The organism is Curvibacter gracilis ATCC BAA-807, from assembly GCF_000518645.1.
Taxonomy (GTDB): Bacteria; Pseudomonadota; Gammaproteobacteria; order Burkholderiales; family Burkholderiaceae_C; genus Curvibacter; species Curvibacter gracilis.
The window spans coordinates 1-44,207 of sequence record NZ_JADZ01000041.1; the positions used below are offsets into that span (position 1 = coordinate 1).

The following is a 44,207-nucleotide window of genomic DNA, read 5'->3' on the forward strand; positions in this document are numbered from 1 at the left end:
ACAAGGTGTAGTTGAGGTGGGTGGGGGTGGGGTAGGTGTGGCCGTCCACGCGGGTGCACATCTCGGCGAAGTAGCTGAAGTTGTCGGCCGCGCGGGGCACGAGCTGCTTGCCGGTCTGGGAGATGACCTGGCCGCAGTCGTCGGTCTCGGTCTGGGCGATCTCGGGCACGTGGCGGGCGATGAGCTCGCCGAGCTTGCGCATCAGCTTGGCGCGCTCGGTGGCGGGCAGGCCGGCCCATTTCGGGAAGGCTTCTTTGGCGGCGGCCACGGCGGCGTGGACCTCGGCCTCGCCGCCCGATGCCACCTCGGCCAGCACCTCCTGGGTGGCGGGGTTGAGGGTCTCGAAGTAGTCGTTGCTGGCGACGGACTGGCCGTTGATGAGGTGCTGGATCTGTGGCATGGGTGTCTCTCCTGGGATGGGGTTCAGGGTGTGCAGGGTGTTCAGGGGGTGGAGCCCGCTGGCGTGTTGAAGGCGGCATCACCGACCAGGGTGTTGACCAGGCGGCCGATGCCGTCGATCTCGGTCACCACCTCGTCGCCGGCCTTCACGTTGACCACGCCCTCGGGGGTGCCGGTCAGGATCACGTCGCCGGCCTGCAGGGTCATGAAGCTGCTCAGGTACTCGATCAGCTCGGGCACGTTGTGGATCAGGTCGCGGGTGTGGCCCTGCTGCGTGAGCTGGCCGTTGACGGTGGTGCGCAGCGCCAGCTGGTGCGGGTCGGGCACGGCGGCGGCATCGACCAGCCAGGGGCCCAGCACGGTGGCGCCGTCGCGGTTCTTCACGCGCAGGTTGGGGCGGTACCAGTTCTCCAGGTAGTCGCGGATGGCGTAGTCGTTGCACACGGTGTAGCCGGCCACGTGCTCCAGGGCCTTGTCGCGCGACACGCGGTGGGCGGTCTTGCCGATCACCACCGCCAGCTCGCATTCGTAGTGCATGAACTGCACCGCGTCGGGCCGGTGGGTCTGGCCCCGGTGGCCGATCACGGCATTGGGGCCTTTCAGGAACACCAGGGGCTCGTCCTTGGTGGTGACGGTGAGCTCGCCCGACAGCTCGCGCAGGTGGTCGGCGTAGTTCAGGCCCAGGGCGATGATCGTGCCCACCTCGAAGGGGGGCAGCCACACGACCTGGTCTTCCGCCAGGATGCGGCCATCGGCCAGGCGGATGTGCTGCTCGCCGTGGGGCGTGGCGGTGTGGATGGCGCCGGCATAGGCCACGCGGGCCGTCTGGGTGGGGAGGGTGGGGAGGAGGGTGGCTTGGCTCATGCGGCGCTTTCCTGTTCGCGGACCAGGGGGGTGTTGAGGTGACCGATGCCCTCGATCTCGATGCGCACCGCTTGCCCGGCGCGGGCCAGGGGCGCGCCTTGCGAGCCCCCCAGCGTGAGGATGTCGCCCTGCATCAGCGTCATGAAGGCGCTGACATCGGCGATCAGCTGCGCCACGCCCCGAAAGCGGTCGCCGGTGCTGCTGACCTGCACCAGTTGCCCGTCGATCAGCACCCGCACTTCGAGCGCGTCGGGATCGGGCACCTGGTCGGCCGGCACGATGCGGTCGCCCAGGGGGCAGAAGCCGTCGCGGGCCTTGAGGCGCACCGAGGGGCGGTAGAACTGGTTGTGGGGCAGGCTGATGTCGTTCACCACCAGGTAGCCGGCCACGTGGGCCAGCGCGGCCTCGGGCGTGACGCCGGTGCACCGGCGCCCGATCACGATGCCCAGTTGGGCGCTGACCTCGACCTGGCCGGGTTCGGCCGGCACAGCCACCGGCTGGCCACTGCGGGCCAGGGTGTTGCGCGGCTTCACAAACAGCACCGGCGCCTTGGGCGCGGCCTTGTAGGGCGGTTTGTCCAGGGCATCGGCCAGCACATACAGCGCGGGCCGATGGTTCATCAGGACGCCATACACCGTGCCGGTGAGGCGGTACGGCGCAACATCCAGGGAGGGGAGTGGAGGTGTGGTGTGCATGTCATTCACTAATATGTGAGCGAGTATATTGCTAACATCTTAGTAAAGTAAACAGGGCAAGCACCCATGCCTTGAGGCGGGTCAGTTTTCGGGGATGATCAGGGCATGGACACCAACGCCACCCCGGTCATTCACCACCGCAACCTGCCCCTGCTGCTGCTGCAATCCCGCGAGGCCGTGCTGGCCCGCTTCAGGCCGCTGCTGAACCAGCAGGGCGTGACCGAGCAGCAATGGCGGGTGATTCGGGCCCTGGACCAGGTCGGCCCCATGGAGCCGCGTCAGATCGGCAGCATGTGCTGCATCTCCAGCCCCAGCATGGCCGGCATCCTGGCGCGCATGGACGACATGGGCTTGATCTCACGCCAGCGCATGGAGCAGGACCAGCGCCGTGTGCTGGTGGCCGTGACCCCCAAGGGCCAGCAGACGGTGGCCGCCCTGGCCCCGCTGATCGAGGGCTGTTACCAGGACATCGAGGCCGTGATCGGGGCCGATTTCACGCACCTGCTGTACGACATGCTGGATGCGCTGACCAGCCGCCTCAACGAGGGGCGCGAGGGTGGGGTGAGCGAGGGGGATTGAGTGCTTGGTGCAGGGGTGCCTCAGCACTGCCGGGCGACACCAGTCATTTCTGTTTCTTGAGTCCGCCTATCGCAGTCGGAGTTTGGAGTGCCATGTCAGTCGATTTTCACGTCTTGACGCCCGATGATCTGTCTGAATGGCGTCGCTGGTTTGCCGACGAGGAACTATCTCGCCGAGTCGCCTTTCCGGACGGATCGTGGTGGTGCCACGTGTCCAGCGATCCTGGCGCCTGCAGTTGGTTTGCTTGGTCGCGGGGTCAGGCGTTGGCTCAGGTGCAGGTGGATCGAGATGCCGATGGCTGTGGCTGGATCAGCCTGGCGGTGCGGCCTGATCGACGCGGGCAAGGCCTCGGAAGCCAGGTCCTGGCGGCATTTCTGGCGGGCCCTGGCCGCGACTACCCGAGGCTGTGCGGGTGCATTGAGCCCAACAATCTGGCCAGCTTGGCTTGCTTCAGGCGCTGCGGGTTTGAAGTGGGAGCGAAACCAGATGACGAGGGGTTCTTTCACGCTGTTTTCCCTCCTGGCATGCCAGGTGACGACCCGGCCAGTTGCGAATGATTTTGCAGCGGCCAAATCGCTGTGATTGGGCCCCTTTCGGTCTTGAGCGCTTGACCGCGGTTCGTTGAAGCGCCAGGGTGAGTCCCACGAGATGGGGCATGAAGGCCAATCCGACACAAGATCTGCAGCCGGTGCTTCGCATTCAATTGGCCAGCAGGGCGTCTCAATCCAGCCGCGGTGCGTTCTGCAGCAACTGCGCCACCGGCGCCTTCCACAGCGCGGCCTGTGCCAGCGTGCCGTGGCCGGCCGTGGTGGGCGAGCCGGGCACGATGTACAGCGCCCCGTGGGGCAGGCGCTTCAGTTCGCGCTCCAGCACGCCCAGCTCGGGCGGGTTGCGTTCATCGTCGGCCGAGTTGATGGCCAGCACCCGCGCCCGGATGCGTTCCAGGTCGGCCGAGGGATCGTAGTCGCCGGAGGCCTCCCACTGGTAGAGGTGGTCGTTGGCATCGCCCTTGAACGGGGCCTGCAGGCGCTGGTCCAGCAACTGGTCGGCCTTCTCGCGGGTGGGGGCCTGGCGGTACAGCGCCTGGCTGCCGCCATTGGTGGCCAGGTTGAAGTAGACCGAGGCAAAGCGCAGGCTGGGGGGCTGCTCGGTGTAGTCACCGTTCTTCCAGGCCGGGTCGTTGCGGATCGAATCGATCACCAGGCGGCGCAGCATCCAGTTGCGCCCCGCCATGGGCACCGGCAGCGCGGCCATGGGCACCGCGATGTCCATGAAGCCGGGGTACAGCTGCGCCCACAGCCAGGTGTGCATGCCCCCCATCGAATACCCCAGCACCATGCGCAGGTGGCGGATGCCCAGGTGCTCGGTCACCAGCCTGTGCTGGGCCCGCACCATGTCTTCGTAGTTGTAATGCGGAAAGCGCGCCCGCAGCCCCTGCGAAGGCCGCGACGACTCGCCCGTGCCGATGCCGTCGGGCAGGATGATGAAGTAGCGGTTGGCATCCAGCGGCTGCCCCGGCCCGAACAACTCGCCGCCAAAGCCCGGCGTGAGCAGGCCCTTGCCCGAGCCCAGCGTGCCATGCAGCACCAGCACGGCCGGTTTGTCGGGCGAGCCCAGGGTGGTGTAGTGCAGGGTCAGCTCCGGCAGCGTGCTGCCGTCATGGAAGCGGAAATCCGGCACGCGCCAGTCGCCCTCACGGGGCGCGGGCAGATCGGCCGCCTGGGCCGGGGATGAAAGGGTGGCAGCGGAGAGGACCATGGCGGCAAGCAGGTGGGCGAAACGAGAGACCCCAGCCCAGCAGCGCAGGGCCGAAGTGAACACAGGGGCGCGGGCGGTGGTGGTGAGGTGCATGCATTTCAATCTACCGCAAAGCCTGGGTGGTGCGATGCGGGCTCAGGGTTTGTCTGGGGGCTCTTGCGCCAGTGCATGCCTATAAAGCTACATATAGTGGCCTAATTGATATCATTCTTTATTTAAAAAGACCACTTTGATGGTAAAAATAAAGAATGGCCACCGAAACCATGATCCAGATCCATCGCCATGGCGAATGGATTGACGCCGCCAAGCTGGTGCAACTGGGCCCTGGGCGCTGCCGGCTGGAGTACGAGCAGGATTACATTTTTTCGAGCGCCCCCTGGCCGCTGTCGCTGAACCTGCCGGTGCAGTTCACTGACATGAGCTTCACGCAGCCCACGGGTGGCGCGCTGGATGCACCGCAATTTGACTTGCCCCCTTTTCTCTACGACCTGGTGCCGCAAGGGCGCGGCCGGCGCCTGCTCTCCCGCGAACTGAACTTGCCCGACGTCGATGGGATGGCGTTGCCGCTGTTGATGGCTGGCGCCTTCAACCCGATTGGTTGCCTGCGCCTGACTTCGGCCCTGAACTTCTACGAACGCTACGTCAATCGCCACACCGATGGGCGCGACTGGGGCGCCGGTGTCGAACTGGACGAGATCGTGAGTCACTCCGAGGCATTTCTGGAGCAACTCTCGTTGCATGCGCTGCTGGCCAGCGGCACCACCGGGGCCCAGGGCGCTGCGCCCAAATTTCTGTTGAGCCGGGACATCGGAGGCCTGTGGTACCCCGACATGGCGCTCGACGATGCCCAGGCTGTGGAGCACTGGCTGGTCAAGCTACCGCGCGGGCGCCAGGATGAAGATCGCCTGGTGCTGCGCAACGAGGCGGCCTACCTGCGCGCGGCAAAAGCCTGCGGCCTGCGCGTTCATGCCGAGCCCGAGTTGCACAACGAAATGCTGTTTGTGCGGCGCTTCGATCGGCAGGTGGACGAGCAAGGCCGATTGCACCGGCTGCACCAGGAAAGCCTGGCATCGCTGGCACGTTTGCAGGGCTTTGCACCGGCCACCTCGCACCATGAACTGCTGAGCGCTCTGCGCCGCCACGCCCACCAGCCGCTCAAGGAAACCATCGAGTATCTCCGGCGTGAGGTGCTCAACCAGGCGTTGCGCAACACCGACAACCATGCGCGCAACACCGCCGTGCAGCGTCTCGTCGACGGCTGCGTGCAGCTCACCCCCCTCTTTGACTTTGCGCCCATGTACAAGGATCCGGAGATGATCCCGCGCGCCGTGCACTGGCTGGATCCGCAAGGCCGCCGCCTGGAGGATTGGCCCACGATTCTTCATTCCATCAACTGGGGGGCCGGGGAGTATGAAAACGTTGCGCGTGCAATGCATGATTTTGCTGGCACGGTCGCAGGCCTGCCCGAGACCCTGCGCGATGTCGGGGCCGAGGAGGTCGTCATCGAGGAATGCCGTGGCGCCATCGACCGGGTGGCGAAGAGCCTCTCGCGCATCCAGCCCGGCTGAAAGACCATGGACAAGCGCATCAAACACAAGAACCCCGAGCGCGACGCCGCACTGCGCCGAGAGCTGTTTGAGGGGGTGATGAGGAATCAGCTCTCGCTGGGCGACGCCGTCAAGCTCATGCAGAAGGTCAGCCGCCTCACGCAAGCCGAGTTTGCTGCCCACCGTGGCGTGAGCATCCGCGTGCTCAAGGAGATCATCGCAGGCAGCGCCAACCCCACGGTGGAAACGCTGAACAAGATCGCCAGCATCTTCGGGCTGGAGGTGGGCTTTGTCGCCAAGCGACCTGCGGGGGAGGAGGGGGAGGCGAAGCCGCCGGGGGGGGCGCGCTCTTGAGGCTGCGAGTTATTTACCGACTGTGCCAACTTCAACGCCAAGTGATCCTCGGCCGGTGTGATGCGCAGCGGCATCGGCCAGCGCTTGGACGGGCGCGCGTTTGAGATCGAGCAGCTCTTCCTCGACCGGGAGTGTCAAGGCACCGGTGGCGACGGGCTTCCAATCCTTTGGGCTCTTTGTCGTTTGTTCGATAAGTGATGATGTTCGTGCAACACGAACGCTTCGATGTTGACGAACAAAAGCCCTGTGATTTTTTGCAGCAGCGCTGGCCCAATGAGGGTTTTGTCCTGCTCATGCGGGCGTCTCTCTCTATGTCCAAAAGTCCCCCCAATGTTGCCGGCGCCATTGCCCTGCCTCCGCGCTCAATCCGCGCCTCCCAGACTGCCCGAGGCAGCCACCTTCTCGACCAGAAAATCCAGCAGCAGGGCCATGGCCCGGGGTGGGTAGGGTGTGGGCAGGTGCAGCATGAACATGGCGGTGCTCAGAAAGCCCAGGCTGCCCGGGCTCAGGGGCAGGGCTTGCAGGGCGCCCTGGGCAATGGCTTCGCGCACCATGTAGTCGGGCATCAGGCCCACGCCCAGGCCTCGCAGCAGCGCTTCGCGCAAAAAATAGAAGTTGGGTGACACCAGGCGCGGGCCCTGGCTGGCGCCGTCGGGGCCGTGTTCGGGCAACAGGCCGGCCATGCGCAGCTTCTGGGCCGTGAGGGCCGAGCTGATCAGGGGCTGTTGCAGCAGGGCTTCCAGGGTGTGGGGGCGGCCGGCTGCTGCGGCCACGGCGGGGGTGGCGCAGGCCAGGTAGTGCACCGGGCCCAGGGGGCGCGCCACCAGATGCGGGGGCGGTTCTGACATGACCCGCACCGCGCAGTCGATCCGGCCGGCCAGCAGGTCTTCCACCGTGTTGTCGAAGATCACCTCCAGGCTGATGCCTGGGTGGTTTTGCATGAATTCTGTGAGCCAGGTCGTCATGGCCAGTTGACCGAAGCCGCTGGGCACGCTCAGGCGCACCTTGCCCTGGGGGAGCTGGCCCAGGCTGTCCACGGAATCCTGGGCCGCCAGCAGTTCCTGGCGGATGCTCAGGCCATGGCGATAGAGCTTCCAGCCCAGTTCGGTGGGCTCCACCTGGCGCGTGGTGCGGCGCAGCAGTTGCTGGCCCAGCGCCTGCTCGAACTGGCCCAGGCGGTGGCTGACCGCGGCCCGGCCCATGTCGCGCCGTGCCGCGGCCTTGCTCAGGTTGCCGGTCTCGATGATGTCCACCAGCAGGCTCAAGGCATTGAGGTCTATTGTTTTCATAAATCAGACAGTGTGTTTGATTTTATTCACGATTGTCAAAATATAAGAACAAATCAACAATCGTTCCGGTCAGGCCACCCAGGCCTGTGATCGGCGGGCCTGGGGCCCGCCACGGAACGAGACCATGAACCAGAGCGCTTCTTCTTCTTTTCTACCGTTGGCCGGCATCCGGGTGCTGGATCTGTCACGGGTGTTGGCCGGCCCCCTGTGCGCGATGGCGCTGGCCGATCTGGGGGCCGACGTCATCAAGGTGGAGCACCCCGAGCGCGGCGATGACACCCGCGACTGGGGCCTGCCCGTGGGCCAGCGCAACACCACCTACTTCAACAGCGCCAACCGCAACAAGCGTTCGATCACGGTCGACCTGGTCTGCCCCGAGGGGCTGGCGATCGTGCAGGCCCTGGCGCGCGACAGCGATGTGGTGGTGCAGAACTTCAAGTTCGGCGGCGCCGAGAAGCTGGGGGTGGGCTGGGCCCAGCTGTCGGCCCTGAACCCGCGCCTGGTGATGTGCTCGATCTCGGGCTACTTCGCCGCGGGGCCCGAGCAGGCGCGCCCGGGCTACGACCTGGTGGTGCAGGGCGAGGCCGGTGTGATGGCCACCAATGGCGAGGCGGGCCAGGGCCCCTTGAAGTTCGGTGTGGCGGCGGTCGACATGTTCACCGGCCTGTACGCCGGGCAGGCCGTGCTGGCCGCCCTGCTGGAGCGCGCCCGCACCGGCCGCGGGCGCCATGTGCAGATGGCCTTGTACGACTGCGGCCTGATGATCACCAGCTACTACGGCATGGAAGCCCTGCTGCGGGGTGACGACCCGGCCAAGTTCGGCAACGCCCACCCGGCCATCGTGCCCTACGGGGTGTTCGAGGCCGCCGACGGGCCGGTGGTCATCACCGTGGGCAACAACGGTCAGTTCCAGCGCTTCTGCCGTCAGGTGTTGCAGCGCCCCGAGTGGGCGGACGACGCGCGATTTGCCAGCAACACGGGCCGCTCGGCCCACCGCGAGACCCTGCTGCCCCTGGTGCGCCAGGCCCTGGCCGGCCTGCCCCGGGCGGAGCTGCTGGCGCGACTGCGCGCCGCCGAGATCCCCTGCGGCGAGGTGTTGGGCCTGTTCGATGCGCTGAACTCGCAGCGCACCGCCCAGGCCGGCTTGCTGCACCACTTCGAGGACTCCGAGGCCGGTGCGCAGTCGGTGCTGGCCCCGCCCTATGCGCTGGATGGCGAACGCCTGCCCGTGCGCTTGCCACCCCCCCACCTGGGCCAGCACACCGACGAGGTGCTGGGCGACCGCCTGGGCCTGGATGCCGGCGCCCGTGAGCGCCTGCGTGCGGCCGGCGCGATCTGAGGCCACCTCATGAAGCCGGCAAACGCCACCCCCCTGACTCAGCCCGCCTCAGCCGGGCGAGCGCAGGTAGCCCAGCACCAGGCCGGCCAGCTCGTCGATCATGGCCGGGTCGTCGAGTTGCACCGGGCCCGGTGCGTTCAGCGTGGCGTGCACCAGGGTGCCCATCATCACCTGGTAGGCAAAGCGGATGCGCAAGGCCCGGGCGGCTTCGTCCAGCCCTGGCAGATGCGGCGCCAGCAGCTCGACCAGGCGCTGCCGGTACAGATCGCCCAGGCGCCGGAACGGCTCCCAGGCCCCTTCGTCACTGTGCTTGAGTGCGGCCCGGTACACGCCCACATTGGCCCGGTAGCGCTGCACCGACATGGCCACCATGGCGCGGCACAGGCTGTCCAGCGTGGCCCCGTCGGCGGGGTGTTGCTGCATGAAGGCCTCCAGGGCCGCTTCCGAGCGCAGGCAGGTCAGGCGCTGCAAGGCGGCAAAAAAGCCCATCTTGTCCTCGAAGCGGCCGTAGAACGCCCCCACCGTGGCACCGGCGCCGCTGCAGATCTCCTCGATCGACAGGGCATCCAGCGCGCGCTCGCGCATCAGCGCCGCGCCCGACTCCAGCAGTGCAAAAGCAGTGCGGGCACTGCGCTGCTGTACCCCGGGCTTGATTTCGGGTAGGCGGCCGGCCTGCAGCCAGGCCATGAAGGCCTGCTCGCGCTCGGCATCGGATTCTTGAAACGGGGATTCGTCGGGGCGCATGGAAGCAGCGCAAGCGCAGGCCTGCAAAAATATAATTGGAATTACAATTTTAGAAAATCGACCGCCGAGGCCCCACAAACAAGGCCCGCCGCGGTCAGATCATAGGAGACAAGACCATGACCGCTCACATCGACCGCCGCGCCTGCCTCAGGCTGGCGGGTGCTTCCGTCCTGGCTGCTGCCCTGCCCGGGGCTGCACACGCCGCCCCCTCGGCCTGGCCCGACAAGCCCATCCGCATCGTGGTGCCCTATGGCTCGGGCGGCATGGGCACGGTGTTCGCCAACACCGTGGGGGATGTGCTGAGCGCCCGCCTGAAGACCGCGGTGTACGCCGAATACAAGCCCGGCAACAACGCCGCCATCGGCACCGATTTCGTGGCCAAGGCGCCGGCCGACGGTTACACCTTGTTGATGGCCACCACCAGCTCGATGGCGGTCAACCCCGTGTTCTTCCGCAGCGTGCGCTACGACCCGCTGCGCGACTTTGCGCCGGTGGCCATGGTGTGGATGTCGCGCAACGTGCTGTTCACCGACCCGGCCAAGGCCAAGACGCTGGCCGAACTGCTGGCCCTGGGCAAGACGCGCTCGCTCAACTACGGCTCGTTGGGCGCGGGCTCGTTGGCGCATCTGTCGTCCGAGCAACTGATCCGCCAGGCCAAGGTCGAAGCGGTGCACGTGCCCTTCAAGGGGCAGGGCCAGATGATGACCGAGGTGGCCGGCGGCCGGCTGGACTTCGGCTTTGGCGACCCCACCGGCATCGCCCTGGCCGAGGGCGGCCGGGTGCAGGCCGTGGCCGTGACCGGCACCGACCGCCTGCACACCGCGCCCTCGGTGCCCACGCTGGCCGAGCTGGGCTACCCCGACGTGGGCACGGCCAGCTGGATCGGCCTGGTGGCGCCGGCGGGCACCCCGCGCGACATCGTGGAGCGCATCAGCGAGGCCCTGCGCGTGGGCTTTCAGGACGAGGCCATCAAGGCCAAGGTGCTGGGCCAGGGCGTGACCATGGCGCCTGAGCTGAGCCCCGACTACCTGGGGCGCGACATCCGTGCTCAGTTGGTGCGCTGGAAGAAGTTCCAGGCCGAAACCCGCATCACTGCCGACTGATTCAAAAGGAAATCCATCATGAAAGCTGCTGTTCTGCGTCAGTTTGGCCAAGCCCTGTCCATCGAGGACGTCGAGATCGGCCGCCCCGGCCCGCAGGAGGTGTTGGTGCGCACGGCGGCCGTCGGCCTGTGCCACAGCGATCTGCACTACATCGAAGGCATGCGCCCCTTCGATCTGCCCGGCGTGCTGGGGCATGAGGTCTCCGGCATCGTCGAGGCGGTGGGCGAGAACGTGCGTGACCTGCACCCGGGCGATCACGTGGTGGGGGCTCTGAGCGTGTTCTGCGGCACCTGCACGCAGTGCCTGGGGGGGCGCTTCGCCCTGTGCGCCGACACCGAGGTCAAACAGCCCCCGGGCAAGGCGCGCCGCCTTTCGCAGGCCGGTCAGCCCGTGAGCCAGGTGTTCAACCTGTCGGGCTTTGCCGAAAAAATGCTGGTGCACCGCAACGCCCTGGTCAAGATCCGGGACGACATGCCGCTGGATCTCGCTGCCCTGTTGGGCTGCGCCGTCATCACCGGCACCGGCGCTGTCTTCCGCACCGCCCAGGTGCGCCCTGGCGCCACCGTGGCCGTGGTGGGGTGCGGCGGGGTGGGGCTGGCGGCGGTCAACGGGGCGGCCATCGCGGGGGCCTCGCGCATCATCGCCGTCGACATGTCGCAGCCCAAGCTGGCACTGGCGCGCAAGCTTGGCGCCACCGACACCGTGGACGCCCGCGACGGTGATGTGGTGGCCCGCATCGCCGAGATGACGGGGGGTGGCGTTGAATACGCCTTCGAATGCATAGGCCTGCCCAGCACCTTCGAGCAGAGCTTTCGCATGCTCACGGCCGGTGGCATCGCCACCGTCGTGGGGCTGTTCCAGCCCGGGGCCCGCGCCAGCATCGAGGGCGCCCCCTTCTTCCAGGAGAAGCAGATCCGGGGCTCGGCCATGGGCTCGGCCCGCATCCGTGACGACATCCCGCGTCTGGTCGAGTTCTACCGCCAGGGCCGGCTGGACCTGCAATCCCTGGTCTCGCAGCGCATCCGGCTCGAAGACATCAACGAAGGCTTTGCCGCCATGAAGACGGGCGACACCGCGCGCAGCGTGGTCGTCTTTGACCTGGCCTGAACCGGCTCGCACCATGAACCCCTCTGCCAAAGCCGCCCACCCCGCCACCCGTGAGGCCCACGCCCGCGTGCTGGCCGAACTCGATTTTTCTGACCAGCAGGACTTCGACGATGCCCGACGCGGCTTCATCGCCACCGTGCCCGACGCCCACATCCCCGCCGACGGCGGCGGAGTGGCCTTCACCCAGCGTGACCACGCCTTTCTGGATGGCCCGCTGGCCGACACGGTGAACCCCAGCCTGTGGCGCCAGTCGCGTCTGAACCGCATCCACGGCCTGTTCCGGGTCTGCGACCGCATCTATCAGGTGCGCGGCTTCAGCCTGGCCAACGTCACTTTCGTGGAGAGCGACAGCGGCGTCATCGTGATCGACCCGCTGACCTTCACCGAACATGCGCGGGCCGCCTGGCAGCTGTACCAGGCCCAGCGCGGCCCGCGGCCGCTGCGCGCCCTCATCTACACCCACAGCCACCGTGACCATTACGGCGGCGTGCGCGGCATCACCAGCCCCGAGCAGGTGGCGCGCGAGGGCATCCCGGTGATCGGCCCGGTCGGCTTCACCGAGGAAGCCTTTGCCGAGACCATGCTGGCCGGCGTGCCCATGCGCCGGCGTTCGCTCTACCAGTTCGGCACCACGCTGGCAGCAGGCCCGCAGGCCCACGTGGACAGCGGCCTGGGCAAGGCGGCCGGGCGGGGGGGCGACGGCTTCATCGCCCCTGATGTGCTGGTGCGTGAACTGCGCGAGCGCCACGTGATCGACGGCATCGAGATCGAGTTCCAGCTCACCCCGGGCGCCGAGGCCCCGGCCGAGATGAACCTGTTCTTCCCCGGCCTGCGCGCCCTCAACCTGGCCGAGAACGCCTGCCACACCCTGCACAACCTGTGCCCGCTGCGCGGCGCCAAGACCCGCGACGCCCTGGCCTGGGCCGGCTACCTGGACGACGCGCTGCACGAGTACGTGCCCCGCGCCGACGTGGTGCTGGCCCAGCACCACTGGCCTGTGTGGGGCACCGGGCGCATCGCCGAATACGTGGCCGGCCAGCGCGACCTGTACCGTTATCTGCACGACCAGACGCTGCGTCTGATGAGCCAGGGCCTGACCCCGGCCGAGATCGGCGAGCAGCTCATCATGCCCAACCCCTTGTCGCGCCAGTGGTATGCGCGCGGCTACTACGGCGCCGTGGTGCACAACGTGGCCGCCATCTACGCCCACTACCTGGGCCCCTACGATGGCAACCCTGTGCACCTGCACCCCTTGCCACCCGAGCCGGCGGCCCAGCGCTATGTGCGCTACATGGGCGGGGCCGAGGCCGTGCTGGCGCGGGCCCGTGAAGACTTTGCGGCCGGTGACTTCCGTTGGGTGGCCGAGGTGTGCAACCGCGTGGTGTTTGCCCAGCCCGATCACCAGGGCGCCCGCGAGCTGTGTGCCGATGCCTTCGAGCAACTGGGCTACCAGGCCGAATCGGCCACCTGGCGCAACGCCTACCTGCTGGCCGCCCGTGAGCTGCGCAGCCGCGGCGCGCCGGCCCTGCCGGCAGGCATCGCCATCAGCCCCGATGTGGTGGCCCAGTTGCCGCTGGAGAAGTTCCTGCAGTTCCTGGCCATCCGCGTCAACGGCCCGCGCGCCCAGGGCCTGCGCTTGCGCATCGACTGGCTGCTGCCCGACGGCGAGAGCCAGCGCATCACCCTCTCCAACGGGGCCTTGAACCACCGCGCCGGCAGCCATGGGGCTGAAGCCGAAGTCACGGTGCGCACCGACCGGGCCCAGCTGGCGCGCCTGCTGCAAAGCCCCGAGGACATGCTGCGCTGCCTGGACCAGGGAGAGATCGAGGTGCAGGGCGCGCGTGACCGCCTGCGCGAGTTCGTGCTGTGCCTGGACGCGTTCACGCCCATGTTCAATGTGGTGGAACCCTGATCCCCACCCGGGCCGGACACCGATAGGATGTGCGGCATTCCCGGGGTGCCGGGGCTGACACTGCGAGGTGAGCGATGGATTCACTGAAATCTGTTTGGCTGGGTCTGATTCTTGCCGCGAGCGTGGGCACTTGCTGTGCCCAGCCGGTGCCGGAGCCTGCGCCACCCCGGGCCCCGGCCTGGGCCTACCCGGTGTTGCCTTCCACCGCGCCCCCCGCCGTGCCCGACGACGGCGTGAAGCACACCCTGGCCGGCAGCCGACAGGCCTTCACCCGGGCCGAGCTCTTCGACCTGTTCACTGCCCACGACTGGTTTCCCGAATCCCACCCGCCGATGCCCGCCGTGGTGGTCCGGGGCCGCCCGCCCGAGGTGCGGGCCTGCGGCATGTGCCATTACCCCAACGGCCAGGGGCGCCCCGAGAACGCGGCGCTGGCGGGCTTGCCGGCCGCCTACATCGTGCAGCAGATGCAGGACTACAAGGCGGGCCTGCGCCGCAGCGCGGCCGCCCATGCCGGCCCCCACCTGCGAATGGTGGCCGCGGCCACCCATGTGAGCGACGAAGAGGTGCAGGCCGCTGCCGCGTACTTTGCGGCCCAGCCCTACCGGCCCTGGATCACGGTGGTGGAGGCCGATCAGGTGCCCCTGACCCAGGTCGTCACCGGCTCGATGTGGGCGGCCATGCCCGGCACCGCCCGCGAGCCCATCGGCCAGCGCATCGTCGAGGTGCCCCAGGACCTGGGCCTGACCGAGCTGCGCGACCCCCGTTCGGGTTTCATGGCCTATGTGCCACCAGGCAGTGTGAGCCGCGGGCGCCAGATCGCCCTGCAGGGCGAGGGCGCTGTCCTGGCCTGTGTCAGCTGCCACGGCCCGGACCTGAAGGGGCTTGATCCGATCCCGCCCTTGGCCGGTCGTTCGGCCCAGTACCTGTACCGCCAGCTCAATGACATGCGCCTGGGCGTTCGGGCCGGCCCCGGCGCGGCCGCCATGCGCGGCTTCATCGGCCAGCTTTCGCCGCAGGACATGATGGCCGTGGTGGCCTACGCGGCCTCGCTGCCACCCTGAGCCGCCGCGCCCGTCAATCGATGCGCAGCTTGGCCGCCTTGGCCAGGCTTTGCCAGGTGTCCATGTCCTGGCGCACCGTGCTGGCGAACTGGGCGGCGGTCTTGAGCGGCGGGCGCGGCATGTTCTGGGCGGCAAAGCGCTGCACCACCTCGTCGCTGGCCAGCACGCGGTTGATCTCCTGGTTCAGGCGGCGCACCACCGGCTCGGGGGTGCTGGCCGGGGCGAAGATGCCAAACCATCCGTCGGTGTCAAAGCGGTAGCCCTGTTCGCTCAGGGTGCTCACCTCGGGCAGGGCCGGGCCGCGCGTGCTGCCGGTGCAGCCCAGGGCGGTGAGCCTGCCGGCGCGGATGTGCGGAATGGGCGAGGCGATGTCGGTGAAGGCCACGGGGATGTTGTTGGCCAGCAGGTCGGTCACCAATTGCGAGGTGCCCTTGAACGGCACGTGCGGCATGGTCAGGCCGTAGTGGGCCTTGATGCCCTCCATGGCCAGGTGGCCGGTCGAGCCGTTGCCCCAAGAGCCGTAGGCCAGCCGGTCGGGGTTGGCGCGCGCAAATCGCACCAGGTCGGCCAGCGACTTGAAGCCGGTCGAGGGGTGGGCCATCAGCAGGATGCCGGCCGAGCCGACCTGGGCCACCGGCAGCAGGTCTTTCTGCGTGTCATAGGGCATGCGCGGCTGCAGGATGGGGTTGATGGCGATCGATGAAGAGGGCGTGAGCAGCAGGGTGTAACCGTCGCCGCTGGCCTTGGCCACGGCGTCGTTGCCGATCAGGCCGTTGGCACCGGCGCGGTTGTCCACCACCACGGCCTGCTTCAGGCTCTCTTGCAGTGGCACGGCGATCAGGCGGGCAAAGATGTCGGCGCCCGAGCCCGGCGGGCCCGACACCACCAGCTTGATGGGCCGATCGGGCCAGTCGGCGGCGCGGGCACCGGCCTGGGTCTGCAAGGCCAGCAAGGCGCTGCCCGCCAGCCATTGGCGGCGGTTCAGGCTCAGGGGGAGGTGGATGTGGCTGGTGTGGTGGGTCATGGTCAAGTCTCCTTTTTTGGGGTGAGGCTGGCATACACCTGGGCCCCCAGGGCCGTGCCGTGCACGGCCAGGTGGGCACCCAGTTGAATGGCTTGCAGCAAGGCCGCCGGTGTGAGCCCGGCTTGCAGCCCTTGCTGCAGATGATGGCGCAAGGCGCCGGGGTGGTGCGCCGTGAAGCAGGCGGCCAGGGCCACGCGGATCAGGTGGCGGTCGTCGGGGGCCAGGCCCTCGGGGGGGCCGGGCAGGGCCACGAAATCCTGCACCGCCTGGGCGTAGGCCGGGTCCAGCCGGCGCAGGGTGAGCAGCGGGTCGTCATCCGGGGGCTGGCCGCACAGCTCGGCCAGCAGGGCGGCGCCCTGGGTCACGCCGTCCAGGCCCTGGGCGGCCACCAGATGCAGTGTCTCGAAGACCTCGGCCGGGCGCACGCCCACGGCCAGGGCCCGCGCCAGGTGGGTGCGCAGGCCGGGCTCGAACAGGTGGCTGCCCGAGGCATCGAGCGCGATGTAGAGCAGCTCGATCTGCCGCTCGCTCAGCGGCCCGTGGGCCGCCGGGTGGCCGGCGTAGCGGGCATAGGCCTGTACCAGGGCGGGGTGCTCCTGCAGCAGGGTTTCGGTCCAGGGGCGCCAATAGCCGCGCTGGCGGATGAAGTCGGCGCGGATGGCCTCGCGGTCCGGGGCGGGCGTCTGGGTGGGGGTCGGGCTCGGGGTCATGGAGGGCCGATCGGTCAGGAATGGGGGCCGGTGCTCAGCACCTGGCCGGTCAGGCAGCGGGCCCGGGGGCCGGCCACGTAGTCGAGCAGTGGCCACAGTTCGGCCAGTGCGGTGCCGGGGGCCCTCTGCACCGCGTTGATGCGCAGGCCGTCCGCCCCCCATTCGGCCGCCAGGGTGGCGATCAGCATGCGGGTGGCGGCGGCGTCGCCGGCCAGGGTCCAGTCGGTGTCGCCCTCACCCGGGTCGGGCGGCAGCAGCAGCGTCAGGCTGGCCGTGGCCCTGTGCTGGCGCCGGAAGTCGGCCGCCGCTTCGCGCACGGCTGCCAGCAGGCCGCCCGGGCGGGCCTGCAGGGCCCGGCCATCGCAGACCGCTGGGTACTGGGTGGAGTCGCCAGTCCGCGCTGGCGGGGTTGTCTCCAGCGCATGGCCATGCAGCTTCAAGGTCCAGGCCAGCCCGGGCAGGGGCTGGCGGGCCGGCGGCAGGGCTTGCGAGCCGCCGTAGCCCGATGATCCCCCATCCAGCACCAGGGCCTGGCCGCTCAAGGCCTGGGCTGCGGGGCTGAGCAGAAAGCAAAGCGCTTCGGCCATGTCCTCGGGCTCGGCCAGGTGGCCCAAGGGCACCTTGGCCAGGGCCTGGGAAGGGATCAGTCGGCCGCTGTCGATCAGGCCCTGGACCAGCTCGGTGCGCACAAAGCCGGGCACCAGCAGGCTCACACGCCATTCGGGGTGGGCCCGGGCCAGGGCCCGGGTCTGGGCGATCAGGCCCGCCTTGCTCGGGCTGTACAGCCCGCGCCACGGAATGGCGCGCAGACCGGCCCCCGAGGCCACGTTGACGATGCAGGCCCCCGGCACCAGGCGCGCCGCACAGGCCTGCACCACGCGGGCCGGTGCCGCCAGGTTCAGGTCCAGCAGCCGCTGCGCGGCTTCCTCATCACCCCCCACGGCCTCCTGCCCGCCGGCCGACATGCCCGCGTTGTTGACAAGCCCGGCCAACGCCGGCAGCCCCTCGCCCAGACCGGCCACGGCGCCGGCATCGCCCAGGTCCAGCACCCGGCACTGCGGCACCGAGGCCAGTGCAGGCCACTCGGCCAGCAGCCGCTGCAAGGCCCCCTCATCCCGGTCCACCAGCACCAGCGCACGACCCGCCCGGGCGAGCTGCAAGGCCGCAGCCCGCCCAATGCCACTGGCCGCCCCGGTGATCAGCACCGCCGCGCGGAATCGGCCATCGTCCATATCACTCATCCCGTCCTCCGTGACCCACCGATTGATTGCCAGGGCCGACAGCGCCGAACATTGGCGCACCCAGCCCGCTCGCGAGACGACGAAGCCAACGTGGCGAGGCCGCTGATGTCTTCTCCCCCGGGCCAGCCAGAGCGGTATCCAAAAGACCCGGTCGCAGAGGCCAAACACAGTGCCCAGCGCGTGAGCCCACCCCGCCCGCCCCATTCAAAAGGCTGCGGAGCAAGCCACACCAGCAGACACCGCGGAGCTGGCTTCGCCAGGCCGCTGGTGTCGTCCCCCTCGGGGGGAAGGCGCCGAAGGCGACACAGGGGGGATTCACAAGTTCGTGAATGTCACACCCCCATCCACCGCCAGTGTCTGGGCCGAGATGAAGCCCGCCTGGTCGCTGGCCAGAAAGCAGATGCCGCGCGCGATGTCTTCCACCGTGCCCAGGCGGCCCAGCGGCGTGCGGGCGATGCGCAGCGCGTCGCGCTCGGCGTTGCGGTTGCGTTGGGTGCCCTCGGTCGGCACGGCCGAAGGGCAGACCGCATTCACCCGGATGTGGCGCACCCCCAGCTCGGCGGCGGCGGCCCGGGTCAGGCCCAGGATGCCGGCCTTGATGCCCGAGTACACCACCGAGTTCAGGGTGGAGCGCAGTGCGGCGGTCGAAGCCACGTTGACGATGGCGCCGCCGCGCTCGGGGTCCATGGCGGCGGCCGCGGCCTGGGTGCCCCAGATCACGGCCTTGAAGCCCACGTCGAGCATGCGCTCCAGCGTGTCGGGCTGGATGTCGGGCACGGCCTGGTAACGCACCCAGGCCGCGTTGTTGACCAGCACATCGAAGCGCCCGCCCTGTTCGCGGGCCTGGGCCACGGCGGCCTGGATGCCCTCACGGCTGGCGATGTTCTGCACCACCCCGAAGGCCTGGCCCCCGGCGGCCCGGATCTCGGCCACCACGGCTTCCACGAACTCGGGCTTGAGGTCGTTCACGGCCACCACGGCGCCCCGTGCGGCCAGTTGACGCGCGGTCTCGCGGCCGATGCCGTTGCCGGCGCCGGTGATCAGGGCCACGCGGCCCGCAAAGTCTTGTGCCGGGACCGTGCTCATGCGGCCTCCTTCAGTTGCTGCTGCTCGATGAAATCGCGGCCCAGGCCGCGCGCCAGGCCGCCTGCGCCCACCGCCGCATCGATGGCCCGCAGCTCGCGCAGGGCGCGGTGCAGCGGCAGCTCCCAGGTGAAGCCCATGCCGCCGTGCAGGTGCATGGCTTTCTCGATGATGAAGGCGCCGTGCTGCAGGTTCAGCGCCAGGGCGCTGCGTCCGCTGCGGGCCTGGCCCCATTCGTTGCGCTGCAAGGCGCGGGCGATGGCCGCACCGCTGGCCTCGTGGTAGAGCTTCATGCGGGCCAGCCAGTGGCGCACAGCTTGGCGGGTGGACAGGGCTGCTCCAAATTGAACCCGGGTGCCGGTGTGGCTGATGGCGGCCTGCAGGGCCCCTTCGGCCGCGCCATGGGCGGTGGCCGCGAGCAGGATCTCCAGGTCGTGCCACAAGGCCTCGGTGGTGGCGGTGTCCAGTTGGGCCAGCGCGGTGGCGTTCGACAGATCCCACCAGGTCTGGGGGTGCTCGGGGTCCAGCGTCCGGTCGGTCTGGCAACTGGGTGCCGGGGCCTGGGTCAGGTCCAGCAGCACCGCACCTTCGGGGCTGCGCACCAGCAGCCAGTGGGCCTGATCGGCGTGGCGCGCATGGCCTACCCAGGCCTGCCCGTGCTGGCCCTGCAGGGCCACGCCGGCGCGCTGCCGGCCTTCCAGCAGGGCGCTGCGCAGCGCAGCGTCAGGCAGGTGGCGGGCCAGCACGATCTGTTCGGCCAAGGCCATGCGCAGGCGCAGCCGCCCTGCGGCCTGCACCACGGGCACGGCAAAGTCCAGCGGCAGGCCCAGGCCGCCGCTGGACTCATCGGCGCACACGCCGAACAGGCCGGCTGCCGCCAGCACGGCGGTCTGGGCCTCGGGGGCTTGGCTCAGCGCATCGCTGATGGCAGCCTCGGCGGCCTCGGCAAACTCTTCGGGCCGCAGCCCGGCGTTGGGGTCTTCAAGAAGGGGGGTGTTCATATCAAGCTTCCGTCACGTTGCGCATCGCCTGCGGGTGGGGAGGAGGGCAGGGGCTCATAGCATCAGGATGCGCTGGGCGATCAGGTCCAGCTGCACCTCGGAGGTGCCGGCATAGATGGTCTCGGCGCGGGCAAACAGGTAGGCCTGGGTGAAGGCCTGGCGGGCGCGCTGCGCCAGCGGGCTCGATTGCGGCCCGATCTGGCTGACCAGGCCCAGGGCAAAGCCGGCAAAGGCCTGGTGGGTCTCGGACCAGAACAGCTTGGTCAGCGAGCCGCGCGCGCCGATGCTCTCGCCCTGCATCAGTTGCTGCACGGTGCGTTCGACCAGGCCTTTGAGGCCATCGATCTCGGCCAGCAGCTCGCCCACGCGGCGCTGCACGCCGCCGTCCTGCAGCTGGCGTGCCTGCTCCGGGTCGGAGGCCAGGGCGCGCAGCAGAAAGGCCAGCTCGCATTCAAAACGCCAGGGCCGGTACATGCGGTTGGTGGCGCGTTCGATGCCCAGCACCCGCAGCGCGGCGCTCCAGCCCTCGTCCGGCGCGCCCAGGCGGGCGCTGTCGGGCACCACCACGTCGTCAAAGAACACCTCGGCAAACGACTCCTTGCCATCGATGGATTTGATCGGCACCACGCGGATGCCCGGGGTGTCCATGGGCACGGCAAACATCAGCAGGCCGCGGTGCCGGTCGGCCACCGTGCCGGTGCGGGTGAGCAGCAGGCAGTGGTGGGCCTTGGCTGCGCCACTGGTCCAGATCTTCTGTCCATTGATGCGCCAGCAGCCGTTCTCTTCGACGGCCTTGGTGCGCAGCCGGGCCAGGTCCGAGCCGGCGTCGGGCTCGGAGAAGCCCTGGCACCAGAACTGCTCCATGCGCAGGATGGGGGCCAGAAAGGCCTGCTTCTGCGCCTCGGTGCCCACGGCCATGATGATGGGGCCGGCCAGCTCCTTGCCGATGGAGCCCACGCTCTCGGGCATGGGCAAGGCGCCGATCTCCTTGTTCACCGCCAGGTGCTCGCGCAGGCTCAGGCCGTGGCCGCCGTAGGCCTGGGGCCAGGTCATGCCGGCCAGGCCGGCGCGGTGCATGGCGGCTTCCCAGTCGCGGCTTTCGTCCAGCGTGGGGCTGCGCCAGGCCAGGCTGTCGGCGCGCATGTGATCGGGCAGGTGGGCTGCAAGCCAATCCCGCGCATGGCGGCGGTAGGCGTGGGGTGGGGGCAGGGCGCCTGTGGCGTGGTCTGCTGAGAGGTCGCCGGGGGGGAGGTCACGCTGCATGGGGCTTCTCTTCGGTGGGGGTGGGCAGCATCAGGGCGTCCAGGATGGCGACGCCCTGGCCGCGGGGGCGTACCAGGATGGGGTTGAGGTCGATCTCGCTCACCTGGTCCTGATGGCGGCAGGCGAACTCGGACAGGCGGGCCACGGTGCGGGCCGCCGCCTCGATGTCGGCCGGGGCCTGGCCCCGGGCCCCGTCGAGCAGGGGAAACAGGCGCAGCGAGCGGATCATCTGCAAGGCCAGCGCGGTGTCGACCGGTGCCGGCTGCACGGCCACGTCGCGCAGCAGCTCGGCGTAGATGCCGCCCATGCCGACCATGATCACGGGGCCGAACACCGGGTCGCGCGAGACCCCGGCAATCAGCTCTGTGCCGCCGCGCAGCATGGGGGCGAGCAGCACACCGTCCAGCCGCGCCTCGGGGGCCAGGCGGGCCACGCTGGCCAGCATGCGGGCGTGGGCGGAGCGCACGGCCTCGGCGTCGCCCAGGTCCAGGGCCACGCCGCCCACTTCGGTCTTGTGAGCGATGTCGGCCGAGACGATCTTCATCACCACCGGGTAGCCCATGGCCTCGGCGGCCTGTACGGCGGCCTCGGCGCTGTGCACCAGCCGCTCTTGTGGCACCTCGAAGCCGGCGGCGATCAGGGCCTGCTTGGCGCCGTGTTCATGGCGCAGGCTGGCCTCGGGCAGGCGCACGGGCCCCTGGGTCAGCAGCGGCGCTGCGGCGGCTTCGGCCGGGGCCGGCGCCTGCAGTGCGCCCAGGCGGGCCAGCGCGGCCAGGCCGCGCGCGGCGGCGTCGATGTTGCTGAACACGGGGATGCCCAGGGCCTGGATCTGGCGCACCGCATCGGCCGGGCCCCGGCTGATGATGGCCAGGGGGCGGTCCGGGTGGGCCGCCTGCAGGCGGCCCAGGGCCTCCAGGTAGACCCCGCGCAGGCGCGAGCTGTACAGCGCCAGCGACAGGAACAGCACGGTGGTGGCCTGGCCCGGGGCCTCTTGCAGGGCCGACAGCACCTCGAACAGGATGTCGGGCCGGCTGGAGATCTGGGCCGAGGCGTCCACCGGGTTGTGCGTGCCGGCGCCGGGCAGCGCCTGCAGGATGCGCTGGCGCGTGGCCTCGGCCAAGGGGGGCAGGGCCAGGCCGGCCTGGCTCATGGCATCGGCCATCATGATGCCGAAGCCGCCCGAGGCGGCGATCAGCGTCACGGCGGCCTCACGTGGCAGGCGGGTGGGTGCCAGCTGGGCCACGGCCTGGCCCACTTCCAGCAGGTCTTCATGCGAGCGCACACGCAAGGCGCCGTGGCGCTGGAACACGGCGTCGATCACCGCGTCCGATCCGGCCAGCGCCCCGGTGTGCGAGGCGGCGGCGGCCTGGCCCTGCTCGGTGGCGCCGATTTTCAGCACCACCACGGGGGTGCCCCGGGCGCGGGCCAGGTCCAGGGCCTGACGCAGGCGGTCCCCGTCGCGGCAGGTCTCCATGCAGCACAGGATGACGCGGGTGGCCGGGTCTTCGGCCAGGGCGGCGATGCCGTCGGCCAGGTCCACATCGGCCTCGTTGCCGGTGGTGATCAGGCGGCTGATGCCCACGCCCTGTTGCGACAGGATCTGCAACGTGTAGCTGCCGATGTTGCCCGACTGCGAGACGATGCCCACCGCACCGGCGGCGGGGTAGTGGTCTTCGAGGGCCACCGAGAACGAGCCGATCACCTTGTCGGCCACGCCTACCGTGCCCAGGCAGTTGGGGCCCAGCAGGCGCATGCCGTGGCGGCGCGCGATGGCACGCAGTTCGGCCTGCCAGAGGGCCCCGGCCTCGCCGGCCTCGGCAAAGCCCGCCGACAGCACCGTCACCGCGGCCACGCCGCGTTCGGCGCAGTCGCGCACCGCGGCCACCGCCTGGGCGGCGGGCACGGCGACCAGGGCCAGCTCGGGTACTTCGGGCGTGTCAGCCAGGCAGGTGTAAGCCGGCAGCCCCTGGATCTCTCCGCCTTTGGGGTTGATCGGGTAGATTGCGCCGGCGTAGCCCTGGCGCAGCAGCAGGTGCACCGGGCGACCGCCGATCTTGGTCGGGTCGGCCGAGGCGCCGATCACGGCGATGCGGCGGGCGCGGAAAAACGCCTCCATGCCGGCCCCTGGGCCGGTGTGGGTCAGGTGGCTCATGCTCAGCGCCCCTTGAACACCGGGGCGCGCTTTTCCAGGAAGGCCATGCGGGCCTCCTTGGCGTCTTCGGTGCGCGACAGGGCCAGGGTGAACTCCTGCTCGAAGCGGTAGGCATCGCGCTGGGGCATCACATCCACCATGTTGGCGGCGCGCTTGGCGTAGATCAGGGCCAGCGGCGCCTTGGAGGCGATCTCGGCAGCCAGGGCCAGGGTCACGGGCAGCAGTTCGTCGGGCGGCAGCACTTCTTCGAGCACATTGCGGCGCAGCAGGTCGGCCGCGGTGAGGCGCTGGCCGGTGAAGAACATGCGCCGCGAGGTGGAGCGGCCCAGCAGGGTGCGCAGCATCGAGGCCCCGCCGGCCAGGCCGACGTTGATCTCGGGCATGGCGAAGGTGGCGTTGTCCGAGGCGTACAGGATGTCGCAGGCCGCCATCAAACCCAGGCCGGCGCCCAGGGCCGCGCCGTTCACTGCGGCAATCACGGGCTTGGCACATTCCCGGATCGCATGGCCGGTTTCCCGCGTGATGCGGTTGTGTTCGAGAAAATCACCCGGAATATCCGGATCGGGCCGATCTTTCAAATCAGCGCCGGCACAAAAAACCGATCCCTGGCCCGTCAGGACGGCACACATAATGTCGTCGCGAGCGGATATTTCATCGAATGTGGCCACCAATTGACGGCGCATTTCGCGATTAAGTGCATTCACCGGGGGGCGGTCCAGGGTGACCAGTGCGACTTTCCCCTTGATTTCCAGGCGCACGCATTTTTCAGTCATGGTGGGCCTTTTCCATTGGATTGGGGGGGATATTCAAAATGCCGGCTTGGGCGCGGCCGAAGGCCTCACACGGCGGTGAATGCTGGATTTTCAAATTTGTCTCCTGATGCAGATCGGGGTCTGCGTGCCTTAGAACGTCTGGCAAAAATTTTATTGAGGAACATCAAGCTTGATTACGGTTGTTTGCTTGGATGTGTTCTGCAAAAACGTACGGATTCGGGGTCGCCGGCCCCCCGCGTACCGCCCTAAGATGCGGTGGCTCCGGCCTTGCGCCCCACCTGCCCCCCGCCCCGCCATGCCCCAGCCCGATTCCGACCTCAGCGTGGGTCAGCCCGACATCCTTCCCTTCGGTGCCGTGCGCACCCTGCTGGGCGAATGCCCGGTCTGGGATGCGGCGCGTGGCTGCCTGTGGCTGATCGACAGCCGGGCCGGCCTGCTGCTGGCGCTGGATGGCGAGGGGGCTGTGTGTCAGCGCCACGAACTGCCCCCGCCGCTGGGCTCATTCGCGCTCAACCACGATGGCCGGCTGGTGCTGGCCCTGCACGAGACTGTGGTCTTGTTCGACCCGGCCAGCGGCCAGCTGCAGACTCTGGGCCGGCTGGAGGAGCAGCACCCGCATCTGCGCCTGAACGACGGGGCCGCCCTGAGCGACGGCAGCTTCTGCGTGGGCACCCTGCACACCTTCCGGGCGCCCGGCGAGGCCCCGCTGGGGGGGCTGTACCGGGTGGACACCCAGGGCCGGATGCTGCGCTTTGATCAGGGCTACGGCGTGGTCAATGGCCCGGTGCAGCACCCGCAGGACGGGCGCCTGTTCGTGTGCGACAGCTCAGAGCGCCAGATCTTCAGCTACCCCTGGCCGCCGCGCACGCCCTGGCTGCGCCAGCCCTTTGCCGACACCCGGGCCCTGGGTTCGGCCCCCGATGGCTGCTGTTTTGACGACGAGGGCGGCCTGTGGACGGCCCTGGTGCATGCGGGGGCCCTGGTGCGTCTGGATGCCAGCGGGCAACCAAGCCAGCACTTGAGCTTGCCCCTGACGCACCCCAGCTCGCTGTGCTTCGGCGGACCGGCGCTGGACACCTTGTATGTCACGTCCATCTCGGACAGCGGGCGCCTGCGGGCCGATGGCGAGTTGGACGGCCGGGTGCTGCGTGTGGGTGGCCTCGGGCGGCGCGGGGCCTTGCGGCCGATGTGCCGCATCGCCCCTTCGAACCCGACCTGAGCATCCGCCCTCAGGCCGGGCCGGCAGCGGCGTGCAGGGCCGTGAAGCGGTGCCCCTCGCCTGACACCTGCTCGGCCACGAAGTCCAGGAACAGCCTCACCTTGGTCGGGATCATGGGGGTGTCGAGGATGGTGGCGTACATGCCCTCTTCGTAGCTGGTGTTGCTGACGCGCAGGTGGGGCAGCAGGCGCACCAGGCTGCCCTGCTCCAGATCGGCGTGTACGGTGTAGTCGTCGAGCAGGGCCACCCCTTCGCCCAGGCGGGCCAGCTCCAGCAGGGCCACGCCGTTGTTGCTCACATGCCGGGGCTGGAAGGCCAGATCCTCCTGCACGCCCTCGTGCCGGAAGTGCCACACGTACTCGCCCCCGGGCAGCAGGTAGGCCAGGCAGTCGTGGGCCAGCAGGTCTTGCGCCGTGGCCGGGGCCGGGCAACGGGCCAGGTAGCTGGGCGAGGCCACCAGGTAGCGCTCGCCCCGGAACAGGATGCGCCGCTTGACGCCTGCCTCGACCGGGGGCGAGACCCGGAAATCGATGTCCACATGGTCGCGCCGCAGGTCGGCCGGTGTCTCGGACAGCATCAGCTCGATGTGGATGTCGGGGTACAGGCGGCGAAAGCGCGCCACCAGCGTGGGCAGCACCCCCAGGCCGAACATCATGCGCGAGTGCACGCGCAGCAGGCCCTTGGGCGCCTGGCGGATGGCGGTGATATTGGCGTGCGCCTCATTAATGCTCCAGAGAATACCTTCGAGTTGCGCTGCATATTCCTCACCTGATTCGGTGAGCACGATCTGACGCGTGGAGCGCAGCAGCAGTTTGACTTTCAGCTCGTCCTCGAAGTCGGTGATCATGCGAGAAACTGCCGTGGCCGAAACCCCGAACTGGCGTGCCGTTTCGGAGAAGTTTCGGGTTTTTGTCACCGACAGGAAAAATTCCATAGCACGCAGTCGATCCATCACTTCTCCGTTTTCCGCAGGACAGACCCGCGATTTTCATGCATTCCCCATGGGCAGGGGCGTTTTTAGAATTATTCCCGAGAAACCCACCCACACCACAAGGAGACATTCATGGAATTCGGCGTATTCATCCTGGCCCAGCAGCGCGGTTATCACCAAAGTTCGCAACAGGTGATCCAGAACTCGATCGAGCAGACCGTGGCCGCCGAGCAGGCGGGCTTCAACACCGCCTGGTACGCGGAACACCACTTCAACAACTACTCGCTCTCCCCCTCGCCCCTGATGATGGTGGCCCACGTGGCGGCCAAGACGCAGCGCATCCGCCTGGGCACGGCGGTGTGCATTCTGCCGCTCTACCACCCGGCACGCTTCCTGGCCGAGGTGGGCTTTGTGGACACGGTCTCGGGCGGGCGCCTGGAGTTGGGCGTGGGCTCGGGCTACCAGGAGTTCGAGTTCGAACGCTTCGGCGTCAAGATCGAAGAGTCGGGCGCCATCTTCAATGAGTTCCTCGACATCATTCCCAAGGGCCTGAGCGAGCGCATCTTCGAATACCACGGCAAGCACCTGGACGTGCCGCCCAGCTCGATCGCCGTGCGCTGCGTGCAGAACCCCATGCCCCCGATCTGGGTGACCTCGGGCAACCCCGTCACCCTGGGCCGTGGCGTGCGCGAGAACCACAACCTGTTTGTCACGGCCTTGCTGGGCGGCAACGACGCCATCGTCAGCCTGCGCCAGCGCATGGAGAAGGTGGCTGAAGACAATGGCAAGGACCTCGACCGCGATGTGCGGTTTGGCTTCCTGCGCTGCGCCTTCGCTTCGGACAACCGGGCCGAAGTCGACAGCTACCTGGACTGCGCGCGCTTCCAGCGCCGCATCTCGGAAAGCCTGAAGTACCGCCGCGCCCACACCGACGACGGCTACATGGTGAAAGAGGAGCCCTCGCCCACCGACATGAGCTTTGACCAGATGCGCCAGAACCTGGCCGTGGGCTCGGTCAACCAGGTGATCGACAAGATGCTCGAAGAGATCAGCATCCTGCGCCCCAAGCACATCGCGTTGCAGACCCAACTGGGCGACTTCGACCAGAAGACCATGCTGCGTCAGATCGAGCTGTGGGGCGAGCGCATCATCCCTGCCATCCGCAAGGAAGTGGGCGAACTCAGCGTCGCCGCCTGAGCCGGGAGGGCCTGCATCATGCGCATCCATCTCTCCAACACGGGCACCGTGTCCCTGCGTGAGCCGCAGGATTTCAAGCGTCTGGACGTGCTGGTCGACCCCCAGCCGCCCGAAGCACTGGAGCGCGCCATCCAGCGCATCGGCCACCGCGAAAGTGAGCAGCACGTGCGCGTGGCGCCCTCGGTGCTGCGCTTCATGTCGGGCCTGGCCGGCGATTCCGAATGGGAGGCCGGCTTTGCCCGCATGCTGGACTACGCCCGGCGCAGCGGTTGGGTGGACGAGCACGGCGAGGTGCGCGCCCACCTGATCCACGCTCAGGGCGATGAGGTGGTGTCAGTGGCCGATTTCAAGGCCGCCATGCGTGCGCTGCCCGCGGGCATCAGCGCCGTCACCACCGGCCAGGGCGAGGGCGTGGCGGGCATGATCGTCTCCAGCCTCACCTCCGTGTCTGCCGAGCCGCCGCTGATCGGCTTCTTCGCCCACCAGGCCTCGTCCTTCACCGAGCCCCTGATGAACAGCCAGCGCTTTGTGGCTAATGTGCTGGGCGAGGAGCACCACCAGGTGATGTCCAGTTTTCTGCAGGCCCCCCAGGGCCGGGCCCGCTTTGCCACCGGCTGCTGGACCGAGACCGAGGCGCAGCCCCCGGTGCTCAGCGATGCCCTGGCCAGCCTCGAGTGCGAGGTGGTCTGGACCCAGCCCCTGGGCACCCACCACCTGGTGGTGGGCAAGGTGAAGCGCGCCACCTGCTCGCCGGCCAGCCCGGTGGTGCACTTCAATGCGGGCACGCACCGGCTGGTGGCCTTGGCCTGAGGGCAGGGGGGGGCTTACTGCCCCGTTTCCAACCGCGTCAACCGATAAATCAGCAGCGCCGCCCGAATGGTGCCCCGCTCGATCGAGGCGATCTCCAGGTCTTCGTCGTCGGTGTGGGCGCCGCGGCCCTGGGCGCCCAGGCCATCGATGCCCACGGTGTAGGGGGCCACAAACTGCACATCGCCCGCCCCCCTGAATGCGGGGTCCAGCAGGTCGATGCGGCCCAGGCCGGCGTCCTGGCTGGCTTGCGAGTACAGAGCGGCCAGCTGGCGGCCAGCGTCTGTGGGCGGCATGGGCGGGTAGCTTTCGGTGAAGCGGATGCTGGCCGAGGTGCCGGGCAGGTTGCCGGTGTTCACGATGGCCTGCATCTTCTGGCGGGCGCGCTCGCCCTGCTCGGGTGAGAGGTAGCGCAGGTCGCCCAGCACCTCGGCGTCGCGCGCGATCACGTTCGATTTGCCGAAGGCGCTGGCGGTGGCGGTGTCTTCGGCATAGGCGATGTCGGTGCCGCCATACACCAGGCCGGGGTTGAAGGTCAGGCTGGGCTCGATCACCTGCTCGCGGAAGCTGTTCAGGATGCGCGCCGTCTCATACACCGCGCCATAGCCCGATGCCTGTGAGAACACGCCCATCGAATGCGCCGCCTTGCCCTTCACGTGCAACACCCAGCCACCGGAGGACCGGCGGGCGATGCTGGCGGTGTCCACCCCCTGGTGCTTGTTGCTGCCCTCGAACGACAGCGCATAGTCGGCCCGCTTGCCCAGGGCCACCATGTCGGCCCGTGCGGTCTGCAGGGGCTTGCCGGCGCGCTCTTCATCGCCGGTGAACATCAGGTCGATGTTGGCCTGCTGCAGCACGCCCACGCTTTTGAGCGCGCGCAGGGCTTCGATCATGATCACGTCGCCGCCCTTCATGTCGTTCACGCCCTGGCCACGCACCCGGTCGCCCCGGCGCTCCCACAGCGGCACCGAGCTGCCTTTTTCGAACACCGTGTCCAGGTGGCCCAGCAGCAGCACGCGCTTGCCGCTGCCCCCTTCTTGCGAGGCCACCAGGTGCCCGGCGCGTTTCATGGCGGGGGGCATGTCGATCCAGCGGGTCTGGAGGCCCAGGCCCTCCAGCTCGGCCCGGAACAGCTCGCCCACGGCGCGCACGCCCTCGGGGTTGAGCGTGCCGCTGTTGATGCGCACCGACTTCTCCAGCAGCTCCAGCGCGGCCGGCGTGCGCTGCTGCACGGCCCGGACGATGGCCTGTTCGGTGTCAGAGAGCTGGGCCTGGGCGGTGCCGGCCAGGGCCAGCAGCGCGGTGCACAGGGTAAGGCGGCGGGAGAGCATCATGGCCATGTCAATTCTCCAGGGGGTGGGTTGGCGAACCGGCCAAGCCAGCCGCAGCAGCCAGGCGGGGGAACGCGACGGGAGCCGCATCGAGGCCTTGGCCGAGGGCCTGTAGGCTGCCGTCGAGCACATGCTCGTCGGGGTCTGTGTGCGCATCCGAGGTGGCCGTGGCGACCCCGGTTCCGTTTCTGGCCCCGCTGTCTGCCGTCAGCAGAAACCGTGCCTTTTGCGCCCGCGCACAGGCATTGAGCACGCGCATGGCCCGGTCGACCACCGGCTGGCCGCTCACAAAGGGGTTGGGGCCTGTCGGCACTGCCGCCCTGGCCTTGAGCTTGGCCACCGTGCCGTCATAGCCGGGGTGATTGCTCAAGGGCACGTCGATGCCCCACTGGCCCGAAAGCTGGCGCATGCGATCGGTCTGGGCGATGTAGCTGTCGAGGCGGGCCATGTCGCGGCCGAAGTTGAATGCCGTGCCGCCCCAGATCATGGCCGTGTGCTTCTGGCCCTTGTCGCGCACCTCAAACACCGGGGTGATGGTGCCCAGGGTATGGCCGGGCGTGATCACAAAGCGCACGGTGGTGTCGCCCAGCGTGAGGGTGTCGCCGTCACGCACCGCGATGTCGCGCCGGGGCGGGCGGTCCCACAGGCGGGAGTCGAACTCCAGCGTGGTTTCCATCATCTTCCAGTCGATCTCGCTGGCCACCACGCGTGCGTGGTAGCGCTCGGCCAGCATCTGCGCCCCGCCGTAATGGTCGCCATGACCATGGGTGACCAGCACGTAGCGGATCTGGGCCGTGTCCAGGCCCAGGCGGCGCATGCCACCCTCGACGAGCTCGGTGGCCTCTTGGGCGTTGTTCAGCGCGTCGATCAGGATCAGGCCATCGCTGGTCTTCAGCACCCAGGCGCTGACCCAGGCCGAGCCCACGTAGTACAGGTTGTCGAAAGCCTGCCCGGGCGCGGGTGGTGTTTGCTGGATGAGCTTGGTCAGCATCTCGTCCATGGCCGGGCTGGGTGCCGCGCGCACGGCAGGCTGAGGGTTGCAGACCGGCAGCAGAAACTTCAGGTCGTCGCCCGCCAGGCTTTGGGCCTCATGCACATGCTGGTCGACGGTGGCCTGCTGGGGCGCGATGGTGGAACAGGCGGTGAGTACCGCGAGCGCGATGCTCGTGATCAAGGCAGTGCGGGCCATGTTGTCTCCTCGGGTGTGGGTTTTGTTCTGCACCAGGTGCCAGGATGGCGCCAAGCATTGTTCACATTAACCCAGTCCACGCCCGTCATGTGTTGGACACCCGCGCTGAATTTGCAGCACAACTTCAACGCGCAGGCCTCTCATGGGCCAGAACGACTGTTGGATTCAGCCGGGGCTTGCCAGGAGGGGCAGGCCGGTCATTCTGGCACCAGGGCTGCGTGGGGCTTTTTCTCGCTGCAGTTGATGAGACGTTTGATTCATAGATATTTTTAAATTTCTATAGATTCAATATCTATGTTGTATTTTTTGTGATCTGTTCTGCACATTCTTGATTTAAAAAAATACTTCATAGAGTTGTCTATTTCATAAATTTGGATAACATCTATGAATGCCCAGGCAAAACACGCCCCCCTCTGACTACCCTCAGGCGGTGCTGCAGCAGATCGAGCTGCTGGCCCGCAACATCGTGATCGCCCGCAAGCGGCGTGGCGAAACGCAGGCCCAGTGGGCGCGCAAGCTGGGGGTGTCTCTGCCCACCATGGCCCGCATCGAGCGGGGCGATCCCTCAGTGGCCATGGCCTCGTATGTGATGTGCCTGTGGCTGGTCAACCCGGCCGTGGGCTTGGCCGATCTGATCGCTCCGCAAAACGACCATGCAGCCCTGGAGCGCGAGCTCAGCCGGGTGAGCGGCCCGCGCAAGGCGGCCCGTCCGCGCAACGTTTCGCAAGGCGACCCGGTTCAGGCCTGGCGGGTGGCGGAGCCCGGCGCGACACCTGCTCCTGCACCCGCCCGCGCCCCCACCCCGCGCACCGCCCGCCGACCCCGCAATGCCAATGCGGCAGGCTTGGCCGCCTTGATGGCCACCCCGCCCACGGAGCCCCCGGCATGAAGGGCCCAGGCGTCACACCCACCAGCTATGTGCCGCAAGAGCAGCTGTACGTGTGGGCCCTGGTGAACCCCGCGCAGCCCACCCTGGTCGGCCCGCTGGGCCTGTCGGCCCTGGTACCCGACTGCGCCACGTTCAGCTACCAGCCCGATTGGTGGCACTTTGCCTTGAGCGAAGACCTGCCTCTGATCCAAGGCCAGGTCTTCAGCGCGGGCGAGCGAGGCAGTGCCCCCGGGGCCCTTGATGATGCCCGGCCAGACCGTTGGGGCGAACGCATCATCCGCTTCGTCGATCGCCCGGCACGCCTGTCCGTCCTCGAGATGCTGCTGTTTGCCGGCGACGACCGCTTTGGCGCCTTGGGGGTGTCGATCTCGGCGCAGCACTACATTCCCCGCCACCTGGGGCCCTACCCCCAGCTGCGTGATCTGGCCCAGTTGAGTACCGCCGTCGAAGATGTGCAGGCCCAGGCCCCCATGACGCCCGACATCCAGCGCCTGGTGCAACCCGGCGTCACCCTGGGGGGCGCCCAGCCCAAAGCCCTGCTGCAGACCGGGGCCGGGCCTTGCGTCATCAAATTCAGTGAGTTGGGCGATGCGCTCGACACCCCGCTGATTGAACACGCCAGCATGACGCTGGCGGCCCAGGCGGGCATCCGCGTCGCTGGCACCGCGGTGTTGCCGCTGCCACCGCGCCATGGCCGGGCCTGCCACGCGCTGACCATCCAGCGCTTTGATCGGGCAGGCCCGTACCGCCTGCACTGCCTGTCGGCCCGCACGCTGCTGCGAGCGGCCGGGCTGCACGAGAGCTACGGCGACCTGGCTACGGTGTTGCTGCGCCTGGGCCACCCCGAGCGCCAGGTCGCCCAGCGCGAAGAGCTGTTCAAACGCATGGTCTTCAACATCCTGCTGGACAACACTGACGACCATGAGCGCAACCACAGCGTGTGCCTGGCACTCGACGGCTATTACGACCTCAGCCCCGCCTACGACGTGCTGCCCACCTTGCAGAACCTGGGCTACCAGGCCTTGGCCGTGGGCCAGGCGGGCGCCGAGTCCAGTCTGGACAATGCCCTCACCGGCTTGAGCGAGTTCGGCCTCAAGCGGCCCCGGGCCCTGAAGCTGGTGCGCGAGGTGGCCCGGGTGGTTGACGCTTGGGTACCGCACTTTGTGGCGCATGGCGTGTGCGCTGCCGACATGGAAGCCCTGGCGGCCAGCATCGACCGCCCTGCACTGAAGCAGCAGCGCCGGGCTTTTTGCTGAGTTGTGGCTGATCCAGGGCTGATCTGGGGCTGAGCGCCCGGTCCGGCGTTTCAGCAAACCAATGCAAACCATTGCAAACCGTTTTCATGGCGTCACCGTGGTGGCCTCTGCGTCGCTGCGGGTGAAACAGCCACGCCATGTCGTGCCTGCGCTGACATGGCTTGCTTCGGCCTGCCAGTCCACTTTTTCCGCTCTGCCAAGACCCTGGTACTAACCCTAGGTTTTTCTTGCGCGAAACCGATAACGCCTCTCGGGGTGGGCGTCGCACACTGACTTCAACGGATCGAACGGCCTGGCCTGCTTTGTCTGGCCCGGCCCCCTGTGTGAACTTGTCAGGACTCTCATGACCCCCTCTTATCCCCAACTCGCCCTGCATGTGGCCGGGCAATGGTTGCACCGGGCCTCGGGTGGCGAACGCCCCGTGCTCAACCCCGCCACCGGCGAGGTGCTGGCCATGCTGCCCCTGGCCGGCCCGGCCGAGCTGAACGCCGCGGCCGAGGCCGCCGAGCGCGGCTTCAAGCTGTGGCGCGAGCGGCTGGCGCAAGACCGCTATGCCATCGTGCGCCGCACCGCCGAGCTGCTGCGCGAACGCACCCGCGCCATCGCCGAGGTGCTGACCCTGGAGCAGGGCAAGCCCCTGAGCGAGTCGCTGCGCGAGGTGGGGCTGTGTGCCGACATCCTCGACTTCCAGGCCGAAGAGGCCAAGCGCCTGTATGGCCGCATCGTGCCGCCCCGCGTGGCCGGCATCCTGAGCCAGTCGGTGATCCGCCAGCCCATCGGCCCGGTGGCCGCCTTCACGCCCTGGAACTTTCCGGCCAACCTGCCTTCGCGCAAGCTGGGCAGCGCCCTGGCCGCCGGCTGCAGCGTGGTCATCAAGCCCGCTGAAGAAACCCCCGCCACCTGCATGCTGATCGTGCAGGCCTTTCTCGATGCCGGTGTGCCGCCCGAGGCCATCAACATGGTCTGCGGCGACCCGGCCCAGGTGTCCGAGTTGCTGATTGCCCACCCCGCCATCAAGAAGGCCTCGCTCACCGGTTCGGTGGCGGTGGGCAAGCTGCTGGGCCGCCAGTGCGCCGAGCGGGTCAAGCGCTTCACGGGGGAGCTGGGCGGGCATGCCCCGGTCATCGTCTGCCCCGATGCGGATCTGCTCTTTGCGCTGAAGAACTCGCTGGCCGCCAAGTTCCGCAATGCCGGCCAGGTGTGCGCCTCGCCCATCCGCTTTTATGTGCACCGCAGCCTGTACGCCGACTGGGCCGAGCGCTTCAGCGCCGCCGCCCGCGCCCTGCGCCTGGGCTCGGGGCTGGACCCTGCCACCCAGATGGGCCCGCTGAGCCACGCCCGCCGCCTGGACGACATGGAGCGCTTCGTCAGCGATGCACTCGACCAGGGCAGCGAGCTGCTGTGCGGCGGCCACCGCGTGCCCGGGCCGGGCTTCTTCTTCGAGCCCACCGTGCTGGCCAACGCCCCCGACACCGCCCTGGTGCAGCAGCAAGAGCCCTTCGGCCCCATCGCGGTGCTGCAGCCCTACGACGAGCTGGACGAGGCCATTGCCCGCGCCAATGCGCTGCCCTACGGCCTGGGCGCCTACGCCTTCACCCGCGACCTGCACACCGCCCACCGCCTGGGTCAGGAGATCGAGGCCGGCATGGTGGGCATCAACCACTTCGGTGTGTCGCAGCCCGAGATGCCCTTTGGCGGCTGGAAGGAAAGCGGCATCGGCCAGGAGATGGGCCCCGAGGGCCTGCTGCACTACACCGAGATCAAGACCATCACCGTGGGCGTGCCGGCCTGAGCCCGGCGCATCCACCCTCCCCATTTCGACTGCAAGGAAACCCAGATGTCCGACGCCATTGCCCAACTCAAGCAAGACAACGCCAAGTTCCTGTTCCACCCCATGGCCCACCCGCGGGCCATGCAGCAGACCCAGCCCGACATCATTGCGCGCGGCGAGGGCTGCTGGATCTGGGACGTGGACGGCCACAAGATGATCGACGGCGTGGCCGGCCTGTGGAGCTCCAACCTGGGCCACAGCAACCGCCAGGTGCGCGACGCCATCGTGGCCCAGCTCGATGAGCTGCCCTTCTACAACACCTTCCGCGGCACCACCCACCCGCGCGCCATCGAGCTGTCGGCCCGCCTGGTGCGCCTGATGGAGCCCGACAACGTGGGCGCCGTGATGTTCGGCAACAGCGGCTCCGATGCGGTCGAGGGCGCACTCAAGATCGCCCGCCAGTACTGGAAGGTGAAGGGCCAGCCCGAACGCACCAAGTTCATCAGCCTGAAGCAGGGCTACCACGGCGTGCACTTCGGCGGCATGAGCGTCAACGGCCTGGGCAACATCCGCCGCGCCTACGAGCCGCTGATGCCGGGCTGCTTCCATGTCGACTCGCCCTGGCTGTACCACAACGCCTTCACGCAAGACCCCGAAGAGCTGGGCCGCATCTGCGCCGCCCAGCTGGAGCGCGAGATCATCTTCCAGGGCGCCGACACCATTGCCGCCTTCATTGCCGAGCCGGTGCAGGGCTCGGCCGGTGTCATCGTGCCGCCGGCCAACTACTGGCCCCTGGTGCGCGAGGTGTGCGACCGCCACAACATCCTGCTGATCGCCGACGAGGTGGTCACCGGCTTTGGCCGCAGCGGCGCCTGGTTCGGCACCCGGCTGTGGGGTGTGCAGGCCGACATCTGGTGCCTGGCCAAGGGCATCTCCTCGGGCTACGTGCCACTGGGCGCCACGGCCCTGGGCAAGAAGGTGTCCGATGCCTTCATGGCCGACAGCGGCGGCCTGGGCACCGTGGCCCACGGCTATACCTACAGCGGCCACCCGGTGGCCGCCGCCGCCGCCCTGGCCACCCTCGATGTGCTGGAGGCCGAAGACGTGCCCGGCAATGCGGCCCGGGTGGGCGCGCACTTCCAGCAGCGCATGGCCACCTTTGTCGAGCGCTACAGCTTTGTCGGCGATGTGCGCGGTGTGGGCCTGATGGTGGGCATCGAGATGGTGTCCGACAAGGCGGCCCGCACGCCGCTCACCCGCAGCAGCGACATCCCGCAGCGCGTGGCCCGCGAGGCCTACCAGCGTGGCGCCATGGTGCGCATCTCGGGCCCCAACATGATCCTGTCGCCCCCGCTGGTCATCACCCGCGAAGAGATCGATTACCTGGTCGACACCCTCGAGGCCGCCTTCGATGCCGTCCAGAAAACCCTCTGACCCCGTTTTGACGACCCGCCACGGCACCCCCCCGGAGACCGCACCATGAAGGCCCCCCCCTGCATCCTGCTCATCGGCACCGTCGACACCAAGAGCGACGAGATGGCCTACCTGCGCGAGGGCATCACCCAGGCCGGCGGCCGCACCCTGGTGCTGGACGTGGGCGTGCTGGGCCGAGGCGGCTTTGAGCCCGACATCAGCAACCACCAGGTGGCCGAGGCCGCCGGCGTCACGCTGGAGCAGGTGATGGCCAGCGGCGACGAGAACACCTCGATGGTGCTGATGGCGCGCGGCGCCACTGTCATCGCCCAGCGCCTGCTGGCCGAGGGGCGCATCAACGGCGTGCTGGCCCTGGGCGGCACCATGGGCACCGACCTTGCGCTGGACGTGATGAACGCGCTGCCGCTGGGTTTTCCCAAGGTGCTGCTGTCCACCATCGCCTATTCGCACCTGCTGCCGGCCGAGCGCATCCCGCCCGACCTCATCATGGTGCTGTGGGCCGGCGGCCTGTATGGCCTCAACAGCCTGTGCAAATCGGCCCTGTCGCAGGCGGCGGGTGCGGTCATGGGGGCCTGCCACAGCGTGGTGGCGCCGGATCGGCAGCGCCCCATGGTGGGCATGACCTCGCTGGGCTCCAGTGCCCTGGTCTACATGAAGCGCCTCAAGCCCGAGCTGGAGCGGCGCGGCTTTGAGCTGGCGGTGTTCCACACCACCGGCATGGGCGGGCGCGCCTTCGAGGCCCTGGCCGCCAGCGGCCGCTTTGTGGCGGTGATGGACTTCTCGTTGCAAGAGCTGGTCAACCACCTGGCCGGCTCTTGCGTCACCGCCGGGGCCGACCGGCTGCGTGGCGCCGGCCGGGCCGCCGTGCCGCAGATCGTGGCCCCGGGCGCCACCGACATGGTCGACTACGCCGCCTGGGCCCCCCGCCCCGAAGGCTATGCCGGCCGCGCCGAGCACGCCCACAACCGCCTGCTGTCCTCGATCAGCATCAGCCCCGAGATGCGCCGGCGCGTGGCCCGCGAGATCACCACCCGCCTGGGCGAGGCGCAAGGCCCCACCGTGCTGCTGCTGCCCACCCAGGGCATCGAAGGCTGGGACCGCCCCGGCGAGCCCCTGCACGACCCCGAGGGCCTGGCCGCCCTGGTCGACGAGCTGCAGGCCAGCGTGGCCCCGGGCACCCGGCTGCAGGCGCTGCCCGCGCACATCAACGATGCGGCCTTTGCCGAGGCCGCCCTGCAGGTGTTTGACGCCTGGCTGGCCGAGGGCCTGATCCCCAACCCCCAGGCCACGCCCTCGACCACCCCTCTGAGCGCGCCCCTGGCCGCAGCCTGAGCACCCACCCCCTTTTTGCCCCCACCATGACCTCTCAAGCCCTGGTCCTCGACTTTGGCGGCGTCATCAGCCGCACCTTGTTTGAAACCCATGCCCTGTCCGAGCAGGCCTTGGGCCTGCCGCCCGGCACCCTGCGCTGGCGCGGCCCCTTCGACCCGGCCAGCGATCCGCTGTGGCAAGACATGCAGGCCGACCGCATCACCGAGCGCGACTACTGGATGCAGCGCACCCGCGAAGTGGGCGCCTTGCTGGGCGAGCACTGGGACCGCATGGAAACCTTTGTGCAGCGCGCCCGCGGGGCCGACGTGCAGGCCGTGATCCGCCCCGAGGCGGTGGCCGCCATCCAGGCCGCCCAGGCCGCGGGTTGCCGGCTGGCCGTGCTGTCCAACGAGCTGGACCTGTTCTACGGCGCCGACTTCCGCCACCGCCTGCCGCTGATGGACTGCTTTGAAGTGGTGGTGGACGCCACCTACACCCAGGTCCTCAAGCCCGACCCGCGCGCCTACGCCCTGGTCACCGAGGCCCTGGGCCTGCCGCCCGAGCGCTGCGTGTTCGTCGACGACCAGGCCCGCAACATCGCTGGCGCGCAACGGGCCGGCTGGCAGACCGTGCAGTTTGACGTCATGCAGCCCCGCGCCTCGTTTGCCGCCGCCCTGGGCCTGCTCGGCCTGGCCACGCCCTCACTCTCCTGAAGCCCGCTCAGCCGCCCGTCCCCAAGCCTTCCTGAATCACCCCTTATGACCGACACCCTCAATGGCGTCAGCATGGCCCGCGTGGCCCGCCTGATGCAGCAAGAACAAGCCCTTTATGCCCGCACCCGGGCCACCAGCCAGGCGCTGTACCAGCAGGGCAACCAAAGCTGGCTGTACGGGGCGCCCTCGCACTGGATGCGCCGCTGGATCGGCGGCTGGCCCATCTACGTGGCCGACCGCCCGCACGACTACGGCGTGCGCTTCACCGATGTCGACGGCAACCCCTATGTCGACTTCTGCCTGGGCGACACCGGCGGCATGTGCGGCCACGGCCATCCCGCCATCGTCGAGGCCATGACGCGCCAGGCCCGCATCGGCACCTCGCTGATGCTGCCCGGCGGCGATGCCGACTGGGTGGGGCAGGAGCTGGCGCGCCGCTTCGGCCTGCCGTACTGGAACCTGACCACCTCGGCCAGCGATGCCAACCGCGCCTGCATCCGCCTGGCCCGCATGGTGACCGGCCGGCCCCGCGTGCTGGTGTTTTCGGGCGCCTACCACGGCAGCGTCGAAGAGGCCCATGTGGAGCTGCGCGACGGCGAGGTGCACATGCGCAACAACATCCACCACAACTTCTTTCCGCACGACGCCCTGAGCCGCGTGGTCGAGTTCAACGACATCCCGGCCCTGGAGGCCGCCCTGCGCCAGGGCGATGTGGCCTGCGTGCTGGCCGAGCCGGCCATGACCAACTACGGCATGATCGCCCCCGACCCCGGCTACCACGAGGCCCTGCGCCGCCTCACCCGCGAAACCGGCACCCTGCTGTTGATCGATGAAACCCACACCCTGAGCAGCGGCCCCGGCGGCTACACCGCCCTGCACGGGCTGGAGCCCGACATGTTCGTGGTCGGCAAGGCCATTGCGGGTGGCATCCCGGCCGCGGCCTTCGGCCTGAGCCAGGCCACGGCCGAGCAGGTCTGGCAGGTGCTGCCCAAGGTGCCGCCCACCGTGCGCCAAAGCGCCCACGCCGGCTTTGGCGGCACGCTGGCGGGCAATGCCCTCACCGTGGCCGTGATGCGGGCGGTGCTGTCCGAGGTGCTCACCCCCGAGGCCTTCGAGCGCATGCTGGGCCTGGCCCAGCGCCTGCAACAGGGCGTGAACACCACCATCGCGGCCCACGGCCTGCCCTGGCACGCCACCTGTGTGGGCGCCCGGGTCGAGACCCTGTTCGCCCTGGATGCCCCGCGCAACGCCAGCGACGTGAAGCAGCACCGCAACCCCGATCTGGAAGCCCTGCTGCACCTGTACCTGATGAACCGAGGCGTGCTGATCACCCCCTTCCACAACATGATGCTGTGCTGCCCCGGCACCCGCAGCGACGACGTGGACCGCCACAACGCGGTGTTTGCCGAGTTTGTGCAAGAGGTGTGTGCATGAGCACCGGTGGCGAAGCCCAAGCGGTGCTCCGGCCAGCGTCTGGCTTGCCCGAGTTTGGCCTTGAAGGCCGTGTGGCCCTGGTCACCGGCGGCGGGCGCGGCATCGGTGCGGCCATCGCCCAGGTCATGGCGCGGGCTGGCGCCCGGGTGCTGATCGCCAACCGCACAGCCGATGCCGGGGCCGCCGTGGCCGCCGGCATCGAGGCCCAGGGGGGCCAGGCCCAGGCCATGGGCTGCGACATCGGCCAGCCGGCCGAGGCCCGGCACGCCGTGGCCGAGGCCGTGGCCCGCTTTGGCGCGCTCGACATCGTGGTGCACAACGCCGCGGTCAACCCCTGGTCGTCGCTGGAGCAGCTCAGCGAGGCCGATCTGGCCCACACCCTGGCCGTCAACCTGCAGGCCTGCTTCTGGCTCACGCAGGCCGCGCTGCCGCACCTGCGCAGGCAGGGCGGCGGGCGCATCCTGGTCACCTCGTCGGTCACCGGGCCGCGCGTGGCCATGCCGGGGGCGGCGCACTACGCGGCCAGCAAGGCCGGGGTCAATGGCTTCATCCGCGCTGCGGCGCTGGAGCTGGCACCCGAGCGCATCACCGTCAATGGTGTCGAGCCCGGCTACATTGCCAAGCAGGGCGGCAGCCTGCTCTCCAACCCCGAGCGCGCGCGGCGCATCGCGGCCCACATCCCGGCCGGCGAGCTGGGCCGGCCCGAAGACATTGCCTACGCCATGTGCTACCTGGCCAGCCCGGCAGCCCGCTACGTCACCGGCCAGACCCTGGTGGTGGACGGCGGCTCCACCCTGCCCGAGAGCCCGTTTTTCAGTGAAACCACCCCCGCTTGAGCCAGCAAGGCCCTGACATGAACTCTCTTCATCAACGACTGCAAGCGCATCTGGACCACGGCGTGGTGGGTTTCCCCACCGCGCTGGCCACGGCGGTGGGCCTGGTCATGGCCAGCCCGGTCATCCTCACGGCCACGGCCGGCTTCTCGATCGGCGGGGTGAGCTTTCTGCTGGCCATGGGGATCGCCTTTGTGCTGATGCAGCTGCAGGCCACCACCTTTGCCGAGGCCGCCGCCATGCTGCCCACGGCCGGATCGGTGTACGACTACATCGCCTGCGGCCTGGGCCGCTTCTGGGCCATCACCGGCACCCTGGCGGCCTACATGCTGGTGCATGTGTTTGCTGGCACCGCCGAGACTATCCTCAGCGGCGTGATGGCCACCGTGAACTTTCCGGCCCTGCACGGCCTGCTGGTCGACCACCACGCCACCTGGGCCGTGGGCGTGGTGATGGTGCTGCTGTTCGGCCTGCTCAACTACTTCGGCATCACCGCCTTTGCCAAGGTCGAGATCGTGCTCACCTTCTGCATGTGGGTCACCCTGGTGTGCTTTGGCATCAGCGGCCTGGTGCAGGCCCCCGTGGTGGCGCTCGATGGGTTTTTTGGCCAGTCGCAGGTGGGCACCGATTTCTACTCGGTCATGTCGCTGGTGGGCATGGCCATGTTCATGTTTCTGGGCGGCGAATTTGTGACCCCGCTGGCGCCCGAGCTCAAGCGCGCGCACCGCCTGATCCCGCGCGCCATGATGCTGGGCCTGGTGCTGGTGTGGCTGTGCATGGTCATCTGGGGCGCCGCCATGGCGCGCCAGGTGCAAAACGTGCCGCTCGATGCCCAGGGCACGGTGCACCTGCTCGAAACCCCCGACGCCATCCCCGTGTTCGCCCAGACCCTGATGGGCCCGGCCGGCCGCTTCTGGCTCGGCATCGCCTTCTTGCTGGCCGGGGCCGCCACCATCAACACCCTGATGGCGGGGCTGCCGCGCATCCTGTGCGGCATGGCCCGCGAGGGTGCCTTGCCCGCCATCTTCGGCCGCCTGCACCCCCGCTATGGCAGCCCGGTGTTCGGCATCGTGGTGTCGGTGGCCATCCCCATCGCCCACACCCTGCTGATCCAGGGCGACCTGGACCGCATCATGCCGCTGGTGCTGGCCGCCGTGTGCTCTTGGGGCTTTGCCTACCTGCTGGTCAACGCCTCGGTCATCGTGCTGCGTCTGCGCCGCCCTGATCTGATGCGCGCCTACCGCTCGCCCTGGTTTCCGCTGCCCCAGGTGCTGGCCTCGGCCGGCATCGCCATCGCCATCTGGTTCATCACCCCGCCCAACATGAACCCGCGTGACATCTATGTGCCCTTCGGCGTGATGCTGGGCCTGACCGCGCTCTACGCCGCCGTCTGGACGCGCTACGTCAAAAAGCTGCCCCTGTTCAGCCCCGTGCCCGTCGAAGAGGTGCTGGAGCGCGAACTGCAACGCGCCACCAACGAGGCCTGACCCCATGAACCACCCCATGCTGCCCCTCAACCATCAAATCGCCCTGGTGATGGGCGCCGCCACCGGCATCGGCGCCGCCGTGGCCCGCCGCCTGGCCCGCGAGGGCGCCACCGTGCTGCCCTGCGGCTGGCCCCAGCCCGAAGGCCCGCACAGCCTGGCCTGCGACGTGACCCGCGACGAACAGGTGCAGGCCACCGTGGCCGAGGTGCTGCGCCGCCATGGCCGCATCGACATCCTGGTCAACGCCGCCGGCGTGATCGCCAAAGACAGCGCCGCCACCATCGTCGACGCCGTGTGGGACCGCCAGCACGACATCAACCTCAAGGGCACCCTGCGCGTGATGCGCGCCGTGCTGCCCGCCATGCAGGCGCAAGGCGCAGGCAGCATCGTCAACATCGCCTCGGTGGCCGCCTTCAACGCCGGGGCCGACTCGGCCAGCTACGCCGCCAGCAAGGCCGCCGTGGTGGCCCTCACCCGCTCGGCCGCCCAAAGCTACGCCCCCCAGGGCATCCGCGTGAACGCCCTGTGCCCCGGCTGGGTAGACACCCCCATGGCCGCCGCCGAAATGGCCGAGATGGCCGCAGAACTCGGCATCACCGAAGCCGAAGCCCGCGAGCGCACCGTGGCCCGCATCGGCCTGGGCCGCATGGCCAGTGCGGATGAGATGGCAGGGGCCTGCCTGTTTTTGTGCGGGCCGGATGCCTCGTTTGTGACGGGGATTGCGCTGGTGGTGGATGGGGGGAGTCGGGTGGCGGCTGGGGTTAGGGCGGTTTGAGGGATAAGGCTTCGGGCCCTTTGGGCATATGAAAATTGGATTTGGGGTATCAGGTATCACCCAGTAGTTGAGGCCGATTGAGAAATCGATGGCGCAAGTAGATTCTGTAAATCGTGAAAACTATGCCTCCACTTGGAGTGGTAACAGGCAGCAGGCAGCCTTCATGTTGGTGTCCGCAGTTCACGTCTATGAGACCCGATTGTTACCGGGTGTCACATATGACTCGAGCGGTGATTTTGGGACCTGGATTTTATTGATTCATGCAAGGTTAAGCCGATAAAAATTCTTGGTCGGTTCAACGCGTCGCACAATATGGGCGACAAGGAGAACGTGCATGACAAGGGAGTCAGGTCAGTCTGTAGAAGTTGAATCACCACAAACTTCACTCATCTCAGGGGTGCTTTCACCAACCCTGCATTTACAGGTCAGTGCGGCAAGGAAGCTGAACCTTGCGGCCTTCCAGAACGCCGTACCTGCTTTGACTGAGTTGGCTGTCGTCAACGATACGGCATCGCCGGTTTTCGATTTATCGGTTCAGCTGGTTTCTGATCCGCCGTTCGTGAAATCGCGGGTCTGGCATCTGGAGTCCGTGGGGGCCGGTGAGACCTACCATCTGCGTGATCTTGATGTTCAACTTGATGGGGCGCTGCTTTCGCGCTTGACCGAGGCCGAGACGGCTTCCTTGAAGTTTGAGTTGCGTAGCGAGACAACACCGGATGCCCCCCTTGCAACCCATGAATCCTCAGTGGAACTCTTGGCTCGCAATCAGTGGGGAGGTATTGGACACCTGCCCGAAATGGTGGCGGCGTTTGTCCAGCCAAATGATCAGTCTGTAGACAGATTGCTCAAAGGGGCTGCACAGGCACTTCAGTCCAGTGGGAAGTCCGGTTCGATCGATGGATACACGCACGGTGCAAAACGAGCTTGGGAACTGGCCTCAGGCATCTGGACTTCGGTGTTGCAACGAAAGCTCAACTATGCGTTGCCCCCTGCCAGCTTTGAACATACCGGGCAAAAGGTTCGCAGTCCATCTCAGGTGCTGGACAGTGGGCTGGCCACTTGCTTGGACCTCGCACTGATGTTTGCGGCATGCCTGGAACAGGCTCATCTGAACCCCCTGTTGGTTTTCACGCGAGGACACGCGTTTGTTGGCGTGTGGCTGCGGAATGAGGAGTTCTCTACGGCCGTGGTGGATGACATCACCGCGGTTAGGAAGCGACTGAAGCTGCAAGAAATGATCGTCTTTGAGACCACCCTTGCCGCGCATGGTCAAGCCGTGGGGTTCAGCCAGGCCATCGCCAATGAATCGCCCCGGTTTTCAAGGAGGCTGTTTGGTTTAAGTCAGACCGCCACCGCGGTGGACTGACTGGCGAGTTGCCGATAGTAGTTTGCCTCGGCTTCTGCGGGCGGGATGTACCCGATGGGTTCGAGCAGGCGATGGTGGTTGAACCAGGACACCCATTCGAGCGTCGCGAACTCCACAGCCTCCTTCGTCTTCCAAGGCGCTCGGCGATGGATGAGCTCGGCCTTGTAGAGACCGTTGATGGTCTCGGCCAGGGCGTTGTCATAGCTGTCGCCCTTGCTGCCCACCGACGGCTCGATGCCCGCTTCGCCCAGCCGCTCGGTGTAGCG

Annotated in this window: 41 protein-coding genes; 23 read left to right on the forward strand and 18 right to left on the reverse strand. The window is 68.4% G+C overall.

Annotated features, from left to right (window positions below; translation table 11 throughout):
- From L880_RS33310 to L880_RS0123335, 3 genes are all read right to left on the reverse strand, one after another.
- Nucleotides 1-400, reverse strand: a 400-nt coding sequence (locus L880_RS33310) for an aldehyde dehydrogenase family protein (RefSeq protein WP_043330390.1), incomplete at its 3' end; no start/stop codon positions are given.
- A 41-nt stretch (nt 401-441) separates the two neighbouring features.
- A complete protein-coding gene (locus tag L880_RS0123330; protein ID WP_051443543.1) occupies nt 442-1,263 on the reverse strand; it encodes a fumarylacetoacetate hydrolase family protein in 822 nt (273 codons plus the stop codon).
- Complete coding sequence (locus tag L880_RS0123335) at nt 1,260-1,958, reverse strand: fumarylacetoacetate hydrolase family protein (RefSeq protein ID WP_027477715.1); 699 nt, start codon at nt 1,956-1,958, stop codon at nt 1,260-1,262. Before L880_RS0123335 ends, L880_RS0123330 begins: the two co-directional genes overlap by 4 nt.
- Nucleotides 1,959-2,063: 105 nt before the next feature.
- On the opposite strand from L880_RS0123335, the gene hpaR reads away from it, so the two are divergent.
- The gene (gene hpaR, locus L880_RS0123340) at nt 2,064-2,537 is read left to right on the forward strand and encodes a homoprotocatechuate degradation operon regulator HpaR (RefSeq protein ID WP_019578275.1); all 474 of its coding nucleotides are present in this window, start codon (nt 2,064-2,066) and stop codon (nt 2,535-2,537) included.
- 92 nt (nt 2,538-2,629) lie between these two features.
- A complete protein-coding gene (locus L880_RS36835) occupies nt 2,630-3,094 on the forward strand; it encodes a GNAT family N-acetyltransferase (protein ID WP_084461589.1) in 465 nt (154 codons plus the stop codon).
- A 163-nt stretch (nt 3,095-3,257) separates the two neighbouring features.
- On the opposite strand, the gene L880_RS0123345 is transcribed toward L880_RS36835, so the two are convergent.
- The gene (locus L880_RS0123345; RefSeq protein ID WP_157463039.1) at nt 3,258-4,388 is read right to left on the reverse strand and encodes an alpha/beta fold hydrolase; all 1,131 of its coding nucleotides are present in this window, start codon (nt 4,386-4,388) and stop codon (nt 3,258-3,260) included.
- Between the two features lie 155 nt (nt 4,389-4,543).
- Between L880_RS0123345 and L880_RS33315 the strand changes: the two genes are divergently transcribed.
- Both L880_RS33315 and L880_RS0123355 read left to right on the forward strand, forming a co-directional pair.
- Complete coding sequence (locus L880_RS33315) at nt 4,544-5,863, forward strand: type II toxin-antitoxin system HipA family toxin (protein ID WP_051443544.1); 1,320 nt, start codon at nt 4,544-4,546, stop codon at nt 5,861-5,863.
- Between the two features lie 6 nt (nt 5,864-5,869).
- Complete coding sequence (locus L880_RS0123355; RefSeq protein WP_027477717.1) at nt 5,870-6,196, forward strand: helix-turn-helix domain-containing protein; 327 nt, start codon at nt 5,870-5,872, stop codon at nt 6,194-6,196.
- Nucleotides 6,197-6,558: 362 nt separating this feature from the next.
- Here the strand turns inward: L880_RS0123355 and L880_RS0123365 are convergent, their stop codons facing one another.
- Nucleotides 6,559-7,476, reverse strand: coding sequence for a LysR family transcriptional regulator (locus tag L880_RS0123365; RefSeq protein WP_027477718.1), 918 nt, complete (start codon nt 7,474-7,476; stop codon nt 6,559-6,561).
- A gap of 133 nt (nt 7,477-7,609) precedes the next feature.
- Between L880_RS0123365 and L880_RS0123370 the strand changes: the two genes are divergently transcribed.
- Nucleotides 7,610-8,824: a CaiB/BaiF CoA transferase family protein gene (locus tag L880_RS0123370; protein WP_027477719.1), complete on the forward strand. Its 1,215-nt coding sequence runs from the start codon at nt 7,610-7,612 to the stop codon at nt 8,822-8,824.
- Nucleotides 8,825-8,872: 48 nt separating this feature from the next.
- Here the strand turns inward: L880_RS0123370 and L880_RS0123375 are convergent, their stop codons facing one another.
- Nucleotides 8,873-9,568, reverse strand: a complete 696-nt coding sequence (locus tag L880_RS0123375; RefSeq protein ID WP_051443545.1) for a TetR/AcrR family transcriptional regulator — start codon at nt 9,566-9,568, stop codon at nt 8,873-8,875.
- A gap of 116 nt (nt 9,569-9,684) precedes the next feature.
- On the opposite strand from L880_RS0123375, the gene L880_RS33320 reads away from it, so the two are divergent.
- The 4 genes from L880_RS33320 to L880_RS0123395 all read left to right on the forward strand — a co-directional run bounded on the left by L880_RS33320 (nt 9,685) and on the right by L880_RS0123395 (nt 14,751).
- Nucleotides 9,685-10,671 carry a Bug family tripartite tricarboxylate transporter substrate binding protein gene (locus L880_RS33320; protein ID WP_051443546.1) on the forward strand — a complete coding sequence of 329 codons (987 nt, stop codon included), beginning with the start codon at nt 9,685-9,687 and terminating at the stop codon, nt 10,669-10,671.
- 18 nt (nt 10,672-10,689) lie between these two features.
- The gene (locus L880_RS0123385; protein ID WP_027477721.1) at nt 10,690-11,778 is read left to right on the forward strand and encodes a Zn-dependent alcohol dehydrogenase; all 1,089 of its coding nucleotides are present in this window, start codon (nt 10,690-10,692) and stop codon (nt 11,776-11,778) included.
- Between the two features lie 13 nt (nt 11,779-11,791).
- Nucleotides 11,792-13,690 carry an alkyl/aryl-sulfatase gene (locus L880_RS33325; RefSeq protein WP_043330404.1) on the forward strand — a complete coding sequence of 633 codons (1,899 nt, stop codon included), beginning with the start codon at nt 11,792-11,794 and terminating at the stop codon, nt 13,688-13,690.
- 74 nt (nt 13,691-13,764) lie between these two features.
- Nucleotides 13,765-14,751: a c-type cytochrome gene (locus L880_RS0123395; protein ID WP_027477722.1), complete on the forward strand. Its 987-nt coding sequence runs from the start codon at nt 13,765-13,767 to the stop codon at nt 14,749-14,751.
- 13 nt (nt 14,752-14,764) lie between these two features.
- Here the strand turns inward: L880_RS0123395 and L880_RS0123400 are convergent, their stop codons facing one another.
- From L880_RS0123400 to L880_RS0123435, 8 genes are all read right to left on the reverse strand, one after another.
- Nucleotides 14,765-15,775, reverse strand: coding sequence for a Bug family tripartite tricarboxylate transporter substrate binding protein (locus L880_RS0123400; protein ID WP_043330393.1), 1,011 nt, complete (start codon nt 15,773-15,775; stop codon nt 14,765-14,767).
- A gap of 2 nt (nt 15,776-15,777) precedes the next feature.
- Nucleotides 15,778-16,485, reverse strand: coding sequence for a carboxymuconolactone decarboxylase family protein (locus tag L880_RS36695; RefSeq protein WP_051443547.1), 708 nt, complete (start codon nt 16,483-16,485; stop codon nt 15,778-15,780).
- Between the two features lie 14 nt (nt 16,486-16,499).
- Nucleotides 16,500-17,726 carry an SDR family NAD(P)-dependent oxidoreductase gene (locus L880_RS0123410; protein ID WP_245615327.1) on the reverse strand — a complete coding sequence of 409 codons (1,227 nt, stop codon included), beginning with the start codon at nt 17,724-17,726 and terminating at the stop codon, nt 16,500-16,502.
- Nucleotides 17,727-18,041: 315 nt separating this feature from the next.
- Nucleotides 18,042-18,812 carry an SDR family NAD(P)-dependent oxidoreductase gene (locus L880_RS0123415; RefSeq protein WP_027477726.1) on the reverse strand — a complete coding sequence of 257 codons (771 nt, stop codon included), beginning with the start codon at nt 18,810-18,812 and terminating at the stop codon, nt 18,042-18,044.
- Nucleotides 18,809-19,810 carry an acyl-CoA dehydrogenase family protein gene (locus L880_RS0123420; protein ID WP_051443548.1) on the reverse strand — a complete coding sequence of 334 codons (1,002 nt, stop codon included), beginning with the start codon at nt 19,808-19,810 and terminating at the stop codon, nt 18,809-18,811. The genes L880_RS0123415 and L880_RS0123420 overlap by 4 nt, the downstream gene beginning before the upstream one ends.
- 54 nt (nt 19,811-19,864) lie before the next feature.
- The gene (locus L880_RS0123425) at nt 19,865-21,073 is read right to left on the reverse strand and encodes an acyl-CoA dehydrogenase family protein (RefSeq protein WP_027477728.1); all 1,209 of its coding nucleotides are present in this window, start codon (nt 21,071-21,073) and stop codon (nt 19,865-19,867) included.
- Nucleotides 21,063-23,225 carry an acetate--CoA ligase family protein gene (locus L880_RS0123430; RefSeq protein ID WP_027477729.1) on the reverse strand — a complete coding sequence of 721 codons (2,163 nt, stop codon included), beginning with the start codon at nt 23,223-23,225 and terminating at the stop codon, nt 21,063-21,065. Before L880_RS0123430 ends, L880_RS0123425 begins: the two co-directional genes overlap by 11 nt.
- 2 nt (nt 23,226-23,227) lie before the next feature.
- Nucleotides 23,228-23,998, reverse strand: a complete 771-nt coding sequence (locus L880_RS0123435; RefSeq protein WP_027477730.1) for an enoyl-CoA hydratase/isomerase family protein — start codon at nt 23,996-23,998, stop codon at nt 23,228-23,230.
- A gap of 295 nt (nt 23,999-24,293) precedes the next feature.
- On the opposite strand from L880_RS0123435, the gene L880_RS0123440 reads away from it, so the two are divergent.
- A complete protein-coding gene (locus L880_RS0123440; RefSeq protein ID WP_084461591.1) occupies nt 24,294-25,217 on the forward strand; it encodes an SMP-30/gluconolactonase/LRE family protein in 924 nt (307 codons plus the stop codon).
- Nucleotides 25,218-25,227: 10 nt separating this feature from the next.
- Here the strand turns inward: L880_RS0123440 and L880_RS0123445 are convergent, their stop codons facing one another.
- Nucleotides 25,228-26,169 carry a LysR family transcriptional regulator gene (locus L880_RS0123445; RefSeq protein WP_027477732.1) on the reverse strand — a complete coding sequence of 314 codons (942 nt, stop codon included), beginning with the start codon at nt 26,167-26,169 and terminating at the stop codon, nt 25,228-25,230.
- Nucleotides 26,170-26,280: 111 nt separating this feature from the next.
- On the opposite strand from L880_RS0123445, the gene L880_RS0123450 reads away from it, so the two are divergent.
- Complete coding sequence (locus tag L880_RS0123450) at nt 26,281-27,345, forward strand: LLM class flavin-dependent oxidoreductase (protein WP_027477733.1); 1,065 nt, start codon at nt 26,281-26,283, stop codon at nt 27,343-27,345.
- An 18-nt stretch (nt 27,346-27,363) separates the two neighbouring features.
- Nucleotides 27,364-28,155 carry a flavin reductase family protein gene (locus L880_RS0123455; protein ID WP_027477734.1) on the forward strand — a complete coding sequence of 264 codons (792 nt, stop codon included), beginning with the start codon at nt 27,364-27,366 and terminating at the stop codon, nt 28,153-28,155.
- A gap of 14 nt (nt 28,156-28,169) precedes the next feature.
- On the opposite strand, the gene L880_RS0123460 is transcribed toward L880_RS0123455, so the two are convergent.
- Both L880_RS0123460 and L880_RS0123465 read right to left on the reverse strand, forming a co-directional pair.
- Nucleotides 28,170-29,492: a M20/M25/M40 family metallo-hydrolase gene (locus tag L880_RS0123460; RefSeq protein ID WP_027477735.1), complete on the reverse strand. Its 1,323-nt coding sequence runs from the start codon at nt 29,490-29,492 to the stop codon at nt 28,170-28,172.
- Nucleotide 29,493: 1 nt separating this feature from the next.
- Entirely contained in the window at nt 29,494-30,672 is a 1,179-nt protein-coding gene (locus L880_RS0123465) for an MBL fold metallo-hydrolase (RefSeq protein WP_245615329.1), read from the reverse strand.
- Between the two features lie 388 nt (nt 30,673-31,060).
- Here L880_RS0123465 and L880_RS0123470 point away from each other — a divergent pair, with 388 nt between their 5' ends.
- The 11 genes from L880_RS0123470 to L880_RS0123520 all read left to right on the forward strand — a co-directional run bounded on the left by L880_RS0123470 (nt 31,061) and on the right by L880_RS0123520 (nt 43,941).
- Nucleotides 31,061-31,561 (forward strand): helix-turn-helix transcriptional regulator, encoded by a 501-nt coding sequence (locus L880_RS0123470; protein ID WP_027477737.1) that lies wholly within the window; start codon nt 31,061-31,063, stop codon nt 31,559-31,561.
- Entirely contained in the window at nt 31,558-32,817 is a 1,260-nt protein-coding gene (locus L880_RS0123475; protein ID WP_027477738.1) for a type II toxin-antitoxin system HipA family toxin, read from the forward strand. Before L880_RS0123470 ends, L880_RS0123475 begins: the two co-directional genes overlap by 4 nt.
- Before the next feature lie 343 nt (nt 32,818-33,160).
- The gene (locus L880_RS0123480) at nt 33,161-34,609 is read left to right on the forward strand and encodes an NAD-dependent succinate-semialdehyde dehydrogenase (protein WP_027477739.1); all 1,449 of its coding nucleotides are present in this window, start codon (nt 33,161-33,163) and stop codon (nt 34,607-34,609) included.
- 45 nt (nt 34,610-34,654) lie between these two features.
- Entirely contained in the window at nt 34,655-36,022 is a 1,368-nt protein-coding gene (locus L880_RS0123485) for an aminotransferase class III-fold pyridoxal phosphate-dependent enzyme (RefSeq protein ID WP_019578266.1), read from the forward strand.
- Nucleotides 36,023-36,067: 45 nt separating this feature from the next.
- Nucleotides 36,068-37,354 (forward strand): Tm-1-like ATP-binding domain-containing protein, encoded by a 1,287-nt coding sequence (locus tag L880_RS33330; RefSeq protein ID WP_043330396.1) that lies wholly within the window; start codon nt 36,068-36,070, stop codon nt 37,352-37,354.
- Nucleotides 37,355-37,380: 26 nt separating this feature from the next.
- Nucleotides 37,381-38,046, forward strand: a complete 666-nt coding sequence (locus tag L880_RS0123495) for an HAD-IA family hydrolase (RefSeq protein ID WP_027477740.1) — start codon at nt 37,381-37,383, stop codon at nt 38,044-38,046.
- Between the two features lie 45 nt (nt 38,047-38,091).
- Nucleotides 38,092-39,480, forward strand: a complete 1,389-nt coding sequence (locus L880_RS0123500) for a transaminase (protein ID WP_027477741.1) — start codon at nt 38,092-38,094, stop codon at nt 39,478-39,480.
- Nucleotides 39,477-40,316: an SDR family oxidoreductase gene (locus L880_RS0123505; RefSeq protein ID WP_084461593.1), complete on the forward strand. Its 840-nt coding sequence runs from the start codon at nt 39,477-39,479 to the stop codon at nt 40,314-40,316. Before L880_RS0123500 ends, L880_RS0123505 begins: the two co-directional genes overlap by 4 nt.
- A gap of 17 nt (nt 40,317-40,333) precedes the next feature.
- Nucleotides 40,334-41,800, forward strand: coding sequence for an APC family permease (locus L880_RS0123510; protein ID WP_027477743.1), 1,467 nt, complete (start codon nt 40,334-40,336; stop codon nt 41,798-41,800).
- A 4-nt stretch (nt 41,801-41,804) separates the two neighbouring features.
- Nucleotides 41,805-42,575, forward strand: a complete 771-nt coding sequence (locus L880_RS0123515; RefSeq protein ID WP_027477744.1) for an SDR family NAD(P)-dependent oxidoreductase — start codon at nt 41,805-41,807, stop codon at nt 42,573-42,575.
- Between the two features lie 334 nt (nt 42,576-42,909).
- Nucleotides 42,910-43,941, forward strand: coding sequence for a hypothetical protein (locus L880_RS0123520; protein WP_245615331.1), 1,032 nt, complete (start codon nt 42,910-42,912; stop codon nt 43,939-43,941).
- On the opposite strand, the gene L880_RS0123525 is transcribed toward L880_RS0123520, so the two are convergent.
- Nucleotides 43,917-44,207, reverse strand: a 291-nt coding sequence (locus L880_RS0123525) for an integrase core domain-containing protein (RefSeq protein ID WP_027477746.1), incomplete at its 5' end; no start/stop codon positions are given. The genes L880_RS0123520 and L880_RS0123525 overlap by 25 nt on opposite strands.

Coding starts and splice junctions, on each gene's coding strand:
- L880_RS0123330 (WP_051443543.1), bottom strand. CDS start 1,263: ATGAGCCAAGCCACCCTCCTCCCCACCCTCCCCACCCAGACGGCCCGC.
- L880_RS0123335 (WP_027477715.1), bottom strand. CDS start 1,958: ATGCACACCACACCTCCACTCCCCTCCCTGGATGTTGCGCCGTACCGC.
- hpaR (WP_019578275.1), top strand. CDS start 2,064: ATGGACACCAACGCCACCCCGGTCATTCACCACCGCAACCTGCCCCTG.
- L880_RS36835 (WP_084461589.1), top strand. CDS start 2,630: ATGTCAGTCGATTTTCACGTCTTGACGCCCGATGATCTGTCTGAATGG.
- L880_RS0123345 (WP_157463039.1), bottom strand. CDS start 4,388: ATGCACCTCACCACCACCGCCCGCGCCCCTGTGTTCACTTCGGCCCTG.
- L880_RS33315 (WP_051443544.1), top strand. CDS start 4,544: ATGGCCACCGAAACCATGATCCAGATCCATCGCCATGGCGAATGGATT.
- L880_RS0123355 (WP_027477717.1), top strand. CDS start 5,870: ATGGACAAGCGCATCAAACACAAGAACCCCGAGCGCGACGCCGCACTG.
- L880_RS0123370 (WP_027477719.1), top strand. CDS start 7,610: ATGAACCAGAGCGCTTCTTCTTCTTTTCTACCGTTGGCCGGCATCCGG.
- L880_RS0123375 (WP_051443545.1), bottom strand. CDS start 9,568: ATGCGCCCCGACGAATCCCCGTTTCAAGAATCCGATGCCGAGCGCGAG.
- L880_RS33320 (WP_051443546.1), top strand. CDS start 9,685: ATGACCGCTCACATCGACCGCCGCGCCTGCCTCAGGCTGGCGGGTGCT.
- L880_RS0123385 (WP_027477721.1), top strand. CDS start 10,690: ATGAAAGCTGCTGTTCTGCGTCAGTTTGGCCAAGCCCTGTCCATCGAG.
- L880_RS33325 (WP_043330404.1), top strand. CDS start 11,792: ATGAACCCCTCTGCCAAAGCCGCCCACCCCGCCACCCGTGAGGCCCAC.
- L880_RS0123395 (WP_027477722.1), top strand. CDS start 13,765: ATGGATTCACTGAAATCTGTTTGGCTGGGTCTGATTCTTGCCGCGAGC.
- L880_RS0123400 (WP_043330393.1), bottom strand. CDS start 15,775: ATGACCCACCACACCAGCCACATCCACCTCCCCCTGAGCCTGAACCGC.
- L880_RS36695 (WP_051443547.1), bottom strand. CDS start 16,485: ATGACCCCGAGCCCGACCCCCACCCAGACGCCCGCCCCGGACCGCGAG.
- L880_RS0123410 (WP_245615327.1), bottom strand. CDS start 17,726: ATGAGTGATATGGACGATGGCCGATTCCGCGCGGCGGTGCTGATCACC.
- L880_RS0123415 (WP_027477726.1), bottom strand. CDS start 18,812: ATGAGCACGGTCCCGGCACAAGACTTTGCGGGCCGCGTGGCCCTGATC.
- L880_RS0123420 (WP_051443548.1), bottom strand. CDS start 19,810: ATGAACACCCCCCTTCTTGAAGACCCCAACGCCGGGCTGCGGCCCGAA.
- L880_RS0123425 (WP_027477728.1), bottom strand. CDS start 21,073: ATGCAGCGTGACCTCCCCCCCGGCGACCTCTCAGCAGACCACGCCACA.
- L880_RS0123430 (WP_027477729.1), bottom strand. CDS start 23,225: ATGAGCCACCTGACCCACACCGGCCCAGGGGCCGGCATGGAGGCGTTT.
- L880_RS0123435 (WP_027477730.1), bottom strand. CDS start 23,998: ATGACTGAAAAATGCGTGCGCCTGGAAATCAAGGGGAAAGTCGCACTG.
- L880_RS0123440 (WP_084461591.1), top strand. CDS start 24,294: ATGCCCCAGCCCGATTCCGACCTCAGCGTGGGTCAGCCCGACATCCTT.
- L880_RS0123445 (WP_027477732.1), bottom strand. CDS start 26,169: ATGGATCGACTGCGTGCTATGGAATTTTTCCTGTCGGTGACAAAAACC.
- L880_RS0123450 (WP_027477733.1), top strand. CDS start 26,281: ATGGAATTCGGCGTATTCATCCTGGCCCAGCAGCGCGGTTATCACCAA.
- L880_RS0123455 (WP_027477734.1), top strand. CDS start 27,364: ATGCGCATCCATCTCTCCAACACGGGCACCGTGTCCCTGCGTGAGCCG.
- L880_RS0123460 (WP_027477735.1), bottom strand. CDS start 29,492: ATGGCCATGATGCTCTCCCGCCGCCTTACCCTGTGCACCGCGCTGCTG.
- L880_RS0123465 (WP_245615329.1), bottom strand. CDS start 30,672: ATGGCCCGCACTGCCTTGATCACGAGCATCGCGCTCGCGGTACTCACC.
- L880_RS0123470 (WP_027477737.1), top strand. CDS start 31,061: ATGCCCAGGCAAAACACGCCCCCCTCTGACTACCCTCAGGCGGTGCTG.
- L880_RS0123475 (WP_027477738.1), top strand. CDS start 31,558: ATGAAGGGCCCAGGCGTCACACCCACCAGCTATGTGCCGCAAGAGCAG.
- L880_RS0123480 (WP_027477739.1), top strand. CDS start 33,161: ATGACCCCCTCTTATCCCCAACTCGCCCTGCATGTGGCCGGGCAATGG.
- L880_RS0123485 (WP_019578266.1), top strand. CDS start 34,655: ATGTCCGACGCCATTGCCCAACTCAAGCAAGACAACGCCAAGTTCCTG.
- L880_RS33330 (WP_043330396.1), top strand. CDS start 36,068: ATGAAGGCCCCCCCCTGCATCCTGCTCATCGGCACCGTCGACACCAAG.
- L880_RS0123495 (WP_027477740.1), top strand. CDS start 37,381: ATGACCTCTCAAGCCCTGGTCCTCGACTTTGGCGGCGTCATCAGCCGC.
- L880_RS0123500 (WP_027477741.1), top strand. CDS start 38,092: ATGACCGACACCCTCAATGGCGTCAGCATGGCCCGCGTGGCCCGCCTG.
- L880_RS0123505 (WP_084461593.1), top strand. CDS start 39,477: ATGAGCACCGGTGGCGAAGCCCAAGCGGTGCTCCGGCCAGCGTCTGGC.
- L880_RS0123510 (WP_027477743.1), top strand. CDS start 40,334: ATGAACTCTCTTCATCAACGACTGCAAGCGCATCTGGACCACGGCGTG.
- L880_RS0123515 (WP_027477744.1), top strand. CDS start 41,805: ATGAACCACCCCATGCTGCCCCTCAACCATCAAATCGCCCTGGTGATG.
- L880_RS0123520 (WP_245615331.1), top strand. CDS start 42,910: ATGACAAGGGAGTCAGGTCAGTCTGTAGAAGTTGAATCACCACAAACT.